Below are 56,709 nucleotides of genomic sequence, written 5' to 3' on the forward strand. Positions count from 1 at the left end.
GGAGCGGGAGTGGGGGATCCGGGTCAGTTGATGACCGATGTGGGTGGGCTGTGGCGGCGGACGGCGCGGCGGACGCGGGCCTGGTCCTGGGACTCGACCGCGTCCACCAGGGCGACGTGGATGCGGAAGGTCTTGCTCGCCGTGAAGAGGGCGTCGGAGCTGACTTCCTCGATCTCGTTCTCGATCATGTCGAGCATCGTGGTGTAGATGACGCGCAGGACCGCGTTGGGGGTGATCTGGGCGATCCGCCGGTGCACGGCCCAGTTGGCGCGCAGGAAACCGGCGGCGTCGCCGCGCTGCTCGTCCATGCGCTCCAGCAGGCGGCGCAGGTCGGTCAGGTCCTCGTCGGTGCGGTGGACGGCGGCGTCCATGAGGATGGGCTCCTCCAGCGCGTCGCGGACCGCCAGGCACTGGGCGCTGGCCACGCCGTTCTCGCGCAGCCCGAGGATCAGGTGGTTGACGCGCACGTGGCTCGGCGTGCGGAGGGCGAAGAGCCCGCCGCCCGGGCCGGGCTTGGCGGACACCACACCGCGCATCTCCAGGAGCCGGACCGCCTCGTTCACGGTCCCGACGGCGACGCCGTACTCCTGGCGCAGATCCTCCTTGGTGCCGAGCCGGCTGCCGTCCGGCAGCGCGGTCTCGATGATCTTGCGTTCGATCTCGCGGGCGATGGTCTCGGCGCGCGACAGCCGCCACTCGGTGCGGCCAGGACGCTCGGGAAGACTCACCGGTCGCTCTCCAGGAATGTGGGTCGGGTAACGGTCGTCCGGAAGATGGCAACAGGGACAGCCGTCACATCTTGACAGATAATCATCATGCTCAATATATTCAGTTTGAGGCTGGATTGCAATCTGGTGGCGACCGCGCCGGCCATGCGAGCGGTACGCGGTGCGCCGGCGCGCCCGAAGGTCCACGATGTGCGGCCGACCCCGGCCGGCGCGACGACGCGGGAGGCGACGAGGAGCCGCCCCCAGAAGGAGTTTTCGTTGACCCGGACTTCGACCATGTCGACGCCGATCATTCCTGGCATGAGACGGCGACTCCCGCGAACGCCGAAGTTCATCGATGGGCTTCTCGGCGCAGCGGGGCTCGTGGCGGTGCTGGCCGTTCTTGAGCTTTCCACGATAGTCGGATTGCTGCCAGAGAAGACGTTTCCGCGCATCTCCGCTGATCTGCGGGAGCTCGCCGGATTGGCCACCGGCTCGGAACTGTGGACGGCCATCGGCGAGACCCTGCAGGGCTGGGCCGTCAGTTTCGGTCTCGCCGTGGTGATCGCGGTCCTGCTCGGGCTCGCGATCGGCTCGAACGCCGTCCTGCACGCCGCCACCAGCGCGGTCATCGAGTTCCTGCGCCCGATCCCGTCGGTCGCGTTGATCCCGCTCGTCGTCCTGGTGCTCGGCACCGGCATGCAGAGCAAGATCTTCTTGGCGACGTTCGCCGCGAGCTGGCCGATCCTCGTCGCCACCATCTACGGGATGCGGGACGTCGAACCGGTCGCCCTCGACACCGCGCGCTCGTTCCGGGCCCGTCCGCTCGACACGCTGCGGTCGGTGGTGCTGCCGAGCGCGGTGCCCTACATCGCCCCTGGGCTGCGGGTGGCGTCGACCACCGCGCTGATCCTCTGCGTCACCGCCGAACTGGTGATCGGCGCGCCCGGGCTCGGCCAGTCGATCACCGTGGCCCAGGCGGGCGGACGGTTCCCGCTGATGTACGCGTTCATCATCGCGACCGGCCTGCTCGGGGTGCTGCTCAACCTGGTCTTCGTCGCCATCGAGAAGCGGCTGCTCCGGTGGCATCCGTCGCAGCGAACCCAGGGAGGCGCCCAGTGAGTCCAGGGAGGGGCATGATGAACCGCCGCGCGGTGCTGCTCGGCATCCAGATCGGGGCGCCCGTCCTCGTCCTGCTCGGCTGGGGGCTGTGGTCGGCCGGCAGCGTGAACATCTTCTACCCGCCGCTGACGACGATCCTCGACGTCTTCCAGGACACGTGGCTCTTCGAGCGGGTCGGCTCGGACGTCGTCCCCAGCCTGGCCAACATGCTCGCCGGGTTCGCGCTGTCGATCGTCATCGGCGTGCCGCTCGGCATCCTCATCGGCCTGCGGCGCACGTTGCGCACGGCGCTGGCGCCGGTCATCGAGTTCGTCCGGGCGATCCCGCCGCCGGCGCTGATCCCGTTCGGCATCGTCGTGCTGGGCGTCGGGACGAGCATGAAGGTGTTCATCATCCTGATGGTCGGCCTGTTCCCCGTCCTGATGCACACCATCGACGGGGTGCGCGGGGTCGACCCCGGGCTGCTCGACAGCGCGCGTGCGTACCGCGTCGGACGTCGCGACCGGCTGGTGCGCGTCGTGCTCCCGGCCGCCGCGCCGCAGATCTTCGCGGGGATGCGCGTCTCCCTCTCGCTGTCGCTGATCCTGATGGTGATCAGCGAGATGGTCGCCAGCACCCGCGGGATCGGCTATTTCATCCTGGAGTCCCAGCGCACCTTCGCGATCCCCGAGATGTGGTCGGGGATGGTGCTGCTCGGAATCCTCGGCTACCTGTTCAACCTTGCCTTCGGCACCATCGAGCGTCGTGCGCTGCGCTGGCACCACGGAGCACGAAAGGGAGCATCCTGATGACCGACGAAAAGCCGATCCTCGAGGTCGACGGCCTCGGCAAGACCTACGGCGGCGGCGCCGGGGCGGTGCACGCGATCGACGAGATCGGCTTCACCGTCGCGCGCAGCGAGTTCGTGTGCGTGGTCGGCCCCTCGGGCTGCGGCAAGACCACGCTGCTGCGCTGCCTCTCGGGGCTGATGCCCGCCACGAAGGGGCAGGTGCGCGTGGACGGCCGGAAGGTCGACCGCACCCCCGACGACATGGCGATCGTCTTCCAGGACTACAGCAGGTCGCTCTTCCCGTGGATGTCGGTGACGGAGAACGTCGCGTTCCCGCTGCGGCGCAAGCGGCTGGACCGTGCCAAGCGCCGGAAGCTGATCGGCGACTCGCTGGAGGCCGTCGGCCTCGCCGACGTCGGCAAGCAGTACCCGTGGCAGCTCTCGGGCGGGATGCAGCAGCGCGTGGCGATCGCCCGCGCGCTCGCGTACGAACCGCAGATCCTGCTCATGGACGAGCCGTTCGCCGCTCTGGACGCCCAGACCCGCGCCGACCTGGAGGACCTGACCCTCGGGCTGCGCCACGACTACGGCGTGACCGTGGTGTTCGTGACCCACGACATCGACGAGGCGGTCTACCTGGCCGACCGCGTGATCGCGCTGACGCCGCGGCCGACCCGGGTGCGGGAGATCATCGACGTCGACCTGCCGCGTCCCCGCGACCAGCTGACCACCAAGGAACTGCCCGACTTCGCCCGCCTGCGGAGCCACGTCTACCGCCAGGTCCGCCAGCTCGGCGACGACGCGGGCCGGGACGACGCGTCGGGGACCGCTCAGGCCGCCGACCTGGACGCGTCCGCCCGCGCCTCCTGATCGCGTCCGCCGCGCCTCGTGGTCGTAGATGGTTTCGACCTATTGAATATATGGATTAGGCGGATTATGTTGGGCGTGACGGACACGTCCCACCGGTGACGTTCCCGGCGCCGCCGGTCGGCGTCCCGCATCCGCACCGGACCACATCGACTCGCGCGCCCCTCGCGCACCCCCGAATCCTCTGGAGTTCCGAGATGTTCTTTCTCCACCGCGGCCGGTGCGGACGCCCGGTCCGCCGCCGCACCGCCGTCGCGGCCGGCGCGCTGCTGGCCCTGACGCCCCTCACCGCCTGCGGCTCCGGAGACGGCGCGAAGGTGAGCGCCACCGGCACGGCGGAGGTGACGCTCGGCGTCATCCCCATCATCGACATCGCGCCGGTGCACCTCGGCATCTCGAAGGGCGTGTTCGCCCGGCACAAGCTGAAGGTCACCACGCAGAGCGCGCAGGGCGGCGCCGCGATCGTCCCGGCGGTGGTGAGCGGCGACTTCGAGTTCGGCTACTCCAACCTGGTCAGCCTGTTCACCGCCCGCGACAAGCGCATCCCCGTGACGATGGTCGCCGTGGGGGCGCGGGCGTCCGACGACGTGCTGGACGACGGATCCGGGCAGCTGATGACCCGCGATCCCGCGATCAAGGGGATCGCCGACCTCAAGGGCAAGAAGATCGCGATCAACACCCTGAAGGGCATCAACGAGGTCGCGGTGAAGTCCAGCCTCAAGAAGCAGGGGCTGTCGCCCGACGACGTCTCGCTCACCGAGGTCCCGATCCCGAACATGCCGGAGACGCTGAACTCCGGCAAGGTGGACGCCGCGATGATGAGCGAGCCGTTCATCTCCATCGCCAAGGGACAGGGCGCCAAGCCCCTTCCGGTCAGCTACGCCAGCATGGGCCGGAACCTGCCGTTCGCGGGGTGGTTCACGTCCAAGCAGTTCGCGGCCAAGAACCCCGAGGTCGTGAAGCGCTTCACCGCCGCGCTGAAGGAGTCCCTCATCTACGCCGAGGCCCACCCGGACGAGGCCCGCGCCGCCCTGAACGGCTACCTCAAGCTGGACGCCGGCCTCAGCGGCAAGGTGACGCTGCCCGGCTGGAACCCCGAGGCGGGACGGAACGAGATCGCCCCGCTGGCCCAGCTGGCCGTCGACGCCGGGCTGATCGGCAGCACCCGTCCGCTGGACGACCTGCTCGCCCGCTGACACCACCGAACCTCGGGACGACCATGAGCTCACAACCGCGCACCACCGCCGGACCGGCCGCTGGCCAGGACTTGTCACGCGAACCGTCCGGAGCGGCGGCCATGACCAGCGGCGAGGCCAAGGGCGGCGACGTCTTCGCCGGGACGCTGGCGGAGCTGACCTGGTACGAGGTCGACCACGCCGCCCGATCGGGAGCGGTGCTGCTGTGGGCGTTCGGGGTGATCGAACAGCACGGCCCGCACCTGCCGACCGGCACGGACGTCTACGTGCCGAGCGCCCGGCTGCGCGCCGTGCAGGCGCTGCTGGCCGAGCGCGGCGTCCAAGCGCTGATCATGCCTCCCTACTACTGGGGCGTGAACGTGGTCTCCGGGTCGTTCCCCGCGTCCTACAGCGTGCGGCCGGAACTGATGCGGGAGGTCATGGTCGATCTGCTCGCCGGGATGGCCCGCGACGGGTTCCGGCACGTGTTCTGCTTCTCCGGCCACGGCGACGCCCTGCACAACCGCACGATCCACGACGGTGTGCGGGCCGCCCGCGACCGCACGCCCGCGGACACCAGCTTCGTCACCGAGCCCGCACTCGCCCGCCGCATCGGCCTCGACCTGGACGACCCGTCCCTCACCCTGTACGGCCCGGACGAGCCTCCGCCGCCCGGCCCGGCCGACGTGCACGCCGGACGATGGGAGACGTCCCTGATGATGCACTCCCATCCCGAACTGGTGCGCGAGGAGGTGCGCGCCCGGTTGGAGCCCAGCGGATTGGGCGCGTCCGACCTGGCCATCTGGCGGCAGGGCTTCGACGCCGCCCGCCGCGTCACCCCCGACGGCTACTTCGGCGACCCCGCCGCGGCGGGGGCCGGAGAGGGGCATCGCCTCCACGCACTCGCCGCCGAGCAGGCCGCCGACGCGATCGCGCTTCGCCTGCGGCGGCCGCCTCGCCTGCGGCCGCCCGCCCAGACCGCTCACCCTTCCCGGACGGAGGAATGATGGCTGAGATCAGCCTCGCCGTGGCCGCGAGCCACACTCCCGGTCTCACCGGCTGGTTCGACAAGGCGCCCGAGGCCGACCGGGACACGGTCCGCGCGGCCTACGCCGAGATCCACGACGCCGTCGTGCGATCCCGTACCGACGTGCTCCTCATCATCGGCAACGACCATGTGGAGAACGCCCCGGTCAGCGACTACCCCGACTTCACCTTCGGCCTCGCTGAACGGCACACCGGCCCGGACGAGTGGTTCAAGCCCTGGCTACGCGTCGCCGACTACGCCGTGCCGGGCCGTCCCGACGTCGCCGACGTCCTCTACAGGAGCGTGCAGGAGGCCGGGCCGCGCGTCCGCGCCGTCCACGAGAACCTGCGCTACGACGACAACCTTTCCGTGCCGATCACCCTCGCCGGTCTCGTCGACGCGGGTGTGGCGGTCGTGCCCGTGCTGCAGAACTGCACGGTCCCGCCCATCCCGGACGAACGGGCCTGCTACGCGTTCGGCGCGGCTCTCGGCGACGCCATCCGCACCCGCCTCCCGGCGGGCCTGCGGGTCGGCCTGTTCGGCTCCGGCGGCCTGTCGCACGAGCCGGGCGGGCCGCGCTATCTGGAGATCGACGAGAAGTTCGACCGCTGGTGGATGGACCTGCTGGTCGAGGGCGACCACGAGAAGATCCTCGCCGAGGCCACGTTCGAGCGCATGGAGCAGGCCGGCTCGGGCGGCACCGCGGAACTGCTCTCCTGGACGGTCGTCATGGGCGCGATCGGCCCGCGCCCCTGCAGATCCCTGGGCTACGCCGCCGTCCCGCAATGGCGCTGCGGCGTCGGCGCCGTCCGCTGGGACCTGTCCTGACCCGCCGACTACCCGAATGGACGCATCGGACATGGCACTCGAACACTTCGATCCGCTGCTGCGCACCAACGACCTCGTCCAGGACCTGAAATGGGACCGCGAACTGCGCGCCCGCTTCGAGTCCGCCGAGAAGGAGGTGCTGGACGGCTACCCGCTCACGGACGAGGAGCGCACGGCGATCCTGGCCCGCGACTTCAGGCGGCTGTTCCTGCTAGGCCTGCATCCGTACCTGCTCTCCCAGCTCGCACGGCTGGTCTACGGCATGGGGGAGAAGGCCGGCACCTCCGAGGCCGCGACCGCGCTGATCAAGTCGCTGCTGGGCGACCAGTACGAGACCTACATGGCGGAGCGCGGTGGCGATTCATGAGCACTTCGCAGACGGCCCTGCTCGTCATCGACATGCAGAACGACTACTGCCACCCCGACGGCGTGTTCGCACAGGCCGGACTCCGCGTCCGCGATCTTGACGAACTGGTCGGCGAGGTCAACACGCTCGCCGCCGCCGCCCGCTCGGCGGGCCGCCCCGTCATCTGGGTGCGGATGGAATGGGACGGCGACGCCGACGTGGGCCTGCTCGCCGACCGCAGCCCGTTCCTGCGGACGCAGGGCCTGCGGCGCGGCACCTGGGGCTCCGAACTGCTCGCCGGGCTGGACCGCGCGCCGGACGACCACGAAGTGATCAAGACCCGCTTCGACGCCTTCCACCGCACCGGCCTGCGGGAACTCCTGCACGACCTTGACGTCGGGACGCTCGTGGTCGCGGGCGTCCGCACCGACTTCTGCGTCGAGTCGACCGTCCGCCAGGCCTTCTTCCACGACCTGCGGGTGATCGTGCCCCGCGAGGCCGTCGCGGGATATGTCGACGACCTCCACCTCGGCAGCCTGCGCCTGATGGGCACGGTCTTCGCCGAGGTCGGCTCGGTCAGCGACGCCGCCGCCGCGCTCGCCGAAACCGTCCCGGCCGCCTCACCGTGACCGTCCGGACGGCCGCGCCCGGCGTCATGCCTTGTCGGGCGTGGGCACTGTTTTCGTGATGAGCGGGGCAGAACGGAAGCCCTTGGTGACGAGCCAGATACCGAGCGACAATTCCCAGACGATTCGGCCCCGGATCGCCGGGCCAGTCGTAGAGAACCACGCTGGAACAGGCGCTGTCTCCACCTCCCGATGGCCACTTCAAGCCGCGCCGTACCCAAGCCCCCTCGTCTACCGCGGCACGGTCAAGAACCCTGGTGCGTCCGGCTTAGGCGGTGGTCTTGGGGTCGCCGGTCAGCGGGGCGAGTGCGGCGTCGATGGCGTCGGCGAGGCGGTGGGGAGTCGGTTCGGCGCGGGCGACGACGTGGAGGCCCTGCATGAGCGCGAGGAGGAGGCGGGCCTGGGCCCCGCAGTCGACGTCCGGACGGACCTCGCCTGATCGCTGCGCGATCTGGAGGGCCTGCGCCAGGCCGGTCTCCAGCGCGCCGAAGCCGTCATGGACGAGCCGGGCGGCGGTCTCGTCCGCGGGGAGCAGTTCGGCGGCGGTGTTGCCGAGCATGCAGCCGCGTCCGGGGGTCGCCCGCGCACCCTCCAGAACGCTCAGGAGAAGTGCCCGGATCCGGGGCAGGACGGCCCCGTCGCCGGCCCCGTCGCCGCTGAGTTCGGCGGCCTGCTCCCGGGCCGCGTCCACATAGCGCTCCAGCGCGCGCAGGAAGAGCCCGTGCTTGTCGCCGAACGCGGCGTAGAGGCTGCCAGGCAGGACGCCGAGCTCGTCCTTGAGATCCCGGAGCGAGGTGGCCGCGTAGCCGCGGCGCCAGAACAGCTCAAGGGCCTCCGCGGCGACCTGGCCGTCGTCGAAGGAGCGCGGTCGTCCGGTGCGTGGCATGCCTGGATCCTACCGACTTCTTGACAGTGCGTTCAAGAATTGCGAGGGTGCTCGCATCAACTTCTTGAGCGGCCATTCAAGAAGAACTCGTGAGGAGACCCCGTGAAGCGCCTTTTCCTGCACATCAACGTGTCGGTCGACGGCTACATCACCGACCCGGAGGGCGACATCGACTGGCGGTTCGCCGACCAGGAGTTCCAGGACCACATCGACGCCCTGCTGGAGTCGATCGACGGGATGGTGTTCGGCCGGGCCGCCTTCGAGCAGCTCGCCGGATACTGGCCGACCGCCGGCGACGAGGTGTCCGCCACCCAGCGGCGCCGGATGCACGAACTGCCGAAGTACGTCATGTCGCGCACCCTTCGCGTCACCGAATGGCACAACTCCTACCCGCTCGGCGACGACCCGGCGTCCGCGCTCGACACCCTCAAGCGGCAGGACGGGCGCGACCTCGCCCTGTTCGCCGGCGGCCGGGCCGCCACGGCCGCCATCGGCCTCGGCGTCCTGGACCAGTTGCGGCTCGTCGTCAACCCCGTCCTCCTCGGAGGCGGGACCCCGCTGTTCAACGGCGAGTACCCGAGGCGGGACCTCCGCCTCACCGACACCCGAAGGTTCGCCTCAGGCGCCCTGCTCAACACCTACGACCTCTGAGGCCGTGCGCGGGTCGGCCTACGTCCGCGTACTGCGCGGCGTCCGGTCGCCCTGCGCTGATCAGGATCGCGAGGCCGCCTTCGGGCGGGCGACCGCTGGTGTGAGGGTTTTGAGGGCTTGGAGGATGTCGTCGACTCGTTCCTTGGCGTCGCCGAAGAGCATGTGGGTGTTGTCACGGAAGAAGAGCGGGTTCTGGACGCCCGCGTACCCGGTGGCCATCGAGCGCTTGAACACGACGACCTGCCGGGCGTTCCAGACCTCCAGGACGGGCATGCCCGCGATCGGGCTCGCCGGGTCCTCCTCGGCGGCGGGATTGACGATGTCGTTGGCGCCGATCACCAGGACCACGTCGGCGGCGCCGAAGTCGTCGTTGATCTCGTCCATCTCCAGCACCAGGTCGTAGGGCACCTTGGCCTCGGCGAGCAGCACGTTCATGTGGCCGGGAAGGCGGCCGGCGACCGGGTGGATGCCGAACCTGACCTGGACGCCGCGGTCGCGCAGCCGCGCGGTCAGCGCGGCGACCGGGGCCTGCGCCTGGGCGACGGCCATGCCGTAGCCGGGAACGATGATCACCGAGGAGGCGGCGGCGAGCGCCTCGGCGGTCTCGTCGGCGGTGATCTCCCGGTGCCGGCCCTGCTCGCCGCCGGACGCGGCGGGCGCCTCGAGGCCGAAGCCGCCGGCGATGACCGAGAGGAACGAGCGGTTCATCGCCTTGCACATGATGGCCGACAGGTAGGCGCCCGACGCGCCCACCAGCGCGCCGACGATGATCAGGAGGTCGTTGCCGAGCAGGAACCCGGACGCGGCGGCCGCCCAGCCGGAGTAGCTGTTCAGCATGGACACCACAACCGGCATGTCGCCGCCGCCGATGGACGCGACCAGGTGCCAGCCGAGCAGCAGCGCCACGGCGGTGACCGCGATGAGCGACCACAGCGCGGGCTCGGCGACGAACGCGACCGTGAGACCGGCGAAGGCGACGAGCGCCGCGACGTTGAGCAGGTTCTTGCCCGGCAGCATCAGCGGCGCGGACTTCATCCTGCCCGACAGCTTGCCGAACGCCACGACCGAGCCGGTGAGGGTGACGGCGCCGATGAAGACGCCGATGAAGACCTCGGCGCTGTGGATGCCGAGCATGTCCTCGCGGGCGAGCTCGGCCGCCTCCGCCCCCTCGGGGTGGTGCTCGACGTGCAGGTAGCCGCTCCAGCCGACCAGGACGGCGGCCAGCCCCACGAAGCTGTGCAGCAGCGCGATGAGCTCGGGCATCGCGGTCATCTCCACCGCCCTGGCCCGGTTCAGGCCGATCACCGCGCCGGCCGCGATCGCCGCCACGAGCAGCGCGAACGCGGGGACGCCGATGTCGCCGTCGATGGTCAGGGCGACGGTCGCGACGAGCGCCACCGCCATGCCGAGCATGCCGTAGGTGTTGCCCAGGCGGGCGGACTCGTGCCGGGAGAGCCCGGCCAGCGCGCGGATGAAGAACAGCGCCGCGACGATGTACGCGGCGGTCGCCGTGGTTGCGATCGTCATCGCCTAGCTCCTGACGAACATGGCGAGCATGCGGCGGGTGACCGCGAATCCGCCGAAGACGTTGATGCTCGCGAGCAGGATCGCCGCGAGCGAGAGCACGGTGATCGCCGCGTTCCCCGTGCCGATCTGCAGCAGCGCGCCGACCACGATGATCCCGGAGATCGCGTTGGTCACCGACATCAGCGGGGTGTGCAGCGCGTGGTGGACGTTCCCGATGACGTAGTAGCCGATCACGATGGCCAGCGCGAACACGGTCAGGTGCACCTGCAGCGCCGCGGGCGAGATCGCGATCAGGCCGAACGTCCCGGCGGCCGCGACGGCGGCGCCGAGCCTTCGCAGCGCCGGGTTCGCCTTGCGGGACGGAGCGTCCGGCTCGGCGTCCCGCTGCTCCTGCTGGACGGCCGCGGGCGCCGCCGAAACCGCCACCGGGGGCGGCGGCCAGGTGAGCTCGCCCTCGCGGACGACGGTCATCGAGCGCTGCACGACGTCGTCGAAGTCCAGGACGAGCACGCCGTCCCGCTCCGGGGTCATCAGCTTCATCAGGTTGACCAGGTTGGTGCCGTACAGCTGGGACGCCTGCGCGGGCAGCCGTCCGGCCAGATCGGTGTAGCCGAGGATGATCACGCCGTTCGCGGTGACCACCCGCTCGCCGGGCACCGTGCCCTCGACGTTGCCGCCGTTGGCCGCGGCCATGTCGACGATCACCGAGCCCGGCCGCATCGTCGCCACCATCTCGGCGGTGATCAGCTTCGGTGCGGGCCTGCCGGGGATGAGCGCGGTGGTGACGACGATGTCGACCTCACGGCACTGGTCGGCGTAGAGCGCGGCGGCGCGGACGTTGTAGTCGTCCGACATCTCCTTGGCGTAGCCCGTGTCCGGGGCGTCGTCCGGATCGGCCTCGGCGACCGCGAGGTAGTCGCCGCCGAGCGAGCGCACCTGGTCGGCGACCTCCGGCCGCGGATCGGTGGCCCGGACGATCGCGCCCAGGCTGCCCGCCGCGCCGATCGCCGCGAGCCCGGCGACGCCGGCCCCCGCGACCAGCACCTTCGCCGGCGGCACCTTGCCCGCCGCGGTGACCTGGCCGGTGAAGAACCGCCCGAACTCGTGCGCGGCCTCGATCACCGCCCGGTACCCGGCGATATTGGCCATCGAGGAGAGCACGTCGAACGACTGCGCACGGGAGATCCGCGGCACCGCGTCCAGGGACAGCGCGGTGATCGGACGCTTGGCGAGGTCGTCCACCAGTTCCGGCTTGAACCGGGGGTTCAGCAGGCCGATCAGGGTGGTGCCCGGTCGCAGCGCGTCCAGCCGCTCGGGGGAGGGCGGATTGACGCCGAGCACCACGTCGGCGGCGGCCGCGTCCCCGATGGCCGCGCCCGCGGCCTCGTACCGGTCGTCGGGGAAGCCCGATCCGGCTCCGGCGCCGGGCTCGACGACCACTTCGTACCCGAGCTTCTGCAGTTGGGTGACGGTGTCCGGTGTCACCGCCACCCGCCGCTCGCCGGGCGGATCCTCCTTGAGAACTCCAACGATCATGACAACCACCTCACATCTGGCGCACGTCAGCGGCCTGCGGGCGCGGAACGGGCAGCGCGCCGCGGGGCGTCCGCCAGTGCGGGCGCGGGCGAGCGGACGGCGTCGGGTATCTCGACATCAAGTTAATTCTGCCACGCGCACGGCCGCTTCCGCTTTGCGCTGTGTGCCAGTCTTGGCCATGAAAGTTTGGGCACTTGGAATAAGTGCCGCTGCGGACAGTGACGAGAAGGACGCGCTCAGCCCTCCCCGTCGCGCGACGGAGGCGCGACGGGGGAGCGACAGCGGCGGGACGGGCCGGCGACAAAACCTGACAACGGGACGGACGGGCGTCGGCGGATAACGACACCGGTTTCTCTTCTTTGAGACGGCTTGGACAATTACAACGGTCCATAACGCGGCGCGCTGATGTGATCAGCGGAAATGCCGTTCGGCGGGATGGCGTCCGGGGCGTCATAGCAGAATTCGGCATTAGCCGGATCGCTACAGTTATGGTTGCGTTCAGCTGACGGAAGTGGGTCGAGCGCCCGTTTGGTCCGCGACGCCTCCGGCTTCGGGCTTCCCAGCACCAAGGACGGCTCATGATGGATCCGAACACCGCACGGTCGCGCGCCTCCCGGCGCGACCGGATCAGTGTCGCCGCGGCCATCGCGCTCGGGGCCGGGCTCCTCCTCGGAGGCGGCGGCTGGGCGCTCATCGCGAACGGCGAGGAATGCGAGTCCGGTGGCGCGTCCCTGGTCGTGAAGGCCGATCCGGCGATCGCGGACGCCGCGTCCTCGATCGCCGCGCGGCAGGGGTTCGGCGGTTGCGCCGGTGTGCGGATCGTGCCCGAGGCGTCCGCCGACACCGCGGCCGCGCTGGCGGCCGGGCGGGGCGTGCCCGACGTCTGGATTCCGGACTCCGAGCTGTGGCTGGACCTCGCGCGGAGCGGCGCGTCCGGGCGTACGGTCCTCGGACGCTCGGTCTCCGTGGCCGTGTCACCGCTGGTGTTCGCCTTCCCCCCGGCGGCCTCGCCAGGCCGGAAAGGCCGGACGTGGGCGGGCCTCCTCCCCGGCGGGACGGGCGGCGAGCGGCCCGAGGCGGGGAACGACCTGCTGATCCGGATGCCCGACCCCGCGCGGACGGCGACCGGAATGGCCTCCCTCCTCGCGCTGCAGGACTCCATCGGGAACGGGCACGGCTTCAGCACACTCAAGAGGTTCGCGGGCACGCTGCGCACGATCGAGATCCTGGAGCCGGGGCAGGACCCGGCCGCCGTGCTGAACGGGCCTGCGCAGGGCGCGTCCGCCCAGGTCGCGGTCGTCTCGGAGCAGCAGGCGCTGCGCTGGGGCGGCACTGGACGGGCCGGGGTCCCCGGCACGGTGTACCCGTCGTCCGGCACGCCCGCGCTGGACTTCCCCTTCACCGTCACCACGGCGGACCTCGGCAAGCAGCGCCGTGCAGACGAGTTCCTCCGGGCGTTTCGCGCTCCTGCGGGCGTCACGGAGCTGAACCGCCGCGGGCTGCGCTCCGCCGTGACGGGTGCGGGCGGTGTGGGGCGAGGTGGCCTGTCCATGCCGCTGCCGCGGATCCAGGCGGTGGCCAGCCCGGGCTCGGCGTCCTGGGTCCAGCAGACGTGGCGGAGTTTCAAGCAGGAGATCAACGTGCTCGCGCTGGTCGACCCGTCCGGTCCGGCGGGCGCGGCGATGACCGGCGCGGCCTGGCGCGGCGCCATCGGCCCCGGCGGCAACCGCCTGGACGCCATGCTGGTCTCCCTGAACAGGGGCCTCAACCTGGTCGGGGACGACTCCGAGTTCGGGCTGTGGACGACGTCCGGCGGGCAGAATTCAGGCGCACGAGGCACGCGCCGCTCGCACCGTCCCATCGTCGGGATCGGCGAACTCGGCAGCCGCACCCGGATGGGCACCACCCACCGGCTCTTCCTGGAGAAGCAGCTGAACGCGATCCGGCCGCAGCGCGGCGGTGGGGGAGCCGTTTACGACTCGGTGGTCGCGGCTTACGAGGAGATGAAGCGCCGCTACGACGCCGACCAGCTCAATGTGGTGCTGGTGCTCAGCGCGATGGGCGCGGACGGCCGCCCGTCCGCGCAATTCGGAAAGGCGTTGGCAAGGCTTCGGCAGCAGATCGATCCCGCGCGTCCGGTCGTCTTCGTGGTCGTCGCCTTCGGCGCCGGAATCGACCCGGGGCTGAAACAGATGACCGGGGCGGTCCAGGGGCATTCATTCCAGATCAAGAACCCGGAGGGAATCGAGGAACTGTTCAGGAATTCCGATCTGATGCGCGTCTGCACCCCGCCCAAGTGCTGACCGTCAGGGAATCCGGCGACGCGGGCGCGGCTCCCGACCGCGAGCGGCTCGGCGTCGCCTTTCGCGTGCTCCTGGTGTTGCGCGGGCTGGTGCTGGCCATGACGGTCATGCTCGTCCCGGACGACTGGCGCGACGCGTCGCTCATGCTCGCGGTCGCGGCCGTGGGCGCCGGGACGGCCGTCGCCTGCCTGGCCTGGCGCGGCGTCCCCTCCCTGCTGCTGCGCCATCCGACGCTGTGGTGCCTGGACGCCCTGCTGATGTGCCCGGTGCTGGTGTCGGGCGGGGCGCTCGGCCCGTACTTCCTGGTCACCGTCCTCACGTCCGCCATCGCCGGGGTCCTGTACGAATGGCGGGCGGTCCTGGTCATCTGCGCCGCGCAGACGGCGCTGTTCTTCGCCGCCGCCGCGGGCGGGGACGGGCAGGAGGCTGCGGCCAGGACACCGGCCTTGATCGGGCTGCCCGCGTTCTATCCGCTCGCGGCGTGCGCCGGGGTGGCGCTGCGCCGGTTCCTCGACGACTACGCCGACCTCGAAGAACGGCATCGGCACGCCGCGGCGGCGCTGTCGGCCGCGGAGGAGCGCGCCCGGCTGGCCCGCGAGATGCACGACTCGCTCGCCAAGACGCTGCAGGGGATCAGCATGTCGGCCGAGGCGCTGCCGATCTGGGTGCGCCGGTCGCCCGAGCAGGCCGAGGCGGACGCCCGCGCCGTCGTCGCCGGGCTGAAGGTCGCCGCCCGCCAGGCCCGCGCCCTGCTGTCCGACCTGCGCGACGACGTCTACCAGCAGCCGCTGGACGGCGCGCTCGCCGCCGTCGTAGCGGAGTGGAGCGCCCGGACCGGCATCGCGGCGGTGACCCGGCTGCCGGGGGGACCGGACGAGACGGCTGCGGTGCGGTACGAGATCATCTCGATCGTCCGGGAGGCGCTCGCCAACGTGGAGCGGCACGCGGACGCGCGGCACGTCCTCGTGGTCCGCGACACCGCCGCGTCGACGCTGCTCGTCCGCGACGACGGTCGGGGGTTCGTGCCGCCCGAGGGCGACCGGCTGGACCTGCTGGCCCGGGACGGCCACTACGGCCTGATCGGCATGCGCGAACGAGCACACCGAATCGGCGGCCGGCTCACCGTGGACGCCACACCAGGCCAGGGCACGACCGTAACCCTCCAAATGCCGCCCACCGACCACCGACCAGCACCGAGCCCCCCGCCGAGAGCAGCACCGAGCGCTTCGCCGGGGGCGGTACGGTGAGCGCGCCTGGGCGGCGGGCGACGGGTGGGGCGTCGCCGCACATCCGTGTCATGGTCGTCGAGGACAATCCGATCGTTCGCAGCGGGCTCGTCACGCTGCTGCGGGCGTCCGGTATCGACGTCGTCGGCGAGGCCGTGGACGGGCGGCACGCGATCGAGCTGGCCGGACGCCTCCGTCCGGACATCGTGCTCCTCGACGTGCGCATGCCGGTGCTGGACGGCGTGGCCGCCGCCGGGCCGCTCAGCAGGATCGCCAAGGTCCTGATGCTCTCCTACGACACCGACGCCGCGGTGATCGGCGACGCGATCCGCAACGGCGCGTCGGGGTACCTCGTCCACGGCGCCTTCGACATGCCCGAGCTCGTCGCCGCGATCCGGGACACGGTCGGCGGGCGGGACAGCCCGCTGTCGCCCGAGGCGAGCATGGCGGTCGTGGCGGCGATCCGCCGCACACCGCCCGCCGGGACGCCCGCGCCCCACCGCGCCCGATTCGGTCTCAGCCCGCGCGAGAGCGCGGTCATGGACCTCATCGCCCGGGGCCGCACCAATGCCGAGATCGCCCGCGAGCTGTTCATCTCCGAATTCACGGTGAAGAACCACGTGAACCGCATATTCGCGAAACTCGCGGTCGACACGCGCGGCGCCGCCATCGCCCGCTGGCTGCGCACGGACGAACCGCCCCCGGCGCCGGAAGATCCGTGAAAGAACCGCGACAGGAAAAGGACAGGTCAGCTCGCGACACTTCTCGCGTACGTCAGTTCACGCGCGAGAAAGGTGTGCGAGATGCAGTACCAGAAACTGGCCCGAATGGTGGCCGTGCCCGGACTGGCACTCACCATGGCGGCGACCCCGGCCATGGCCGCGACCGCCCAGGCCACCCCGGCGAAGCCGGCGACGCAAACCGCGGCCAAGCAGACCGATACCGCGGCCGCCGCGGCCGCCGTCAAGCGGATGAGCCGGAAGTGCTCCAAGCCCAAGGGCAAGAAGCTCAACATCTCCTTCGCACCCGGCAAGCAGTCCACGACCTTCTACTTCAACAACCACTGCAGCCACAAGGGCTACATCAAGGTCCGCACGTGGACCACCGGTAAGCCCAACTACAAGACCACGTGCATCCGCGTCAACGCCAAGACCAAGGGGAAGAAGAGGATCTGGCACGTCGGCGGGTGGTGGGACCGCACCCAGCTCGTCGGCAAGTGCTGACCCCTCTCCCGTTCCCATGCCCGTCGAGCCGGCCCGGGGGCCGGCTCGGCGGGCATGCGAGGCACGGCCACCGCTAATCGATACCGGCGATTCGCGATGCGATGGGTGAGAGATCGCCGTGCAGAATGCGCCGATGAAGTTCATTGATCGAGGCCCCCGGCTCCACGCCGAGGGCCCCGACCAACCGCGTGCGAACCGTCGTATAGCGTGCGAGCGCTTCGGCCTGCCGTCCGCAGCGGTATAACGCGACCATCAGCAGGCCCGCGATCTGCTCGTCCAAGGGATGCTCGTCGGCGAGCCCGGCGAGCAACGGCACGGTTTCGGCGTGCCGCCCCAGCCGGAGCCTCGCCTCGGCGCAGGCGAGCACCGCCGCCAGCCTTTCCTGGTCCAGCGTCATGCGGACCCGGTCGGCCCACGCGCCGGTGATTCCGGTGAGTTGCGCGCCCCGCCACATCCCGATCGCACTGTCGAGAAGTCGGACGGCCATTGCGTCCGCGCCATTCCAGACATTCTCGCGAGCCTGCGCGACGGCGCTCCGGAAGCGATGGACGTCGATGTCCTCGGGAGCGGCGACCAGCACATATCCTCCGCACCGCCGGATCACGCGCTCCCGCTCGGCGGCGTCCCCGGACGCCTCGGCGAAGGCCGCCCGTAATCGCGCCGCAAGTGTGTAAAGCGCCGCCTGCGGATGGCGGGGGAGCGACTCGTCCCAGATCCGGTCGATCAGCGCGGCGTCGGGAATTATCTGGTTCGGTTCCCAGGCCAGCACCGCCAGCAGCCCTCGCACCCGTCCCGACCTCAAGACCGCTTCGCTCCCTCCGAACCGCGCAGTCACCGAACCCAGCAGTCGCACTTCCACGGCCACTCCCCACAGCTCCGGCAAGGACAAGGCTCACCCTGACGGCCGCCGCTCCAGGCCGTACAGGTGCCAGAGACCTAACCCGCCGAACGAAAGACCACCCACTAGTGCCGCAGCACTACCCGCGCCGACGCCGCAGCCGCCCGGTATCGGTCACGCTCGCGGGTGGAGCCGCCGGGCGGCGGTGGTATGCCGGGCCAGGACGTCCGACCGGGGTTCGACGCCGATGCCCGGCCCGGCAGGCACGCGCATAAGACCGTCGTGCAGGACGAACGGCTCGGTGAGGTCCTCGGCGAAATAGCGGTTCGAGGCCGACAGGTCGCCGGGGAGGGTGAAGCCGGGCAGTGCGGCCAGCGCCAGGTTGGCGGCGCGGCCGATGCCGGTTTCGAGGTTGCCGCCGCACCAGACGGGGACGCCGTGCGCGGTGGCGAGGTCGTGGATCCGCCGGGCCTCCAGGTAGCCGCCGACACGGGCGGGCTTGACGTTGACGGCCCGGCAGGCGTCGAGCGCGATCGCGGCGGCGGCGTCGCGCGCGGTGTGGATGGATTCGTCCAGGCATATCGGGGTGGCCAGGCGCTGCTGCAACTGCGCGTGGGCGTACAGGTCGTCCTCCTGCAGCGGTTCCTCGATGAGCAGCAGGCCGTACTCGTCCAGGCGGCGCAGGTGCCCGGCGTCGCCGAGGGTGTAGGCGGTGTTGGCGTCCACCTGGAGCGGCAGGTCGTCCCCGAACCGCTCCCGGACCGCGCGCACCGGGTCCAGGTCCCAGCCGGGCGCGATCTTGAGCTTGATCCGGGCGTAACCCTCGGCGAGATACCGCTCCACCGTGTCGAGCAACTCGCCGACCGAGCCTTGGATGCCGACGGACACGCCTACGGGAACGGCCTCCCGCGCCGCGCCCAGGAAGGTGCCGAGGGACATCCCGTAGGAGCGCAGTTCGGCGTCCAGCAGCGCCGTCTCGAGCGCCGCCTTGGCGAGCCGGTTGCCCTTGACCGCCGCGAAGACCGGGCCGAGCGCGGCGACCCGCGGCTCGGGCAGCGCGAGGACGCCGGGCAGCAGGAAGTCGCGGACGACGATCTCCGCAGCATCCGCGAACTCGGGGTAGTAACCGGGTTCGGGGTCTCCGGCGAATTCGGCCCAGCCCTCGGCGGCGTCGGTGACCACGTGCAGGAGGAACGTCTCCTTGGACGTCATCGTCCCGGACGACATTCGGAAGGGGCTCACGAGCGGCAGTGCGACCTCGATCAGGTCGACGTGCTCGATCCTCATCGGCCGGCCATCGCTGAGCTGTCCATCGGCCCCCTTCTCCGGTGCACGGCCGGGCGGGTCGAACCTTCTGTGTCCTGCACCACCTGAAATGGCGGGTATGTGTTGGTAACTTATCTCTATGGGTCGACGTGGACCAAGGACCATAGAGATCGCTTTGTCGGACGAAGAGCGCCCCGACCCAGTTTGAGCCGGCTGCGATGACGGTGGGTAAATGGCGGGACCGGTCCACCGTCCGGCGATTCGCCGAGCCGTCGGACGGTGAGCGCAGCGGGTGACCGAAGGCCGCACCGGTGCCGCCGGGAGGCGGACCGGGCCCAGTTGACTCGGTGGGCGGCAGACGAAGGCGGCGCAGTTCTCGGGACGCGAGGGCCGCGTCCGGAACGGCAGCCGGCCGGATCTCAGGTGAGTTCGATTTCAAATCCCGAATTCGGGAATGCTACGAGGCCATTGCCCATCCATTATTCCCCGGGATCGGGCGGCTGGTCGTCCCGTCGCCGCGGCGGCGCTGAATTCAATCGATTACCGACCGCTGACCTTAAGATCATCTCCGCCCGCACCGGCCTGGCACTCGGGCATTCAGCCGTTTACTCGGCAGCCAATGCGGTGCCGCGCGCCGCCGTACCTCCACGTGAGCGCCAAAAGGTGACATATGCGACATAACGCCGTCCGGGGCACCCGCTCTCAACTCTGGGCAAGACCGTTCGATCGCTCCGGCGGCGCTTGCCGAGTCACGACATCATCCCCGTCGGCGCGAAAAAGTGCCCAAGCTAGACTAACCATTTAGGTACAGCGAGCGGCCGGTGATATAACTTCCTTTCGGGATGCATCCATCGGCGATGCCCGCTTTGGCTGATTCGCGCTCGGAGCCGCTCTCTCCGCCGTGGGCGTAGCCAGGGGGCGGCGCTCCGGAATCAGCATCGACGATGGGCACCGCGCCGAGGTACCCGCCGTCCTAAGAAGACCTCGGTGTCGAAGGAGTTGTGATGATCCCCACCCACCACGATGTGATCATCGTCGGCGGAGGCATCATCGGAGGTGGGATCGCCGAACAGCTGCGATGCGGGTCGCGACTGCGAGTGAGCATAGTGGAGCAGGAGCTCCGCGCCCGCGTCAAGACCGGTGCCTCGCAAGCCGCGGCCGGTGGGATCAACCCGCACCTGTACGACGAAGGACACGGCGCCCTCGGCCCCATGGCCCAACGCAGTCGAGACCTTTACCCGGATTGGATCGAGCGGCTCCGCGTCGCCTGGGGGCAGCCGATCGAGCTCCGCCGTTCCGGGCTCCTGTGCGTGGCGATCGAGGAGAAGGAGCACGATCGGCTGATCAACGATGTGCTTCCGCTGCTCCGCGAGCGCGGCGTACCCGCCGAGGAACTCGGCGCGGACGAGGCGCGCAGGCGCGAGCCGCTGCTCGGGTCCGCCGTCACGGGAGGGCTGTGGCTGCCGGACGACCTCGCGGTGGAGCCCCTGCGCGTGATGGCCGCGCTGGAGGCGCTCCTGAAAGCCGACAACGGCTTAACCTGCGTGCCCGACCATGCCGAGGACATCAGCGCGGACGCGGACGGTGTGCGGGTCGTCCTGAGATCCGGGCGCGTCCTGCGGTCCGACAAGGTGGTCGTCGCCGCGGGGCACCTGAGTCATGAGCTGGTCAAAGACTTCATCGACTGGCGGGACGGCGACTTCAGCCCCGTCAAAGGCCAGATTCTCGAGGTCGAGGCTCCCGTGAACGGCGGGCTGCGCACCCAATGCGACGCGCTGGTGCGCGACGACAACAAGACACACATCGTCCGCGCGACCCCCTACGCCGAGGGCCGGGTGGCCGTGGGCGTGACCCATGACCGGGGCGACGCCTCGACGGGGACGTCTCCGCGGGCCAGTGAGTCCATCCTGCGGAACCTGCGGCGAATCCTGCCGGACGTCGCCGGCTGGAAGGTCATCGGCGCCCGCGCCGGAATCCGGCCGGGAACGTCGGACGGGCTGCCGGTCCTCGGCTACGTCGATCCGCACCGCCGCGTGCTGGCCGCCAGCGGGCACAACGGCCTGGGGATCACGCTGGCGCCGCGCACGGCGCAGCTGGCCGTCAAGCTGCTGCTCGACACGCCGCTGACCGAGGAGGACCGCGCCGACCTGCATGTGAGCAGGCCAGAGCGGCTCGCCGCGAGCCCCTCGCGCTAGCCCCTCGCGGCTAGCTCCGGCCCGTCCCCGACCACTCGCTCTCCGTTCGCAGCACCAGGCGCAGGCTGTTGAGCGCCACATGGTCGCGGATCCGGTTGATGGTCAGGTCCCACTGCCGGGTCAGGCCCTGGAAACGGTCGAAAGCGTCCCACAACCCGTACAGGCCGGGCTGGACCCGGGCCTTGGGCATCCAGTGGTGAAGCAGGTGGTCGATGACGGGTCCGATGTGCTGGAGCGTCCGCTCCAGGTCCCCGGAGCCGGGCCGCGCCCGCTCGATCTGGCGGCCGACGAAGTCGAGCAGCCAATCGTGCAACGCCAGGTCTTCGACGAGGTCGAGCAGGTCGGACACGTCCGGCCACGCCACCGAGAGCCGGATCAGGCGGGTGCCCTCGGGCAGGACGGTGAAGCGGTAGAGGCCCGGGTCGCCGCTCTCCCGCACGGGCTGCAGCGCCCATCGCCACCGTCCCAGCGGAGCGTGCAGCGGCTGCCTGCCGTCGAGCAGCCTCGACCGCTGGAGGTTGAAGATCGTGGACTCGGCGGTACGCCCCATCTCGATGTTCAGATGGCCGTGCTCGGCCTGGGCGAAACCCGCGGCCGCGTCCTCCAGGCGCAACCGGCCCAGATACTCGACCATGCCGGGGTTGGCCAGGTAGTGCGACCATTCTCGCCGGTACTGCCGGGACGACGGCACGAGCGTGGTGTGCGAGCAGGTCTGCACGATCAGGCCGCCCGTCAGGGTGGCCCGTGTCGCGAACGTGCCGACGCCCCGGACACGACGTCCCGAGTGTGAAGGCATGAAGCAGTCGATGCCGGCCAGCCGCTGGGGCGAGACCGCGTAGGCGCGCGGATACGCGGCGTGCCGCACCTGCTCGCCGGGCACCAGGTCGAGCAGCCTGACCGTCTCCGCCATGGACAGCTGCGTGGAGTGCCCGAGGAGGCCCGTCCGGATCTCTCCGATGGAGAGGGTGCTCTCAGAAGCCGTCGCTGAAGACATGGGAGATCCTGCCGACGACGTCCCCGGGTAGATCGACCTTCTGGGCCGTGGCCTGGGCGGCGGTCTGCTCGGTGACGGCCGGATCGACCGAGACCTGGTCGAGGATGGTCCGGACGGCGGTCTCCACGTCGGCGAACCGGGTCTCGAGCAGCGACATCGTCTGGAACGCGGCGAACGGCTGCGCGCCGTCGGCGAGCTGGACGAGCGGCGGAAGGTCCTCCCAGTTGTCCGGGTACTCGCCCGTCCACCGCGCGGGCGAGACCACGGCCCTGCCCTGATGACGGAGAAGCCCCAGCCTGAGCAGCTGCCAGACGGCCGAGAGCAGCGCGCAGGACCAGCGCCGCTGACCGTCCTGTTCGTCCCAGAGCTGGACCTCCATGCAGATGGAGTGGCTCCGGGCGCCGTTCTGCTCGGGCGGCCGCCACGGCCGGGTGGCGAGCGCCTCGTCCAGCCCGTCCGGCCTGAGCCTGTCCTTGCTGTTGGAGACCCAGCCGGTCATGTGGACCGGCGGACGAAGGCCGTTGCTGCCCCGCGGGGGGTCGGAGACGATGCGTCCCAGGACCAGCTCCGCCGGAGACACCTCGCCGACGGAGGCGCACGCGGACTCCCGCACCAGGTAGTCGATGCCGAGCCCGGCGTCGTGTGCCGCGTCGAGCAGTTCGGGCACGAGCTTCTTCGGCGAGGCGACCTGGCTGAAGTAGTCGTCGACGAGGAAGCAGGTACTGATCCGCAGAGGCGCCGGATACCGAGCGCGGACGAAGCCCGCCCACGGGCTGATCCGTGCGAAATGGCGGCGCAGGGCCTCCGGGCCGTCCAGCAGGTCCTCCATGTACAGGTGGCCGAGTTCGAGTGACAGGTGCGAGCGCGGCACCAGCGCCACCCGCGGCTGGCTCGTGAGGACGTCGACCTCCAGCTCGGGTTCCGTCATATCCGGCTCCATGCCGCCGGATCGTCCAGGCTCGCGGCGAGCCCGGCGAACGCCTCGACGGTGCCGTCGTTGGCGATCTCGGCGTAGACGTCCTCGTCGGTGATGAGCTGTTCCCGCCACTGGAGCACCGGGTCGACGGGCACCGTCGCGATCACGGAGGTACGGCCCAGGCCCGCGATGTTGGCCTGCTCGTTGAGGCCCTTGTCCACCTGCCGCAACCATGCCTCCTGCTCGGCACGCAGCCCCAGCACGCCCTGGTCGCTCTTCGGGTCGATCACCGCCGTCCGGACGAAGCGGATGCACCGGCGCAGCTCGTCGCGGTCGTGGCCGAACAGGTTGCCGAACTCCAGCAGCCCGCGGTTCTCGAACACCAGGTCGGCCGCGGCCGAGATGTGCTGCCTGGTCCAGCGGTGGAAGACCAGCCAGCGTGTCTCCGAAATCCGCCGCTCCCGCGCGGTGACGGTGAGGATCATCTCCGCCGCATGGGACCGCCCGGCGCTCAGATCGATGAAGATCACCGAGAACTGGCTCTGCAACAGCAGCAGCAGCTCGGCGCAGCGCTCGATGACCTCGGGCTTGGCGGTGAACTCACCGCCGCCCAGGTCGCCGGGATACAGGACGAGGTTCCCCGCGCCCGTCGGCCGGGGACCGGAGCCCGGCGGACGGCGGCTCTCCGACCACACGTCGACATGGCCCGGCGTCACCGTCTTGCCCTGTAAATACCGGTGCAGCCCGTCCTCGTCCTGGGTTCCGTGGGCCATCCGCTCGATCCCGAAGATCGCTCCCGCGGTCGGCGAGCCGAAGTCGAAGTCCAGGTAACAGACGTCGTCGCCCTGCATCGCGCGCCGGTAGGCGACGTTGCACGTGGTGACCGAGCGTCCGGTGCCGCCTTTGTCGGAGGTGGCTATGACGAGCACGTCAGCCGGTCCCTTCCGCGGCGTTCTGCCGGGCCACGCCGACCCTCTCCAGCATGCGCAGGATCTCCATCGCGATCCCGATGGCGGTGGCGGGCCGCAGCGAGGCGATCTCATGAGCGTGGTTGAGGTTGAGCCGCGCCTCCTCCAGCTGGGCGCGCAGCGCTCCCCGGTCGACCACGTTGGCCTCGAGCAGCTCCAGATCGAAGAGGTTGTCGGTCTCGCTGAGGATGCCGCGGGCGTAGGAGTGGATGCTCCCGCTGCGCGGCAGCGGATCCCGGATGAGGCTGATCGCCATGACGATGCACTCGACGATCCGCTCGGTGTAGTACCAGGACGGGCGGTCGTTGTGCTTCTTGAGGCCCTCGAAGACGTTCGCGGCGTCGTCCCAGAGCCCCGCGTGGATCGAGTGCTCGATCCGGCGCCGGAAGACGTGCTCCCAGATCTCGTCCGCGGTCTGCACGAGGTCCTGCCGCAGCTCGGGGTCCCTGGACAGCCTGGCCAGCCGCAGGACGTTCTTGAGCAGCAGCGGGGAGAAGTCGTTGAGCCGCCAGAGCAGGTCGGGTTCCTCGGCGGTGCCGCTGCCGCCGAGCTGGATCTCCGTCCCCGGCGTGTGGTACCGGACGGCGGCGTCGTCCCGGGTGGCGCGGCTGGTCACGCGGCCGCGCTCGCCCAGCTTCGTGAGGATGTCCGCCAGCCGCGGGAGCTCCATGGTGCTCGTGCCGCGGACCTCCTGGTCCTGCAGCACCAGGGAGACGATCAGCAGGCTGAAGTGGTCGGACTCCCGGTCGTCGGTGGTGCGCCACGGCAGGTCCTCGAGCGGCCACCTGCGGGCGTCGCCGAAGGTCGCGATCGTGCCCCAGTACCGCTGGGTGAGCTCCCACCGCAGCTTGAGCGCGCTGGCGAGGCGCTGCTGCTCCTCGTTGAGGAGGCCGAGGACGGTCGTGCGCCCGGAGAACAGGTCCGCGATGCCGTCCAGCGCGTTCACCGTGAAGTAGAGGAAGGGCGCGCTTTCCGCGATGCCGCTGCGCTGGTTCGTCACCGAGGGAGCGATCTCCACCTCCGGGGCGTCCTCGGCGATGCCCCAGGTCCAGCCGATCTCGAACAGCCGGTTGCGGTTCTCGATCAGCTCGGTGGCGCGCTGCTGGCGGAAACCGAAGGTCACGTCCCCGAGGGAGGCCCGGATCTCCTGGAGCGAGGAGCGCAGCTCCTCGGCGACCTGGCGATTCGAGCGGCCGGCCCGGTTCACCGTGCCGAGCAGGGCCCGGCCCTCGGTGGAGTCGGGGGTGAAGACGTTGATGACGAAGCTGCGCAGCAGGCCGACCATCGCGGCGGTGAGCCGGACGTTCGCGATCCGCTCGAGGTGGCGCAGGCGGCGTTCGACCTCCGGGTTCATCACCGTGGTGCCGAAGCCGCGGACGAGCGACAGCGTGCTCAGCATGAGCGAGACCGCCATCGAGAACGAGTCGACGACGTCGACCTGCATCTGCTCCGGGGTGGGTTCGACGCCCTCCTTGGAGCTCTTGAAGTAACTGCCTCCTGTAAAGGAGGGGCCGTCGTTCTCGGTGTAGTACTCGATGTGCTCGATGAGCAACTCGATCAGGCGCTGGGGGATGTCCAGTTCGTCGCCGAACGGCCGGAGCACCTCGAGGATGTCGTCGGCGGTGTCGTCGGGCTGGTCGATCCGGAAGTAGGGAAGAACCGTCGCCGGATAGATGATGCACAGGAGCTGCTCGGCATCACTGATGGAATTTCGGTCGTACCGGCCGCCCCATTGCCACTTGTCCCCATCGAGCGAGACCTTCACGACGGAGCGCCAGAGGTTGAGGAGTTCTTCGCGTGGCTGAATCCTCATCGTGCTCAGCTTTCAGTTGATCTTTTGATACCGCAAGCCAAGATCATCCCAGTATACCCTGGTCGGATCGGCTCCTCCTCCGCACTCAGCCGTTTCACATGGTGCAGTTGTGTGCAATAAGGCATGGACGAGATGACGTCCGCGATGGATACTGCCACGGCCGGAAAATCTTGATCGCCGACCCGCCAGCCCTCGGAGTTCTCCATGAACGCCACCGCGAACGGAGCGCCCGGCCGGAGTGCGTTGACGAACCTCGCGAGCGCCGCTCTGAACTCCTCCCTGTCCCCGGATATGGATTCGGCGACGAAGAACATCGTGCCGACGTCCCACTGCTCGTCGGGGAGGGTGAAGACCGACGCCTGCTTGATCTCGATCCGGGTGCGGGCCCCGATGGCCTCGTGCAACGGGCCGGCGGCCGCGTACGCAGGGATCTTGGCGAACTCGTCCCAGAAGGGGGTCCAGGCCGCCAGCGAACCGCCGAGCTCGCCCGTGAGCCAGTCGATACTGGAGGGAGACAGGTCGATCAGTGTCAGTGCGGAGCAAAAGGGGAGCATGGAGAAGGCGGGATAGAGATTGGCGCCGGTGCCGACGTCGACGCCTTGGAGGTCGCTTCTGCCCTGAAGATGATCGACCATGAAGGCACCGATCATTGCGACGAAGCTCAGGTCGTCCCCGTGCGGATCCTGGTAGTTGGACTGCCAGTACGTCGGCAGGTCCATCTGGTGCCACGAAACGTCTCGGTTGAAACTCGAATTCGCTGACCGTTCCTGGCCAAGATCAGTCTCGCGGTGCATGGGCAATAGTCCTCCCGAAACGTCCCGCATTCATTGTAGAAATGTATACGTGATCGCGCATCTTGGATCAAGAGCGCACCCGATCCCAGGCAGGTGGGCATGTCCGCTTTTGTAATCCGGGAACTACGGGAGCTCGACGAGCTGGCCGCGGCCTGCGACTTGTTCGACCGGATCTGGGGGTTCGAGGACGGCGCACTCTCGATCCTCCGCGAGATCATGCGCGGTTACGCGTATGAGGGGAACTACGTTGCCGGGGCGTTTCTCGGAGACACGCTGGTCGGCGCATCGGTAGGCCATTTCGGCCCGCCGCATAGCCGGGCGCTCCTGTCCTATGTGACAGGCGCGGTCAAGCCGCACGCGGGCCTGGAACTCAAGCTGCACCAGCGGCGCTGGGCGATGGACCACGGGATCGAGCGGATCATCTGGACCTTCGACCCGCTCGTCCGCCGCAACGCGCACTTCAACCTCGCGAAGCTCGGCGCGCGCGCCGAGGCGTACCTGGAGAACCACTACGGCCAGATGCCGGACGCCATCAACGGGCACGACCGGTCCGACCGGATCAGGGTCGTCTGGCACATCACGGAGCCGGACGTGAGAGAGGCGGTCCAGCGCGGCCGTCCGGCGCCGATCAAGGTTCCGGACGATGCGGAGCGGCTGCTCGTCGTCCGGCCGGACGGGGGACCGGAGGTCCGCCCGACGGAATCCGAGACGGTCCTGCTGGAGGTGCCCCCGGACATCGAGGGAACCCGCATGGACGCCTCCGATCTGGCCGCCCGCTGGCGCAGCGCGGTGCGGGACACGCTGGGCCGGCTCGTCGCGGACGGCGGAGCCGTCCTCGGGTTCCACGACAAGGCCAGCTACGTGGTCCAGCAGAAGTGATCAGGGACGGCCGCGCGGAGCTCATATCTGGAGGTAGTTGAGCGTGCCGAGAGAACCCTTACCGTCCATCACCACCGGCGCCCTGATCAGACGGATCGCCGCCGCCGCGGGCGCCGGGGCCTTCGCCTTCGTCATCACGAACTACGTCGCCGACCAGCCCGTCGCTCAGTCGCTCACGCTGTCCGTCCTGATCGGCGGCGTGATCATGCTGGTGCAGTTGCTGATCGACTTCGACGGCCGGGTCGAGGGGATCGAACGGTGGATGCGCGCCACCGATCTGGCCATCGAGTCGTCCAAATGGCAGCAGGCACTCGGCGACTCGGCCCTCGACCGCGAGGCCTTCACCCGGTTCCGCGAGGCCGTGGTGAACTTCGGCCAGGACTGCCCGCCGCTGATCAGGCGGTTCACCGAGATCGTGGTGAAGGGCGACACCGACCTGATCGACAGCCTCAGCCGGGGTGAGGGCGAGGCGACCTGCGACGGCGAGGACCACAACTGGATCCTTCAGCTGACCAACGCCGCCATGAAGACCCTCGACGCGACGAGCACCACCACGGTCGACGGCAAGGGGGAGAACTTCAGCGGCGGCTTCTGGACGAGCGAGCACGGCCGGCGCTACCTCAAGGCCCAGGTCGAGGCCAAGGCCCGGGGTGTGATCATCCGCCGCCTGTTCATCATGGAGGGCGAGCCGGACTTCAACGACGAGGACTTCCGGTCGATCACCCAGGAGCAGCGCGGCGCCGGGATCGAGGTGAGAGCGCTTCGCTACAACCAGATTCCGGCCATCCTCGACAGCCCGACCGATTTCATCCTCTTCGACGAGGAGGTCGCCTACGAGGTCGTCCCGGCCTCCAACCGCCAGCTCGGCTTCTTCATGACCCGCCTCCGGACCCGGACCGACTACACCCGCGAGTGCAAGGAACGCTTCGAACTCCTCTGGCAACTGGCCGAGGACGGCGCCCCGGGCCGTGTGGACCACTGACCGTCCCCTGGCCGGCCACGGCCCCCGAGCAGCCGACGCAGCGGTTTGGGGGGAATGGTCGTGGATACTTGGCAGATGCCGGGAGTACGGCGGTGATCCGCGTTCCATCGTCCTGGACGGCCGCAACGCGCACCTGACCGACGGGGTGCAGCAGGCGGTGGGCCGTCCACCCACCGACTTCGCCGAGTACGCCAGGCGCACCGCCGCCAGCGGCGTCTGGAACGAACCCCGTCCTGGCGTGGCGCTCACGGCGGGAGCGTCATATCGGCCGAACTCCTAGGGCCGTATCGCGCGGGTGATGAAGGCGTTCGCTGCCGGGGTCGGGCCGAGCCGGCTCCAGATCAGGTGCTCGATGCGGTGCGAGGTGTTCACCACGGGGACGACGGACACCGCGGGGAGCCGTACCGCGTAGGCGGAGGCGAGGAGCGCGACGCCGAGTCCTTCGGTCACCAGCCGCGCCATGATGTGGGGGTCGGTGACCTCGAAGGCGACCGTGCGCTCCAGGCCGGCGGCGCGGAAGGCGTGGTCGGCCTGGACGCGGCCGGAGGTGCCGCCGGGAAAGTCCACGAATTCCTCGGCGGCGATCTCCTCCAGCCGGATGCGGCGGCGGCCGGCGAGCCGGTGGCCGGGCGCCAGCAGCGCGGCCAGCGGGTCGCGGGCGAGCGGCCGGCTGTTGAGGCGGGGGATCTCGACGTCCTCGGCCAGGCCCAGGAAGGCGACGTCGAGCGCACCGTCGCGGACCTGGTCGGCCAGGGCGTCGCTGCCGGCGGTGAGGAGACTGATCCGCACCTTCGGGTGTTGCTGGTGGAAGGATCGCAGCACCGCCGGGACGTCGACGGCCGCCACCGTCGGGATCATGCCGACGGCGAGCCGGCCGCGGATCTCTCCGGTCGCCGCGTAGACCTCTGCCTGCGCCCGCTCCGCGGCGGCGAGGCAGTCGCGCGCCGCGGGCAGGAAGGCCGCGCCCGCCGGGGTCAACGCCACCGATCTGCTCGTGCGGTGGAAGAGCCGGGCGCCCAGTTCCTGCTCCAGCTTCGCGATCTGGTGGCTCAACGCCGACTGCACGACGGAGCACCGCTCGGCGGCGCGGGTGAAGTTGCCCAGCTCGGCCACGGCGACGACGTAGTTCAGCTGCTGGAGGTTCACGCAGCGATTGTGAAACACGATCGGTCGCATGACAACAATGCATTGGACTCATCGCTATCGCTGCCCCAGGCTGGTGGGCACGCGAACGTCCACCGGCCGCCGAGCGAGATGGGAATCGACATGACCGCTGTCTACACCTGGGACGTCTTCTCCACCCTGGACGGCTACGGCTCCTACATCGAGGGCGCCGACTGGGGCGGGTACTGGAGCAAGCAGGGCCCCGAGCTGCTGGCGCACCGCGCCGCCCAGTTCGACACCGAGCAGCGGATGGTCTTCGGCGCCACCACCTTCCGGGAGACCGCCCAGATCATGACCTCGGGCATCGATCCCAACACGCTCGACGAGTGGAACGTCCGGACGATGCGCATGCCGGCGACGGTGGTGTCCTCCACGTTGCGCGACACCCTCGGCTGGCCGGACGCGACCATCGTCAGCGGCGACGCCGTGGACATCGTCGCCCGGCTCAAGAAGGAGTCGGACGTGCCGCTGCGCTCGCAGGCCAGCCTGTCGCTGAACTGGGCGCTGATGGCCGCCGGCCTGGTCGACCGCCTGCAGGTCACGATCTTCCCCGTCGTCTCCGGACGGACCGGGACCAGCCCGATCCTCGGCGGCGCCGGCGACTTCGACCTCGAACTGCTCCAGAGCCGCACGCTCGACGGCCACACCCTGGAGCTGGTCTACCGCCCGACGCCCCGGTGACGGCGTCCTCCCGCGGCGTCCTGCAGATGCGCCTGGTCGTCGAGGCCGGCGACTACGAGGAAGCCGTGCGGTTCTACCGCGACGTCCTGGGCGCGGCCCAGGAACTCCAACTCCACCAGGACGGCGGCGAGCGGGTCACGATCCTCGACGTCGGCCGCGCGACACTGGAGATCTCCAGCCCCGAGCAGGTCGACATGATCGACCGCGTCGAGGTGGGACGGCGGATCAGCCCGAGGCTCCGGGTGGCCTTCGAGGTCGCGGACGCCCAGCAGGTCACCGATCATCTGTCCCGAGCGGGCGCTGAACTGCTCGCCCCGCCGACCCGCACCCCGTGGGAATCCCTCAACTCCCGCCTGGACGCTCCCGCCGGCCTCCAGATCACCGTGTTCCAGGAGCTCGCACGTAGCGAAGCGAGCGAGGACCGACCCGACGGTCAGACCGTTCGATCCTGACGGCGGACGGAACTCAGACCTCGGTCACAGCCGGGTCACAGCTTTGGGCACCGTGCTGTGACCGTCCGCTCGCTAGAAAAGTGGGGAAGGTGATCGCGAAAAGGAGACGGGCATGGCTGATGACGGGGAATGGAACCGGCGTTCGCTGTTGCGGGGGGCCGCTGTAGTGGCCGGTGCAGCCGCGGCCACGCCACTGCTGGGCAAGGCGGCGACGGCGCGAGCCCGCGGCGGTGACGCGGACGCGCTGTTCAAGGCTGGGAAATTCGAGCAGGCCGGCCGCGCGTATGAGGAGATCCTGAAAACAGATCCCAAGAATATGCACGCGGCCCGGCGGCGCGGCTATGTCGGGCTCCTGTCCAACCAGTTCCCCGTCGCAGAAAAGTATCTCAAAATGGCGCTCCAGTTGGCTCCGGCCGACAGGGACACCAACTACTACCTGGCCGACTGCTACATCCGGCAGGACAAATTCTCCCTGTCCGCGCCACACTGGCAGGCGATCGGCGAGGACGCCTACGCCAAATGGTTCGCGGCCGTCCGCGGCGAGGCGTATCAGATCCACGGCGACATCGCGCGGCTGCCGTTCCAGCAGATGGACCCGATGCCGCTGGTGGAGGCGTCGGTCAACGGCGGGCCGCCGAAGCGCTTCACGTTCTACACCGGCGCCCCGAATCTGGGCATGCGCGCGTCGGTGGCCAAGGAAGCCGGGCTGAGCCCCGTCTCCAGCCAGAAGATCGATTTCGAGAACGGCGCCGTGTGGGCCCACTACGGGATATTGGACTCGTTCAAGCTGGGCGGCATCGAACTGCGCAACGTGCCCGTGGGCTGGTCGTCGACGGAGTCGGGCGAAGACGTCGACACCGACAGCGACGGCATGATCGGCACGTGGGTCTTCTACCATTTGCTGACCACGTTCGACTACGCGGGCCGCTCGCTGATCCTGCGCCGCCGTACCGCCGAATCGGCCAGGAAGGCACGCGCCGCCGCCATTCGGGTGGGCGCGAAGCCCCTGCCGCTGTGGCTGGCCCGTGAGCAATATGTGCACAGCTTGGGCAGCATCGCCGGCTCCGGCACGCGGGTGGTGGGTGTGAACCTCGGCGGAAGCGGCGAGAGCGCCGCCGTCCTGCGCGGGGACACGGCCGAGCGGTTGAAGATCCGCACCGATTACGACCGTCCGATCGGGACGTTCGCCCAAAGCCACCCGGCCGTCACCTATCCCTGCTACCCGACGGAGATCCGCCTCGGTGACGCCGTCGCAAAGGAGGTGTACTGCCAGACGCACCCGAACGGCACACTCGACCCCTTCGGGTTCGATGTGCCGGGCGCCTTCTTCCACTGCTTCCACAAGCCCTACAACATCACGCTCGACTTCACCGACATGAACCTCTACATCGCCCGCGGCAAGATGCAGCAGTGACCGGACGTGAGCCAGGACAGACGATGACGCAGGTGGACACGGTCGAGATCGGGCAGGGCGACGCCGGTGTCCAGGAGGCGGATGCCGGGACTTGGCGCGGGGGTGTCCGCCGCGTGATCAGCATCGGCTCGCGGCCGGGGCCGTGGAAGCGCGGCTTGGTGCTCGCGGCGCTGGCACTGCTGCTGGGTCTCGTCATGCTGCTGCACGCGCACATCCCGAACCGGATCGGGAACCTCGGCAGCCTGGCGGAGACTCTCCTGCCGTGGTTCGGCTTGTTCGTCCCGGTACTGCTGGCCGGGGCGCTGTGGCGCCGCTCGGCCTCCGCGGTGGCCGCGCTGCTGCTGCCGGTCGTGGTGTGGCTGAACCTGTTCGGCGGGCTGCTCAACGACAAGTCCCAGGCGGGCGGCGACCTCACCGTGGCCAGCCACAACGTCGGCGCCGACAACCGCGATCCGCCCCGTACCGCCCGTGACCTGCTCGCCTCCGGAGCGGACGTGCTGGCCCTGCAGGAGCTGACAGAGCAGGCCCGGGCCACTTACGAGAAGGCGCTGGAGAAGGCGTACCCGCACCACACGGTGCAGGGCACGGTCGGGCTGTGGAGCAAGCTGCCGCTGTCGGACACCCGGCCGGTCGACACCAAGATCGACGCCGGGCCGCTGGCGGACACGAAGCCCGCCCACGTCAAGCTGGCCTATACGCGAGCGCTGCGCACAACGGTGGCCACGGACCGGGGTCCGCTGGCGGTGTATGTGGCCCACCTGGGGTCTGTACGGGTGAATCCCAGGGGCGGCTTCTCGACGGGCCACCGCGACAGGGGCGCGCAGGCGCTCGCCGAGGCCGTCGCCGCCGAGCGGAACGAGCGGATGGTGCTGCTCGGCGACCTCAACGGCACCACGGACGACCGCGCGTTCGACGGCATCACGGCACGGATGCGCTCGGCCCAGGACGCGGCCGGGGACGGCTTCGGCTTCACCTGGCCGGCGTCCTTCCCGGTGGCGCGGATCGACCAGATCCTCGTCCGCGGCGTGGAGCCTGCGAGCTCGTGGGTGCTGCCGGCCACCGGCAGCGACCACCTGCCGGTGGCGGCCGGAATCAGCTGGTGAGCACCGGTCCGGTCGGGCGGCCGGGCTCAGATCGTCGACCGTGGCCGGAAAGGGTTGGACGGGGTCACAGGCGGGCTTGTAGCTTGCAGTTGACCGTGCCACCGCCCAAGGAGGTGAGACCCATGAACGCTGTATCGAAGTGGGTGCTCCCCTTCCGGTCACGGTCGGGCGATTGACGTAGGTGTCGCCGGGAGCGCCTTTCTGACAAGGCACTCCCGAAAGGCACCACCAATGCCCCTCGAATTCGACGTGATCATTGCCGGGTGCGGGCCGACCGGCGCGATGCTGGCCGCCGAACTGCGGCTGCACGATGTGCGGGTACTCGTTCTGGAGAAGGAAACCGAGCCCGTATCGTTCGTCCGCATCGTCGGCCTGCATATTCGTAGTCTCGAACTGATGGCGATGCGCGGACTGCTGGATCGCATTCGCGAACACGGAAGGCAGCGTCCGGCCGGCGGCTTCTTCGCCGCCATCCCCAAACCCGCGCCCGAGGGCCTGGATTCCGCGCACGCCTACCTGCTGGGCATCCCGCAGCCTGTCATCGTTCACCTGCTCGAAGAGCACGCGATCGGACTGGGTGCGCAGGTCCGGCGCGGGTGTGCGGTGGCCGGTTTCGAGCAGGACGGCGAGGGCGTGACCGTCGAGCTGGCCTTCGGGGAGCAGCTGCGTTCGCGCTATCTCGTCGGTTGTGACGGCGGGCGCAGCACGGTCCGCAAACTGCTCGGCGTCGGCTTTCCCGGCGAGCCCTCGCGGACCGAGACACTGATGGGCGAGATGGAAGTGGGCGTCCCGCAGGAGGAGATCGCCGCCAAGGTGACCCAGATCAGCGAGACCCATAGGCCATTCTGGCTCAGGCCCTTCGGCGAAAGGGTCTATAGCGTCGTCGTCCCCGCTGCCGGAGTCAGCGACCGCGCCGAACCGCCCACCCTCGAGGATTTCAAACGGCAATTGCGCGCCATCGCCGGAACCGATTTCGGCGTGCACTCCCCGCGCTGGCTGTCCCGCTTCGGCGATGCCACCCGGCTGGCCGAGCGTTACCGGGTCGGGCGGGTGCTGTTGGCCGGCGATGCGGCACACGTCCACCCGCCCATCGGCGGCCAGGGCCTCAACCTGGGCGTGCAGGACGCGTTCAACCTCGGCTGGAAACTGGCCGCGCAGATCCGCGGCTGGGCCCCGGAGACGCTGCTGGACACCTATCAGGCCGAACGCCATCCGGTCGTTGAGGACGTGCTGGACAACACCCGCGCCCAGATGGAACTGCTGTCCACCGAACCGGGCCCGCGGGCCGTCCGCAGGCTGCTCACCGAACTGATGGACCTCGACGAGGTGAACCGCCGTCTGATCGAGAAGATCACCGCGATCGGCATCCGCTACGACTTCGGCGAAGGCCCCGAGCTGCTCGGCCGCCGCCTGCGCGACCTCGACCTGAGCCAAGGCCGCCTCTACGGTCGGCTGCATCGCGGCCGCGGGCTGCTGCTGGACCGCACCGAACGCCTGACCGTCGGCGGCTGGTCAGACCGGGTCGATTACCTCGCGGAACCCACTGCGGCGCTGGACGTTCCGTGCGTCCTGCTACGTCCCGACGGCCACGTCGCCTGGATCGGCGACGATCAGCAGGACCTGGACGACCACCTCACCCGCTGGTTCGGCAAGCCCGCCAACTGACGTCGCGCGCGGTCTCCGCTGTTGCCGCCGTGCTGGGCGGCGGCAACAGCGGAGCGGCGCGTCAGGTGTTGAGGGAGGACGCGCGGCGGCGCCGCGCGTTGCGCTTAGGGCGCTTAGGGGTGGTGCGGGCGTCCTCGTGCCGGGCGGCTGGGGACGCGGGCGTCGCTTTGCGGGGACGGGCGGCGTCCCTTGCAACCTTGGGGGCGCTGGTGGCCTTGGTGGCCTTGGCGGCCTTGGGAGCGTTGGCCGCGTTGGGGGCGGCGTCGCGGGCCGGTGGACGGGCGCCGGTGATGCGGGCCAGATCGGGGTCGCCGGGGCGGACGCGCGTGGTGCGCGGGGTGACGCCGGTCTGGGACATCAGCGCGTTGGTCTCGCGGCGCTGGTCGGGGAGGACGAGCGTGACCACGGTGCCGGTGCGTCCGGCGCGGGCGGTGCGCCCGGCGCGGTGGAGGTAGTCCTTGTGGTCGGCGGGCGGGTCGATGTTGACCACGAGGTCGAGGTCGTCGATGTGGATGCCGCGGGCGGCGACGTTGGTGGCGACCAGGACCGTGACGTCCTTGGCGTGGAAGCCGTCCAGGGCGCGGTTGCGCTGGGACTGGGTCTTCCCGCCGTGCAGCGCGGCGGCCCGGACGCCGCGGGACGTGAGTTTGCGGGCGAGGCGGTCCGCGGCGTGCTTCTTGCCGACGAACATGATCACCCGGTCGTCCCGCGCGGCGATGTGCACGATGGTCTCGTGCTTGTCGGTGTCGGCCACATGGAGCAGGTGATGCTCCATCGTGGTGACGGCGTCGGTGGGCGGGTCGACGGAGTGGGTCACGGGGTCGCTGAGGAACCGGCGGACGAGCTGGTCGACGTTGCGGTCCAGGGTCGCGGAGAACAGCATCCGCTGCCCGTCGCGCGGAGTCTGTTCGAGAAGCCGGGTGACCTGCGGCAGGAAGCCCATGTCGGTCATCTGGTCGGCCTCGTCGAGCACGGTGATCCGCACCTGGCCGAGCCGGCAGTCGCCGCGTTCGATCAGGTCGGCGAGGCGTCCGGAAGTGGCGATCAGGACGTCCGCGCCGCGTTTGAGGGCGTTCGCCTGGCGCGAGATCGGCAGGCCGCCGACCACGGTGGTGAGCCGCAGGTCCAGCGCGTCGGCGTAGGGCGTGAGCGCGGCGGTGACCTGCTGGGCGAGTTCGCGGGTGGGGACGAGGACCAGCGCCAGCGGTTCGCGGGGCCCGGCGCGGTGGCCGGAGACGCGGGTGAGCAGCGCCAGGCCGAAGGCGAGGGTCTTGCCGGAACCGGTGCGGCCGCGTCCGAGGACGTCCCGGCCGGCGAGGGCGTTCGGCAGCGCCGCGGCCTGGATGGGGAACGGGGTCGTCATGCCCTCGCGGGTCAGAGCCGCCAGGAGCGGCGCCGGCATGCGCAGGTCGGAGAACGCTTCGACCGGGGGCAACGATGCGGCGGACGCCTCCCGACGCGCTGAAGCCTCGGGGCGCGTGGACGCCTCGGGGCGTGCGGACTCCGCAGCGGGCCGGCGCCGTTGTTCAGTACGGCGGCGGTCGGAGCCGGGACGAGGGCCGGAGCGTTTTCGGGCGGACGACGTGTGGGGATTGCGTGACATGGCGGAGCCTTCCTCGAAACGGTGCGTGTCGAGGAAGTGCTCCGCCATGCTGGAACGCTCTGCCCAGGTGACGCGGAGGATTCGCAAGAACGAACCGGGTCGCGACCGGGGGAGCCTGGGTCGCGTGGTGGGACGAAATCGTGGCCGCGAGGGCCGGGGCGATCAGGAGGGGACGATGTTCTCCGCCTGCGGGCCCTTCTGGCCCTGGGTGATGTCGAACGTCACCTTCTGGCCCTCCTGGAGCTCGCGGAAGCCCTGGGCCGCGATGTTGCTGTAGTGGGCGAAGACGTCGGCGCCGCCGCCGTCCTGCTCGATGAATCCGAAGCCCTTTTCGGCGTTGAACCACTTGACCGTGCCGGTGGCCATGGTCATCTCCTCTGGTCGGTCACGACCGCACACCGTGTGCGGCCGAGATCGCCGCGATGGCCCATCCGGAAGATCCAGAACAACAAAAATGCGCCTGAGGTCAGATCCGACAGGCGCACGAACATGTCTATGGGAACCGCAACTGCTTGAACAGTACCACAGGTCCGGAGAACGGAACGGGAAGCGGGGCTGCGGCCGGCCTGCGCGGTTGTGATTTCGGTATCAGGTGCCGGGAGATCCTCCATAATGCTCGGTTGCCGCGCATACTGGAGTAATGAGACCGTCCGGTTCCGCCAGGCGGCGGCATCTGCCCACCAGCCCTTTTCCGCCTCCGTCCGCTGCCCCGCCCCTCCGAAAGTTCGCGCTCCAAGACCGGGTGACCCACGACAAGTACGGCCTTGGACGTGTGGTGGAAGTCGAGCACGGAGGATCCCTCCTGGTCGATTTCGGGTCCGGGAAAGTCAGGATTTCCGCCCCATACGCGAAACTCTTCAAACTCTGAATCCGTCCCGGCTTTCGAGCGCGGGCCGCCTTGCCGGAGGCGTTCCCGGCGACACACGTACCGGTTCCGTACGGACCGAGAATGGGGCCCTTCATGGCCCGTGACACCGCACCGCTCGCCTTCCCGCCCGGCACGACCACGGCGTCCGAGCTCATGACAGCGCCCGGGCCACGCCTGCGTCTGGCCCCCGGCCGCGCCGAACGCGGGGTCATGAACGGGGGCTGGTGGCCGCGATCCCGCGACACCGCAGCCGAACTCACCGAACTGCTGACCGCCCTGGCCATTCCGCCGGACGCGGCCGCCCGCGTGACCATCGACTTCAACGACTGGGACGACATCCCGCTCCGTATCACCGTCCTGGGACGCGAGGTCAGAGTGGGCTGGCTGGCCCACCTCGACCACATGGTCGCGCTCACCTGCGCGCGCGCCGACCCGCTGCTGCTTCTCGTCATCCCGCCCGAGACGACGCCGGCGTCGGCGGAGGACGCCCTGGCCAGGTGCGCGGCCGAGATCGGTGTCCCGCAGCCGCAGGACATCCTGGCCTCCTGCGACATCCCGTCCGCCATCGCTGAGCCGCTCGGCGGCTGACCCGCTCGGCGGCTGACCCGCGTCCCGACGCCGACCACGACGCCGACCACCTCCGGCCAGAAGGGGCCCCTCGGCCACATCACCTCCCGCGCGAACGACCTGGGCCGGGAGTGTTCGCGATGAACCGAGGGGAAAGAACCTGATGTCGATCCGGGGGGTGGGGATGACCGGGCAGGTGGACGATCGGCAGGGCATGACCCACGACCGTCTCGTGGAGGCGATGAACTCCGGGGTTCTCGCCACCGACGAGTCAGGCCGGATCACGGCATGGAATCCGCGCGCGCAGCAGCTTCTCGGCTACACCCGCGACGAGGTGCTCGGACGGCCGATGCACGGGCTTCTGCACCGCGACGCCGACGGGCACGTCCCGCCGGAACGTGACTGCCGCTTCATGCACGCGCTGCGCACCGGCATCCCCGACCACGGGGACGGCCAGCGGTTCGCCCATCGCGACGGGCGGCTGGTGATGTGCTCCTGGTCGTCCGCGCCGATCTACACCGGCGAGGAGGACGCGCCCGGACCGGCCGGACTGGTCATCGTCTTTCAGGACGCCGCCGACCGGATCGCGGTCGAGCGCGAGCGGCTCGACCGGATGGCCCAGGTGCAGCGCGCCAATTCCCGGCTGACGCTGGTCGCCGAGATCACGACGGTGCTGGCGTCCACGCTGAACGAGGAGGAACTGCTGCGGCGGCTGGTCCGGCTCGTGGTTCCCGCGCTGGGGGACTGGGCCGAGGTCGACCTGCTGATTCCCGACGGCCGCGTCGAGCGGGTGGCCGCGACGCACCACGAACTGTCCTCCGCCGATATCGCCGGCCTGGAGGGGCCGCTTCCGCCCCTCCCGCGGATACCGCGCGGGCCGCTGGCCCGGGTCCTGCGCGGCGGCCCCGCGGTCGTCGTCAGCGGCGACGACGGCGAGCGCTCCGACGAACCGCTGGCCGCCGCCCAGCACGAACTCTTCCAGGTCATGGACGCCCAGAACGCGATCATCGCCCCGCTGGCGGCCCGGGGCGAGACCTACGGCGCGCTGACGCTGGGCTACTCCCGTCCCGGGCAGGTCTACGGGCCCGGCGACAGGCTCGTCGTGGAGGACGTCGCGCGCCGCACCGGTCTGGTCCTGGCCAACGCCCGCCTGTACGCGCAGCAGCGCAACACGGCCGAGGCGATGCAGCGCAACCTGCTCGCGCCGCTGCCGCAGCCGGGCGATCTGCGGCTGGAGGCCCGGTACGTGCCGGCGACGCAGGACAGCTGGGTCGGCGGCGACTGGTACGACGCCTTCGTACTGCCCGACGGCGCCACCGGACTGGTCATCGGCGACATCGAGGGCCACGACCTGCCGGCCGCGGCCCGCATGGCCCAGGTCCGGAACATGCTCAGGGCCCTGGCCTGGGACATGGCCGAGCCGCCCAGCAAGGTGCTGGCACGCCTGGACGGGGTCATGGCCGCCGTCAGCGACGCCGAACTCGCCACCGCCGTGTTCGGCCGCGTCGCGGAAGACCCGGCGGGACAATGGCACCTGCGCTGGTGCAACGCCGGCCATCCGCCACCTCTGCTGATCACCCACGACGGCGGCACCCATTTCCTGGACGAGCACGGGACCCTGCTCGGCGACCCCGACCTCACCGGAACCCGTCCTGACAGCACGCGCGTCCTCCCGCCGTCCTCGACCCTCCTGCTCTACACCGACGGCCTCGTCGAAACCCGTGACTCCGACCTGTCCGACCGTCTCACCAGCCTCCGCCGCCACGCCTCCCACCTGGCTCAACTCCCGTTGCCCGACCTGTGCGACAAGCTGCTGGAGCGTGCGGAGCCCAGCGGCGAGGACGACGTAGCACTGCTGGCCCTCCGCATCCCCGGCTGACGCCCACGCCTCGCCCAGAGGCTGGGACGGGGTGAGTGGGGCGGCGCGCGTACACTGCGGACGTCCGGCAAAGACGGCGCCGCGCTCGCGGTCGACCCGCACGCCGGCGACCCCGGCCGCCGGAGCGGCCCTCCTTCTCTGATCTTCGCAACCCGCCGGATCGTGACAGACCGCACGTCCGGCGACGCCTTTTCAGACCTCCAACGGTCAACGATCGGAGACTCATGCCCACCCGAGGCCATGCCGGAGGGGACGCATCGTCCCTCCACCGTCCCTACGTCCCGGCAGTCAATTGAACGGCGGCGGAACGCCGACCGGCACGACGCTCGGAATCACCGCGCGATCGGGCAAGGAGAACGAACGCCGGCAACCGATCCACCCGCAGCACCTCGACCGGCTCGACCCCGCGCTCCGCTCGCGCGTCTATCTCGAACGCGGATACGGCGAACGGTTCGGTGTCCCGGACGAGCAGCTGGCGCCGCAGGTCGCCGGGCTCCTGTCCCGCGACGAGCTCATCGCCCGCTGCGACGTCGTCCTGATCCTCAAACCGCAACCCGATGACCTCAAGCGGATGCGCCCGGGCCAGACCCTGTGGGGATGGCCGCACTGCGTCCAGGACCCGGAGATCACCCAGCTCGCCATCGACGGGCGGCTGACGCTCATCGCGTTCGAGGCGATGAACCACTGGACGTCCGACGGCGGGTTCGCCCTGCACGTCTTCCACAAGAACAACGAACTCGCCGGGTACTGCTCGGTGCTGCACGCCCTTGCCCTGACCGGCGGCACCGGCGCCTATGGACGGCGGCGGCGCGCCGCCGTCATCAGCTTCGGCGCGACAGGCCGCGGCGCGGTCACCGCTCTGAACGCGCACGGTGTCCACGATGTCCACGTCCTGACGCAGCGGGGCGTGAGCGCGGTCGCCTCGCCGATCCACTCGGCCCAGATCGTCCACTTCGACCGGGACCCGGACGACCCGGCCCTCACCCGCGTCCTCACCGGCGACGGCATGGTGCCGGCCGCCGCCTTCCTCGCCCGGCACGACATCATCGTCAACTGCGTCCTCCAGGACCCCGGCGCCCCGCTCATGTTCGCCACCGCCGGCGACCTGCCGCTCTTCCCCCCGGGCACCCTCGTCATCGACGTGTCCTGCGACGCGGGGATGGGTTTCGAATGGGCCCGTCCGACCTCGTTCGACGACCCCATGTACACGGTCGGCGACAACGTCCGCCACTACGGCGTGGACCACAGCCCGTCCTACCTGTGGGACTCCGCGACCTGGGAGATCAGCGAGGCGCTGCTGCCGCATCTGCACACGGTCCTCACCGGCTCCTCCGCCCAGGGGACCGACACGATCATCGAGCGTGCCGTGGAGATCCGCGACGGCGTCGTCCAGAATCCCGACATCCTGTCCTTCCAGCACCGCTCGCCCACCTACCCCCACCCCCGGCTCTGACCGACGCTGTCGGTGAGGTCGGCAGGGAATTGCCAATACAGTCCATCCGTTCCGGGATCTCCTTGCCGATGATCAGCCTATTCACCTGTCGCGCAAGGCTCCGACTTGACTGGAATCCTTGCTAGATCTTTCATGGTGTGTTCTCATGTTGCTCGGTGTCACCACCATCGTGTGATCGCCTCTGCCGGCGGGGAGGACGGGACGATTGGAACGTCGCGACACGCCAACGCTCGTAGTGGTCGAGGCGCAACTGACGCCGGAGGGAATTCTGTGGCCTGTCGTGGCGGCGGAACTCGACCTCGCCACCGTCTTCCTAACGAATGATCTTCAGCGCTATAAGAAACTTCCTCGGTCCGCTAACGTTTTCGGTAGAGATGATGTTCTGGTGATGACGGCCGATACCAATTCGGTGTCGGCGGTCATCGAAACGGTGCGGAGCATCTCTGAGTTTCGGGACGTCCGGGGAATATATACGCAGTGCGACTACAACCTTCCACTGGTGGCCGAGGCCGCCAGGGAACTCGGATTGCCGGGCTTGAGCCCGCACGCCGCCGCCCTGGCCCGCAACAAGTTGTTCACTCGCGAGGTCTGCCGCGACGCGGGCGTGCCGTCCCCCGATTTCATGCAGGTCACCAGCGCCGAGCAGGCGGTGGCGTTCGCCGAGAAGGTCGGCTTTCCCTGCGTGGTCAAACCGATGACGGAGTCGGCCAGCACCGATGTGGCGCTGGGCCGTGACCCCGATGAGGTCGCGCGGCTGTTCGAGAATATCGACGCCCAGCGGCTGGACCGGCGCGGCCAGGCCCGGCTGCCGGGCGCGCTGGTCGAGGAGTACTGCCCCGGCTACGAGGTCAGCGTCGAGACGTTCACGGTCGACGGGCAGATCACCGTGCTCGGCGTCGTCGACAAGTCAGTGAGCGCGCATCCGTATTTCGCCGAGATCGGCCAGGTCTTCCCCAGCCTGCTGCCCGACCCCATCACCGCGGAATTGGCCGGCACGGCGGTGGCGGGGCTGCGCGCCATCGGACATGATTTCGGAGCCGCACACACCGAGGTCCGCATGACGGGAAACGGGCCACGCCTCATCGAAATCAATGCGCGCCTGGCCGGCGAGGATATTCCCGAGCTCGTGGACGCGGCGCTGGGATTGGCGACGCGGCGTCAGGCCCTGGCTATGCATGTGGGCCACAGGCCCGATCTCACCGTTACCGAACGGCGGGGCGCCGCCACCCGAAAGATCAGCTTTCCGGTCGCCGGGACGATCCGGCGAGTCGATGGGCTCGACGCGGCACGCAGCGCCCCGGGCGTCGTGGAGGTACTCCTCATGGTCGGGGAAGGCGACAGCGTGGCCGCCCTCGTCAGCAACCACGAATCGTACGGGCAAGTGCGTGCGGAGGCCTCCAGTGCGGGCGAGGCGCTGAGGCTCGCGGAGGCGGCCTTCAATCAAATCTCATTCCTTGTTGACTGACCGAAGCCCCCTGCCGTCGGACGAGGTAAGGAGTGCGAGCATGGGCTCTTTCATCCACACCGGAGACGATTACCAGGTCATCGACATTCCCCGGCCGGATCCAAGGGTTCTCAGCGAGTTCGGCCATCTTCCCATGGATCCCTACGCTGGAGGAAAACAGCGCTATCGTCGCTTCTCCCAGTACAAGATGACATGGGACGCAGCCGCGGACGGGTGGGAACTGGAACTGCTGAAGCACCGTCCGTTCCTGCAGTCTCCGGAGGTCAATTCCTATGTCGGCGGAGTGCAGCGGAATTTCGAACCGCTGCGGATCGACCCCACCCCGCAGATCGACGCGGGCGCCAAGGCGCTCGCGCTGGACGAGAACGACGACTGGCAGATCAACGTCCACCAGTGCAGGGTCGTCACCAATGCCGAGGTACACGGCGTCTCGGTGCCCGAGGGCCCGCACCGCGACGGCCACGAGTACGGCATGCTCGCCGTCTTCGCTCGTGAGAACATCGACGGCGGGGAGAACCAGCTCATGCCGACCGGTGGCGGTGAACCGTTCTTCACCGTCACGCTCCAGGTGAACCAGGCGCTGGTCTACGACGACGCCGCCATGTGGCATTACGCCACCGACATCGTTCCGCGCGACGAGACAGGTGGCCACCGCGACCTGTGGATCGTTGCCTTCAACCGGTGGGGGAATCGCAAGTACGGCCCAGAGTTCGAACGCCTCGCCACGGCGACCGGGAAAGGTGCTCGATGACAGTGGCCGAAGGAGCCGTCCCCGGCTTCTCCGACATTGACCTGACGGCACTCGGGGACCAGTTCGGCACCCCGCTGTACGTCGTATCGCTCGACCGCCTGCGCGATAATGCCGCCACGCTCTCAACGGCTCTGAAACCGGCCGCGGTACAACTGCTCTACTCGTTGAAGACCAATTACCTGCCCGCCGTCGTTACCACGCTGGCGGCCGAGGGCCTCGGCGTGGACGTCGTGTCGGGTTATGAACTCCGCACGGCCCTGGATTGCGGGCTGCCCGGCGAACGGATCGTGTTCAACGGCCCGGTCAAGACCGATGAGGAATTGGCCGAAGCGGTTCGGCACGGAGTCTTCGTCAACATCGACGGCGTCGAGGAGATAGCCGTCCTGGCCCGGCTCGCCGCCCGGCGGGGGAAGGGGCCGCTGCCGGTCGGCCTGCGGGTGTACCCACCGCACAACGTCTTCGCCGAACCTGGCGGGCCGGTCGAACGCGCGCTGCCGTCGAAGTTCGGCTGGCCGATCGCGGACGGCGCCGCGGACCAGGTCGTCGAGAAGATCATGGCCGAGCCCGCGCTCCGGCTGACCGGCGTGCACTGCCATCTCGGGTCCCAGATCGTCCGGACCGGCAACCTGCTGGCGGCGCTGGATGCCGTGTGCTCCTGGGCCGTACGGTTGCGGACTCGCGCGGAACTGACCGTTCTCAACATCGGCGGCGGGTTCGGCGTCGAGGGCATACACCGGATCCCTGGCGCGGTCGCGTCGCTCAGCGAGGTACGGGCTGGCGGGCAGGCCGGGCCACCGTCCGCCCAACGGCCGCGCTTCGACCTTGAGCTGTTCGCACAAGGACTCACCGAGACGCTGCGTCGTCACCACCTCGGTGACCTCACCGTGTTCGCCGAGCCCGGCCGCGCCCTGGTCTCCGCGGCAGGAGTCCTGCTGACGCGCGTGGTCGGCGAAAAGAACCTCGGCGACCACCGCTGGATCCTGCTGGACGGCGGGCTCAACCTGCTGCCGACCGCCGGCGTCGCCGAGGCGCATTCCTTCACGCCGCTCGTCCCGGACTCCGGCCGCCTGCGGCCCTGCCTCGTCGGTGGGCCGCTCTGCTATGAGGGCGACGTCTTCGGCATCGACATCGACCTGCCGGAAACGCTCCAGGTCGGGGACTACGTCGCCGTCCAGGACGCCGGCGCCTACGGGTTCTCCCGCGCCACCAGCTTCAACCGGCTCCGTCCGGCGACGGTGACGGTGTCCGGCCAGACCGCCGAGCTCGCCTGGCGGGCCGAGACCCACGAAGACCTGATGAGCGCGGCGGTACCGGTTCGCGCGGCCCGCTCGACCGTCCAGAGGGGACGCGCATTGTGAGCGACAATTCCCGCACTTTGCGACAACGATCGCCAGGAGTTGACTCCGATCCGATCCCGGCCAGGGTGCCCGTCCAAGTGAGTTCGGACGAGATGGCCGCGCCCGCTGTGGCGCTTTGGGCCGTGCCGCGCTCGGTGTCCACCGCACTTGAGAAGAGCCTGTCACAGCATCCGGAAATCGAGCCCGTCCACGAGCCGTTCACCGACTGCTACTACTTCAGCGACCAACGCCGGAGCGACCGGTACGGCGATCAGCCGCACAAACTGTCGTACGGAATGCCCGACGTGCATACGCAACTCCAGGCGATTACCGCTCCCATCCCGCTCATCAAGGACCTCTGCTTTCAAGCCGAGCCGTACGTGCCCAGCGACCGCCTAGCCACCTGGACCAACATTTTCGTGGTCCGCCACCCGGCTCGGGTATGGCTTTCGCTCAGCCGGCTCAAGCCTGACTTCACCGAGGACGAGTTCGGCTTCACCGCACTGAACCGGATGTGGATTCGGGTGGTGGAGGAGCTGGGTCACCCCGGCCGCATCGTGGAGGGTGACCGCTTCCGGATGCAACCCAAGCGCGTCCTTCTCGACCTGTGCCACTGGCTGGGCCTGAGCTTCGACACCTGCATGACGAACTGGATCGACGGCAGAATCAGGCACTGGTCACCGGACGAGCGCGACTCCCAGCAGAAATGGCATCGGGTACTCGAAGGCAGCCGCGGCGTCCTCCCTCCCGACCCCGAGCTGCCGCCGGACTGGGAGCCGATGGAGCCGGATCCGTTGCGGCGGCGCATATACGACCAGGCGGTCGAAGTTCACGACCACATCATGGGCCTCGGTCAGATTGCCGGTGCGGCATAAAGGTGAGGGCGGAAGCTTCCGGCCGAGGAACGCCTCAATACTTCCACCGGACCCGGGAGACGATCTCCTCGGCGCTGCAGCCGTCGAACAGGGCAGCCTCGCCTCGACGGACAACACAAATCGTGTCGATCATCGCCTCACCCAGCGCCGCGCCCAGCACAGCATCGCTCTCCAGCGCTTGGACGGCCTCCTCCAATGAGGACGGAAGCGCGGCAACGCAGTCCTCGCCATTCAGCGTCGCCGGATTCACGTCGATGGGCGCCGGGAGGGACGCCTTTTCCACGAGTCCGGCGTGGCCCGCGGCGAGCACGCCGGCCATTACGAGATAGGGGTTGGCGGCCCCGTCGAAACTCTTGAGCTCGAAGTTGGCCGTCTGAGCCTGGCCTCCGGCGGCCCCGGTCACGAACCTGAGCGCCGCCTCGCGATTCTCCCACCCCCAGCAGGCGAACGCGCCCGCCCAATGGAACGGAACGAGCCTCAAGTAGCTGGCCGCCGATGGCGCCCCGATCGCCAAAAGCGCGGGCAGCCGGGACAAAATGCCAGCGGCAAAGCCCTCGCCGGACCGGGTGAGGCCGTACCTCCCATCGCCTCCGGCCATCATGTTGTGGCCGTCCCGCCAAAGGCTGATGTGCACATGCGCGCCGTTACCGATGCCCTCTGTGACGACCATCGGCGAGAAACTCGCGCGCAGGCCATGACGGTGGCTGACCGCGCGGATCGTCTCGCGCACCAGGACCGCGGTGTCGGCGGCGCTGACCGGATCCGCGGCCGCGACCGATATCTCGTATTGGCCTGCTGCATATTCGGGATGAATCTGATCCACCGAGATGCCCGTTGCGGTCACCGCATCCAACACGTCCCGCAGATAGTCCGACCGCTCCATAAGGCGGGTCATTCCGTAGGCCGGACCGGTGCACGCGGGGACGAAATCGTCACCGAATCCAACAGATACCGACCATTCAATCTCGAACGCGGCGCGTACGCTGTAACCATCGGCGGCGAGGCGTGCAACGGCACGGCGCGCCAGACCACGGGCGTCCTGCGGATGCCGTCCGCCTTCCAGGTCGAATCGATCCGCAGGCGCCCAAGCCCACCCCGGAAGCGCGGCCAGCACAGCCAGCCTGTCGAGATCGGGATGCAGGCGCAGGTCACCTACCGGACCACGGGAAAAGCGCCCTTTCAAGATCGAGTCATCGACCATACAGGCGTCAAATGAGGGCGACATACCGACACCCCAGGCGGCGGCGTGCTCCAGCCGACTCCGCGGCACCGCCTTGATTCTGGTGATGCCGCTCGTATCGACCCATGTGATGACAACTCCACTGACCCGACGCGCGACAAGCCCCTCGGCCGCACGACGCGCGACTTCAGCCCGCCGCGATCGCTCATCCGCATCCATGGAGTCAACCTCACCATCCACCTCACCGACGCCAACACCATCGCCTATACCCCGGGCTATGCCGCGCCGACCATTTCCGAGCCGACATATCTACGTCAACTGGCCGACGAACGCTCTTGTCACGTTCCCGCGGATGGTAAAGCACTCCCGCCTTCCAAAGCTGATCCGAAATACAGTTCCATGACCAAGAAGAGGACCTGGAATGGAGGTGTGGCGGGGGCGTCAAACGGTTCGGGTTTGGAGGGTTCGTGCCAGGGTGGGGATCATCACCGTCGCGGGGACGAGGTGCAGCCCGAGGAGGGCGGCGGTAGTGGCGGTGTTCGCCCCGGAGAGGAGGGGCGGGATCAACGAGATCGCGGTCAGCGGCACCGCCGTCCACACGAATCGCGTAGCGGGGCGGGCGCTCCAGCGAAGAAGAGCGGCGGCGATGACGACGCCGACGACCGAGAAGAAGCCGGTCACCACGGCGAACCCGGACAACGGGATCGTCTCGCCGCCGTCGGAGATCTCGAAGTCGACGCCGGCGGCCTGGGCGAGCGCGGCGGCGAGGGTGGTGGCCGCCATTGCGGCGAGGGTGGCGAGAAAGCCGGTCGCGGCTAGCCCGCGGAGTCGGTGGCTGTGGCTGGTCTGGCTCGGTGCGGGGCCTGGGACGGCCCCGGTGTCATGCATGTTGTTCATGTTGTCCTCGATGCTTGAGTGACTGGTGTTGGCCCTGGGGGTGAGGATGCGCACCGTCGCCGTGCGACGGCCGGGGTTGCGCAGCGCGCGGACGCCGGTGCCGCGGAGCCAGAATCCGGCGTCGCGTCCGAGGACCGGTCCGGCCCGGCCGTCGCGCAGCTCCAGCTGCACCCGCCCGCGGGTGACGACGGCGAACGCGTCGCGCCACTCGGCAGCGGCCACCGCGACACGCGCGCCACCGCGCAGCGTGAGCGTCCGCACCGGGACTACTCCGTGCTGTCCGCCGGCAGGCGCTCGGGCAGTCCGAGCCGTGGGAACTGGTCGTCGTGGAACGTGGTGATCTCGGTGATCGCTCCGCCGGTGACGCGCAGGACGTCGATCGTCAGCGGCAGGTACGCGCCCTCGCGCTCCCGCCGCTGGTAGAAGGCGACGGCGGGCTGCCGGTTCACGGAGGTCTGGACGGCGCGCAGGTGCTGCATGCCCTCGAAGCCGCTTTCGATCCAGTCGTTCACGACCGCGTCGCGGCCGATGTACAGGCCCGGGGTGGGCGGCATCGAGCACCGGACGTCGTCGGCCAGCAGTGCGGCGAGCCTGCTGACGTCGGTGGCCACGCTGGCTTCGGTGTAGCGGCGCACCACCTCGCGCGTCTCGGCGTCCTCCTCGCCGCCGGTCCAGTCCTGCCGCTCGGCGGGCAGGTGCTCCCGCATGCCGGCGCGGGCCCGCTGCAGCGCGCTGTTCACGGAGTTGACCGAGTCCCCGAGGATCTCCGCGACGTCCTTGGCCGGCCAGCCGAGCACGTCCCGCAGGATCAGCACGGCGCGCGGGCGCGGCGCGAGATGCTGGACGGCGACCAGGTACGCCAGCTCGACCGTCTCCCGCGCGACGGCGACGGCCTCCGGCTCGTCCGCCTCGCCCGCGGGCAGCTCGTCCAGCAGCCGGTCCGGGTAGGGCTGCAGCCACAGCACCTCGCCGCCGGTCGCGGGCTCGGGGCGGCGCTTGGCGAGCAGGTCCAGGCAGGCGTTGGTGGCGATCCGGTACAGCCAGGCCCGGAACGTCGACCGCCCCTCGAAGGTCTCCCGCCGCCGCCAGGCGCGCAGGAACGTCTCCTGCACGGTGTCCTCGGCGTCCTCGAACGATCCGAGCATCCGGTAGCAGTGCACGTGCAGCTCCCGCCGGTGCCGCTCCGCCAGCCCCGAGAACGCCGGCTCGTCGACCTCGCCCAGCCCGCTCCCGCCCAGCTCCTCCAGCCGCCTGTCCGCACCCATCACGTCATCCTTCCCGCTCGTCGTGTCCCTGTTACAGGTGTGACGGGTGCGGGCGCGAAAACTCATCACTCGGGGTCGGACGGCACGACGGAGCGTTCAGGAGAGCTCTTCGCCGAGCGTTCAGGAGAGCTCTTCGGAGCGCAGGCGGGACTCGGCCTCGGCCGCCATCAGGTCGGCCGCGCGCCTTACCTCCAGCGCCATCGGACGGTCCTCCGCCAGCGGCGGAGAGATCGCTTTCAGCTCCGCCCAGACGCCGTCCACCGCGTCCCGCCCGCTCAGTTCGGCGAGCTGGGCGGCGCCGACGGCGAGCGAACCGACCACCAGCCAGGCCAGGTCCACGGCGTCGGCCACGGAATTGGCGCCGTTGAGAGCCATCGGCACGTGGTCCTGGTTGCCGCCGTTGGTCGGCAGGGCGGTCAGCGATGCCGGGTAGACCAGCTGCCTTATCCGGGAAACGAAGGAGGTCGCGCTGATCTGCACCCCGGCAAGGCCGCTGCCGCTGCCGGGCCGGGGGGTGAGCATCGGCGGCAGGCCGCCGTTGTGCTCAGGGACGCAGAGCAGCCCGAGCTGCCGGTCGGCGAGGAAGGCGATCTGCTGGACGCACAGGCCGATCTGGTCGGAGCAGAGCCCGACCGGCAGGGCATGGAAGTTGCCGCCGTGCAGCACTTCGCCCTCGTAGCAGATGGGGTTGTCCGTGCACCCGGTGGCCTCGCGCACCAATATGTCCTCCGCCGCGGCGAGCTGGTCCGCCACGGCGCCGAGGATCTGCGGTACGCAACGCAGGCTGTAGGGCTCTTGCAGACGACGCTTCGGGTCACGGACGGCATCCGGTGACATCTCGTCGCGGACCCAGCGTGCGACCCGGAGCTGACCGAGCTGGCCCCTGGCATGCCCGATGCCCGGATGGTAGGCCTCGGGATTGACCCGTAGCAGCTCGGCGAGCCGTCCGGTGAGCAGGGCGACCGCGCGGGCCAGCCGTAAGGCCGCGCGATGGTTGTGCAGGCTCACCGCCAGGCCGACACTCGTCCCGTTGACGAAGGCGAGTGCCTCGCGTGCGGGCCACTCGATGGGACGCGCCGCCAGATCGGCCAGCGCCGTCGCGGCGTCCTCGCACCGCCAGGTGCCGTCCGCCTCGCGTGTCCACGCCTGACCGAACCCGGTGTGCGCAAGCGCGGCGTGGGCGAGAGGCTGCAGGTCGCCGCTGGCGCTTACGGTTCCGTCTCTGGGGATTACCGGGGTGAAGCCGCGGTTCCACAGGTCGGCGAGGATTCGCCAGAAGGCGGGCGAGACCCCGGAGAAGCCTTTGCGCATGCTGGCCAGCCGAAGCCACATGACCAGCCTGCACACCTCCGGCCCCAACGGTGCACCTTGCCCGGTGCCCAGATGGCAGATCAGCCCCCTGCCCTGATCCATCTGGGACTCCGCCCCGGCATAGGCCACCAGCGGGCCGAACCCGTGCGTGACGCCGTAGACCGGTTCGCCGGACGTCAGCGCGCCGGTGAGCACCGCCACGCTGGCCTGCATGCGCGCGGCGTCGTCGGATATGTCGTCGTCCAGCGCCGACTCCCAGGTGGCGCTGTCCAGAATCTCGGCGATCGTCTTCACGAAAGGTCCCCCTGGTGCAGGCGCAGTTTCCCCGTCTCCGAGCGGTCGATCCGGTCGATCAACCGCACCTTCCGGGGCCGTATGTCGAACTGTGCGGCGGCGATCCGTACGGCCCCCTCCGTCAGCGCGGTCCCCGCATCCCGGGCGGGGACGACGAGCAGGTCCAGATGCTCGCCGCTCAGCTCGTCGGGGACGGGCAGGACGGCCAGGTCGGCGCACGGCACCGCCGAACGCAGCCCTTCCTCGAGGCCGTCGAGGTTGACCCGGCGTCCGTTGATCTTCACGAGACGTCCGCGGCGGCCGGTGAACCGGAACCGGCGGGCGTCCACGGGTTCGACGAAATCGTCCGTCCGCCACATCGCCGGGGGGCGGCCGCCCGCCCGGAACGCCAGCCGGGGGCTGCTCACCTCGAGCGGCACCTCGCCGCCGCCCGGTCTCTGCGGCGCCGCGAACGCCACGTCGGGGAACAGCTCCCAGGGGCCGTCGTCGCCCGTCCAGGTCCGGGTGGCGATGCCGCCGGCCTCGGTGGAGCCGAAGACCTCGACGATGCGCAGGCGGTCGGCGCCGACCGCCGCGCGCAGCTCCGCCGCGGGCGCGGGCAGCGACGCCGTGCTGTGCAGGATGGTCAGCCGCCGGACGGCGCGGACCCAGGCGTGGTTCCGGCGCAGGATGGCGAAGGTCCACGGGACGGCGATCACGGCCCAGTTCGCCTGTTCGGGGGGCGGCATCGTGCCGAAGAACCGCGGCCGGTACCAGGTGCGGACCCCCAGCTTCGCGGGAGCGAGAACGGTCGCCAGCGCACCGAACAGGTGGCGCGGCGGAGCGAACGACAGGACGGCCTGCGGCTCACCGGGCCGGAGCAGGTCGGCGAGCAGCCCAGCCTCGGCCCACATCTGCTCGCGCGTGCGGCGCCAGGTCTGGCCCGTCCCCGTGGTGCCGGAAGTGCGCAGATCCACCGTCTCCGGAAGCACGTTCCGCACGTCCTCTGCGGAACCCCCCGTCTCACCGGCATCGTCCCACCGCACGTGCCACGGCTCCTCGGAATGCCGTGCCGCGGTGGGGTCGGCCAGGAGCGCGGCCGGGCTCAGCTCCGGGTACGTCATGGGGTGGCCGATCCGTTCACCGCGAGATCGACGACCTGCAGGAGGTCGTGCACGGTTCGCACCCCGGCCAGGCCCTCGTCCGGGATCTCGGTGGCCAGCCGCTTCTGGGTCTCGAACACGACCTCGACCACCGACAGGGAATCCAGGCCGAGATCCTCGATCAGATCGCAGTCCGACCGGACCTCGGCCGCGGGCACGCCCGTGACTTCCTCGACGACGGTCGCCAGTAAAGGCAGGTGATTCGTTTCTGCGGCCATGAGGTCTCCCTCCGCACGGTGCTAGGAGGAGCTGGCGGACGAATTCCTCCAGCGCCTGATGAGCAAGATGGCATTATGCCCGCCGAAACCGAAGGAATTGCTCATGACAACGTCGACCCGATGCTCCTGCGCTTGATGGGCGACAAAGTTCATGGCAGGATCCTCCGGATCGTCGCAGTTTATGGTCGGCGGCACGATCCCAGTGTTGATCGTCTCAACCGCGACCAGCGCCTCAATGGCGCCCGCAGCACCCAGACTATGCCCGATCATGCTCTTCACCGAGCTGACCGGAATGGTCGTCGATCGCGCGCCGAACACCTTGCGAATCGTTTCCGCTTCGGCCTTGTCGTTCAGCGGTGTGGAGGTTCCGTGCGCGTTGATATAGCCCACGTCGTCCGCGCCGATCCGCGCTTCGTCCATCGCCCCGCGCATGGCGGCCGAGGCGCCCGCGCCCTGCGGGTCGGGCGCGGTGAGATGGAATCCGTCCATGGTGCTGGCGTAGCCGGCCAGTTCCGCCAGTATGCGCGCGTCGCGGGCCGCCGCGTGCTCGGCGCTCTCCAGGATGAGCACGCCAGCGCCGGCGCTCATCACGAAGCCGTCGCGGGCCCGGTCGAAGGGCCTGCTGGCCCTGCGCGGCTCATCGTTGCGCCGCGACAGCGCCCGCGCCCGTGCCCCGGTGGCCAGGCCGTACCGGGTGATGGTGTCGTCGGCTCCGCCCGCGATCACGACGTCCGCCGCGCCCTCCTGGATCAGCCTCATGCCCTGTCCGATACAGGTCGCGCCGGTCGCGCAGGCCGTGGCGACGCTCAGGCACGGCCCGCGCGCCCCGAGCTGCAGCGCCGTCTCGGCCGCGCAGGTGACCACGCCCTGGCTCGCGAACGCGTACGGGCTGATCCCCAGGGGCCCGGCGCTTTCGAGGGCCGCGTCGCCCGCCACGAGCGCGTCGGTCGGCAGCCCGATATGTCCGAGGACGACCCCGGTCCGCGGCGCGAGCGTCTCGGTCATCCGGAGGGCGGCGTCGTCCAGCGCGCGAAGCGTTGCGGAGAGCGCGAGGTGGACGGTCCGGGACGTGCGGCGCAGCAGCGCGGTCGGCAGCCGGGAGTCCGGGACGAAGCCCTTGACCTCACCGGCGATGCGCACCGGCAAATCGCTCACGTCCACGCAGGAGACGGCGTCTATACCGCTGCGGCCCGCGGTCATCGCCTGCCAGCTTTCCGCCCAGTCGAGGCCGACGGGCGTGATGGCGGCGCGTCCGGTAACAACGACGTTCGGCATGGCGATCCCTCCGTTGTCCCGCCGGCGGGACGGAATTGTTGTATTCCGAGTATTGGGTGGCTATGGTGCGAACCATGTCGCAGAATAGAGCCAAAGTCGGCCTGCGCCAGCTTTTCCCCGACGGGGACTACTACGTGGTTGCCGACGACCAAGAACTCGTTGACTACGCCATCGAGTTGGGAGCGCGAGCGATCCACCTCGATCAGGCCGCCGAGCTTCCTGACGGCATCGGAACGGCAGTGTTCCTGCGCAACACATTGGTCACCAGGGACATCCGCCGGACGTTCCGCAAGTCCCGCTCGTTCGTGATACCGATTTCCAGCTTCGATTCCGGCATGGAGGTCGCCAAGTACACGATGCGTTTGGTCCTGCTCACCGATTACGAAAAGGCGTGTGACTACAATCGCTACTGGGCCAAGAGCGTTGCCGAGCAGCCGGGCGACCTGATCTTCTACTCCGACGACATGCATCTCAGGTGCACGCTGTCGGAGAAGCTCAACGCCAACGCCTGGCTGGACGCCGCGATCGACCCGGGCAAGTGGGTCAGCGTCGGGAGCTACACCGAGTTCTCGATCACCGCGCCCTCGTCCAAGGACTGGCTCGGCGCGTTCGTCCTGAACGGGACCCTCGTCGCCCAGGGTTCGCTGGTGGCCCAGGACGCGCGGGCCGACGAGACGGGCGTGGCGAGGATCCGCGAGGCCTGGAAGGTGCGCGACGAGCTGGTGGCCAACGCCCCGATCACGGTGGAGTTGCACGAGGGCCGGGCCACCTCGATCCGCGCCGGCGGCCATGACTTCACCGACGCCGTCCGCGAGGTGACCAACCCCGATTACAACCTGCACACGCTGGAGCTCGGCCTCGGCACCAACATGAGCCTGCTGCCGCATGTGGACTGGCGGCACAACTCCCAGCTCAACGAGGGCGCCGGCACCGTCCATCTGGGATTCGGGGAGGGCATGACCGGCGCCCATATGGACTTTGTCGTGGCCGACTGTTCTCACAAATTCGAACAGACCGGAAAGGAGGTGAACTAAATGCGTGATCTCACGCTTACCGATCAGTCATGGGCGGTGGACGAGGAGGGCGAAGACCTCGACGTCGAGCGCTTCGAGGTGACCGACTCGGTCGAGGCTGCCGGAGTCGCCTACTTCTACGCGAGAATCTGATCCAGAGTGTACGCGAGGTGCCGGCCGGTAGGCGTGCACCTCGCGTACACGTTTCTACGGTTACCCGTCCGAGGGGTGGCAAAATGAGCGAACGCTACATGGTGATCTCATCCGATTGTCACGGCGGGGCTGACCTGCTCGGCTACCGTGACTACCTTGACCCGGTATACCGCGAGGAATTCGACGCCTGGGCGGCCGGCTACGAGATTCCCTACGAGGATCTGAAGGGCGAGGACGGTACCCGGAACTGGGACTCCGACCGCCGCCTGCGTGAGCTGGAGAACGATGGAATCGTGGCCGAGGTCATGTTCCCCAACACCGTTCCTCCCTTTTTCTCCGCCTCTTCGCTGGGCAGCCAGCATTTCAGCGAGTCGGCTGCGGACCTGCAACGGCGCTGGGCCGGCCTGCGGGCGCACAACCGCTGGCTGGCCGATTTCTGCGCGGAGGCCAAGGGGCGCAGGACCGGGGTCTTCCAGGTCATGCTCTTCGATATCGACGAGGCCGTCGCCGAGGTGCGCTGGGCGGTCGAGGCCGGGCTGCGCGGCGGGCTGCTGCTTCCCGGCACGCCGCCCGGGTCGGGCCTGCCTCCGCTCTACTACCACGACTACTACGGGCCGCTTTGGCGGACCTGCGCCGAACTGGGCGTCCCGATCAACGTGCACAGCGGAGGCGCCGGGCCCCGCACCGGCGACCGTCCCGAGGACCATGTGCTGTTCATGCTGGAACTGCGCTGGTGGGACCAGCGCACGCTGCGCCACCTGATCCTCGGCGGAGTGCTGGAGCGCAACCCCGAGCTCAAGATCATATTCACCGAGGAGGGGCTGGGCTGGATCCCCAATCAACTGCGCGGCATGGACGGATTCATCGACACCATGCGGCGCAGCGACACCCGCTCCGATGAACTGACCCACGGCGCCGCGGTGGCGGCGAACCTTTCACTGCGCCCGAGCGAATATTGGCAGCGCCAATGCCATGTGGGCGCCAGCTTCATGCACCGGGCCGAAACGGCGATCAGGGAATCCGTCGGCGTCCGTAGCATCATGTGGGGCAGCGACTACCCCCATGTCGAGGCGAGCTATCCCTTCTCCCCGGAGGCCATCCGGTTCAGCTACGCGGGAGTACCCGAGGCAGAGGTCGAAATGATGCTCGGGGGCACCGCGGCCGAACTCTTCGGCTTCGATCCGGAATTCCTGGCGCCGATTGCCGACCGGGTAGGGCCTCGCCGCACGGAAGTGACCGCCGGTATCGATCCGCGGACCCTGCCCGCCGAGGCCGCCAAATGCCCGGCCTTCGCCGGGATCCTCACCGGATCCGGACGCGAGCGCTGGGCAGACAACCGCGCCGCACAGGAGGGCAAAGCGGGATAGGCCGTCCGGACATCCGCCTGTTCGCGCCATTCCGCCCGTTCCTGCCGCTCCGGCTGTTCGCGCCGCTCCGGCCGGACGTTTCACCCGGGCTTGAACATGGCGGTGAGCGTCCCGAGCGCGGGCACGATCTCCTGCGGCGTCGGTCGGCTCATCATCTCCGCCCGCAACCGGCCGGCGCCTTCGCCGAACTGCGGCTCGGCCAGCAACCGCAGCAGGCCCTGCCGTATCTCCTCGCCTGTGACGGTGGCCATGGGGGCGGCCAGCCCGGCGCCGCAGTCGGCGATGCGGTGGCCCAGGAACGGGGCGTCGAACTGTTCGTGCAGAACCAGCTGGGGCACCGGCCCGGAGATCGCGATCGTGCAGATCGTGCCCCAGCCGCCGTGGTGGATGGCGGCCGCGCAGCTCTGGACGAGAGCGTGCAGCGGCACGTAACCCACCAGCCTGACATTGGCGGGTACCGGGCCGATCGCGGCCCTGTCGGCGTCCGGCGCGGTGGCCACCAGCTCGATGTCCAGATCCGCCAGGGCGTCGAAGATCTCGCCGAGCGAAATCGAGTACCCGCCGAACCGGTCGGTGGCGCTCGTGCCCAGCGTGAGGCAGACGCGGGGCCGTTCCGGCTGCTCCCACACCCACCGTTCGACCACGCTCACCCCGTTGTACGGCACGTACCGCATGGGGACGTAGGGCAGCGGCAGGTCGAGCTGCAGCATCGGCGGGAGCTGGTCGAGCGTGAAATGCCCGGTGGTCATCTCTTCGGAGAAGCCGCCGCCGAACTTCCGCGCCCACTGATCGAGCCACTCGGCCAGCATGTCGGGGCGGTCGCCCTCGGGACGGAGGTCGTTGAGCCGCCGGT

Annotated in this window: 54 protein-coding genes (1 of these 54 only partly in view); 31 read left to right on the top strand and 23 right to left on the bottom strand. The window is 69.6% G+C overall.

All coding sequences use genetic code 11. The features are described from left to right. Window positions 1-23 precede the first annotated feature (23 nt). Window positions 24-728 (bottom strand): FCD domain-containing protein, encoded by a 705-nt coding sequence (locus E1287_RS43590; RefSeq protein WP_165968922.1) that lies wholly within the window; start codon window positions 726-728, stop codon window positions 24-26. Beyond that, complete coding sequence (locus E1287_RS43595) at window positions 725-1,021, bottom strand: hypothetical protein (RefSeq protein ID WP_165968923.1); 297 nt, start codon at window positions 1,019-1,021, stop codon at window positions 725-727. Before E1287_RS43595 ends, E1287_RS43590 begins: the two co-directional genes overlap by 4 nt. Before the next feature lie 7 nt (window positions 1,022-1,028). On the opposite strand from E1287_RS43595, the gene E1287_RS08005 reads away from it, so the two are divergent. The 8 genes from E1287_RS08005 (at window position 1,029) to E1287_RS08040 (ending at window position 7,470) form a co-directional block, all read left to right on the top strand. Further along, window positions 1,029-1,829 (top strand): ABC transporter permease, encoded by an 801-nt coding sequence (locus E1287_RS08005; protein ID WP_131964206.1) that lies wholly within the window; start codon window positions 1,029-1,031, stop codon window positions 1,827-1,829. Next, window positions 1,826-2,617 (top strand): ABC transporter permease, encoded by a 792-nt coding sequence (locus E1287_RS08010; RefSeq protein WP_207934081.1) that lies wholly within the window; start codon window positions 1,826-1,828, stop codon window positions 2,615-2,617. Before E1287_RS08005 ends, E1287_RS08010 begins: the two co-directional genes overlap by 4 nt. Then, window positions 2,617-3,468 (top strand): ABC transporter ATP-binding protein, encoded by an 852-nt coding sequence (locus E1287_RS08015; RefSeq protein ID WP_131964207.1) that lies wholly within the window; start codon window positions 2,617-2,619, stop codon window positions 3,466-3,468. Before E1287_RS08010 ends, E1287_RS08015 begins: the two co-directional genes overlap by 1 nt. Window positions 3,469-3,662: 194 nt before the next feature. Then, entirely contained in the window at window positions 3,663-4,661 is a 999-nt protein-coding gene (locus tag E1287_RS08020) for an ABC transporter substrate-binding protein (RefSeq protein ID WP_131964208.1), read from the top strand. Window positions 4,662-4,762: 101 nt separating this feature from the next. After that, on the top strand, window positions 4,763-5,647 hold the full coding sequence (locus tag E1287_RS08025) for a creatininase family protein (protein WP_131964274.1): 885 nt from the start codon (window positions 4,763-4,765) through the stop codon (window positions 5,645-5,647). Beyond that, window positions 5,647-6,495, top strand: a complete 849-nt coding sequence (locus tag E1287_RS08030) for a hypothetical protein (RefSeq protein ID WP_131964209.1) — start codon at window positions 5,647-5,649, stop codon at window positions 6,493-6,495. Before E1287_RS08025 ends, E1287_RS08030 begins: the two co-directional genes overlap by 1 nt. Before the next feature lie 31 nt (window positions 6,496-6,526). Continuing rightward, a complete protein-coding gene (locus E1287_RS08035) occupies window positions 6,527-6,862 on the top strand; it encodes an extradiol ring-cleavage dioxygenase (protein WP_131964210.1) in 336 nt (111 codons plus the stop codon). Further along, window positions 6,859-7,470, top strand: a complete 612-nt coding sequence (locus tag E1287_RS08040) for an isochorismatase family cysteine hydrolase (protein ID WP_131964211.1) — start codon at window positions 6,859-6,861, stop codon at window positions 7,468-7,470. Before E1287_RS08035 ends, E1287_RS08040 begins: the two co-directional genes overlap by 4 nt. A gap of 265 nt (window positions 7,471-7,735) precedes the next feature. On the opposite strand, the gene E1287_RS08045 is transcribed toward E1287_RS08040, so the two are convergent. Continuing rightward, the gene (locus tag E1287_RS08045; RefSeq protein WP_131964212.1) at window positions 7,736-8,353 is read right to left on the bottom strand and encodes a TetR/AcrR family transcriptional regulator; all 618 of its coding nucleotides are present in this window, start codon (window positions 8,351-8,353) and stop codon (window positions 7,736-7,738) included. A 102-nt stretch (window positions 8,354-8,455) separates the two neighbouring features. On the opposite strand from E1287_RS08045, the gene E1287_RS08050 reads away from it, so the two are divergent. After that, complete coding sequence (locus E1287_RS08050) at window positions 8,456-9,004, top strand: dihydrofolate reductase family protein (protein ID WP_131964213.1); 549 nt, start codon at window positions 8,456-8,458, stop codon at window positions 9,002-9,004. Between the two features lie 60 nt (window positions 9,005-9,064). On the opposite strand, the gene pntB is transcribed toward E1287_RS08050, so the two are convergent. Then, window positions 9,065-10,531 (bottom strand): Re/Si-specific NAD(P)(+) transhydrogenase subunit beta, encoded by a 1,467-nt coding sequence (gene pntB / locus E1287_RS08055; protein WP_131964214.1) that lies wholly within the window; start codon window positions 10,529-10,531, stop codon window positions 9,065-9,067. 3 nt (window positions 10,532-10,534) lie between these two features. Continuing rightward, a complete protein-coding gene (locus tag E1287_RS08060; protein WP_131964215.1) occupies window positions 10,535-12,067 on the bottom strand; it encodes a Re/Si-specific NAD(P)(+) transhydrogenase subunit alpha in 1,533 nt (510 codons plus the stop codon). 578 nt (window positions 12,068-12,645) lie between these two features. Here E1287_RS08060 and E1287_RS08065 point away from each other — a divergent pair. From E1287_RS08065 to E1287_RS08080, 4 genes are all read left to right on the top strand, one after another. After that, window positions 12,646-14,370 carry a substrate-binding domain-containing protein gene (locus E1287_RS08065; RefSeq protein WP_131964216.1) on the top strand — a complete coding sequence of 575 codons (1,725 nt, stop codon included), beginning with the start codon at window positions 12,646-12,648 and terminating at the stop codon, window positions 14,368-14,370. Next, complete coding sequence (locus E1287_RS08070; protein WP_131964217.1) at window positions 14,364-15,617, top strand: histidine kinase; 1,254 nt, start codon at window positions 14,364-14,366, stop codon at window positions 15,615-15,617. Before E1287_RS08065 ends, E1287_RS08070 begins: the two co-directional genes overlap by 7 nt. A gap of 50 nt (window positions 15,618-15,667) precedes the next feature. Beyond that, on the top strand, window positions 15,668-16,318 hold the full coding sequence (locus tag E1287_RS08075) for a response regulator transcription factor (RefSeq protein ID WP_131964218.1): 651 nt from the start codon (window positions 15,668-15,670) through the stop codon (window positions 16,316-16,318). Between the two features lie 81 nt (window positions 16,319-16,399). Then, window positions 16,400-16,819, top strand: a complete 420-nt coding sequence (locus E1287_RS08080) for a hypothetical protein (RefSeq protein ID WP_131964219.1) — start codon at window positions 16,400-16,402, stop codon at window positions 16,817-16,819. 73 nt (window positions 16,820-16,892) lie between these two features. On the opposite strand, the gene E1287_RS08085 is transcribed toward E1287_RS08080, so the two are convergent. Beyond that, window positions 16,893-17,606, bottom strand: coding sequence for an AfsR/SARP family transcriptional regulator (locus E1287_RS08085; RefSeq protein WP_165968924.1), 714 nt, complete (start codon window positions 17,604-17,606; stop codon window positions 16,893-16,895). A 225-nt stretch (window positions 17,607-17,831) separates the two neighbouring features. Further along, a complete protein-coding gene (gene menC, locus E1287_RS08090) occupies window positions 17,832-18,944 on the bottom strand; it encodes an o-succinylbenzoate synthase (RefSeq protein WP_131964221.1) in 1,113 nt (370 codons plus the stop codon). Window positions 18,945-19,927: 983 nt separating this feature from the next. Between menC and E1287_RS08095 the strand changes: the two genes are divergently transcribed. Continuing rightward, window positions 19,928-21,118 carry an FAD-dependent oxidoreductase gene (locus E1287_RS08095; RefSeq protein WP_131964222.1) on the top strand — a complete coding sequence of 397 codons (1,191 nt, stop codon included), beginning with the start codon at window positions 19,928-19,930 and terminating at the stop codon, window positions 21,116-21,118. Between the two features lie 10 nt (window positions 21,119-21,128). On the opposite strand, the gene E1287_RS08100 is transcribed toward E1287_RS08095, so the two are convergent. Genes E1287_RS08100 through E1287_RS08120 form a run of 5 tightly spaced genes read right to left on the bottom strand, consistent with a single transcriptional unit; the run spans window position 21,129 to window position 26,633 of the window. Next, window positions 21,129-22,112, bottom strand: coding sequence for an SCO2521 family protein (locus tag E1287_RS08100; RefSeq protein WP_131964223.1), 984 nt, complete (start codon window positions 22,110-22,112; stop codon window positions 21,129-21,131). Continuing rightward, window positions 22,090-23,040: an SCO2522 family protein gene (locus E1287_RS08105; protein ID WP_131964224.1), complete on the bottom strand. Its 951-nt coding sequence runs from the start codon at window positions 23,038-23,040 to the stop codon at window positions 22,090-22,092. The genes E1287_RS08100 and E1287_RS08105 overlap by 23 nt, the downstream gene beginning before the upstream one ends. Next, the gene (locus tag E1287_RS08110; RefSeq protein WP_131964225.1) at window positions 23,037-23,957 is read right to left on the bottom strand and encodes an SCO2523 family variant P-loop protein; all 921 of its coding nucleotides are present in this window, start codon (window positions 23,955-23,957) and stop codon (window positions 23,037-23,039) included. Before E1287_RS08110 ends, E1287_RS08105 begins: the two co-directional genes overlap by 4 nt. Window position 23,958: 1 nt before the next feature. Then, window positions 23,959-25,809, bottom strand: a complete 1,851-nt coding sequence (locus E1287_RS08115) for an SCO2524 family protein (protein ID WP_131964226.1) — start codon at window positions 25,807-25,809, stop codon at window positions 23,959-23,961. Between the two features lie 5 nt (window positions 25,810-25,814). Beyond that, window positions 25,815-26,633, bottom strand: a complete 819-nt coding sequence (locus E1287_RS08120) for an SCO2525 family SAM-dependent methyltransferase (RefSeq protein ID WP_347813957.1) — start codon at window positions 26,631-26,633, stop codon at window positions 25,815-25,817. Window positions 26,634-26,702: 69 nt separating this feature from the next. On the opposite strand from E1287_RS08120, the gene E1287_RS08125 reads away from it, so the two are divergent. Together E1287_RS08125 and E1287_RS08130 are read left to right on the top strand one after the other, a co-directional pair. Further along, complete coding sequence (locus E1287_RS08125; protein WP_131964228.1) at window positions 26,703-27,482, top strand: GNAT family N-acetyltransferase; 780 nt, start codon at window positions 26,703-26,705, stop codon at window positions 27,480-27,482. Window positions 27,483-27,525: 43 nt separating this feature from the next. Continuing rightward, on the top strand, window positions 27,526-28,464 hold the full coding sequence (locus E1287_RS08130) for a hypothetical protein (protein ID WP_131964229.1): 939 nt from the start codon (window positions 27,526-27,528) through the stop codon (window positions 28,462-28,464). Window positions 28,465-28,740: 276 nt separating this feature from the next. Here the strand turns inward: E1287_RS08130 and E1287_RS08140 are convergent, their stop codons facing one another. Beyond that, window positions 28,741-29,610 (bottom strand): LysR family transcriptional regulator, encoded by an 870-nt coding sequence (locus E1287_RS08140; RefSeq protein ID WP_131964230.1) that lies wholly within the window; start codon window positions 29,608-29,610, stop codon window positions 28,741-28,743. A gap of 120 nt (window positions 29,611-29,730) precedes the next feature. Between E1287_RS08140 and E1287_RS08145 the strand changes: the two genes are divergently transcribed. The 5 genes from E1287_RS08145 (at window position 29,731) to rox (ending at window position 34,943) form a co-directional block, all read left to right on the top strand. Beyond that, window positions 29,731-30,309, top strand: coding sequence for a dihydrofolate reductase family protein (locus E1287_RS08145; RefSeq protein ID WP_131964231.1), 579 nt, complete (start codon window positions 29,731-29,733; stop codon window positions 30,307-30,309). Continuing rightward, window positions 30,306-30,761, top strand: a complete 456-nt coding sequence (locus tag E1287_RS08150; protein WP_243718731.1) for a VOC family protein — start codon at window positions 30,306-30,308, stop codon at window positions 30,759-30,761. The genes E1287_RS08145 and E1287_RS08150 overlap by 4 nt, the downstream gene beginning before the upstream one ends. Window positions 30,762-30,873: 112 nt before the next feature. Then, window positions 30,874-32,175 carry an aspartyl protease family protein gene (locus E1287_RS08155; protein ID WP_131964232.1) on the top strand — a complete coding sequence of 434 codons (1,302 nt, stop codon included), beginning with the start codon at window positions 30,874-30,876 and terminating at the stop codon, window positions 32,173-32,175. A gap of 23 nt (window positions 32,176-32,198) precedes the next feature. Then, entirely contained in the window at window positions 32,199-33,278 is a 1,080-nt protein-coding gene (locus tag E1287_RS08160) for an endonuclease/exonuclease/phosphatase family protein (protein ID WP_131964233.1), read from the top strand. 231 nt (window positions 33,279-33,509) lie between these two features. Beyond that, entirely contained in the window at window positions 33,510-34,943 is a 1,434-nt protein-coding gene (gene rox / locus E1287_RS08165) for a rifampin monooxygenase (protein WP_131964234.1), read from the top strand. Window positions 34,944-35,004: 61 nt separating this feature from the next. On the opposite strand, the gene E1287_RS08170 is transcribed toward rox, so the two are convergent. Both E1287_RS08170 and E1287_RS08175 read right to left on the bottom strand, forming a co-directional pair. Next, window positions 35,005-36,546: a DEAD/DEAH box helicase gene (locus tag E1287_RS08170; protein ID WP_131964277.1), complete on the bottom strand. Its 1,542-nt coding sequence runs from the start codon at window positions 36,544-36,546 to the stop codon at window positions 35,005-35,007. 162 nt (window positions 36,547-36,708) lie between these two features. Continuing rightward, window positions 36,709-36,912, bottom strand: a complete 204-nt coding sequence (locus E1287_RS08175) for a cold-shock protein (RefSeq protein WP_131964235.1) — start codon at window positions 36,910-36,912, stop codon at window positions 36,709-36,711. Between the two features lie 595 nt (window positions 36,913-37,507). Between E1287_RS08175 and E1287_RS08185 the strand changes: the two genes are divergently transcribed. The 7 genes from E1287_RS08185 (at window position 37,508) to E1287_RS08215 (ending at window position 45,741) form a co-directional block, all read left to right on the top strand. Next, complete coding sequence (locus E1287_RS08185) at window positions 37,508-38,002, top strand: DUF5994 family protein (protein ID WP_131964237.1); 495 nt, start codon at window positions 37,508-37,510, stop codon at window positions 38,000-38,002. A gap of 142 nt (window positions 38,003-38,144) precedes the next feature. Then, window positions 38,145-39,860 (top strand): SpoIIE family protein phosphatase, encoded by a 1,716-nt coding sequence (locus E1287_RS08190; protein WP_131964238.1) that lies wholly within the window; start codon window positions 38,145-38,147, stop codon window positions 39,858-39,860. Window positions 39,861-40,152: 292 nt separating this feature from the next. Beyond that, window positions 40,153-41,313 (top strand): N(5)-(carboxyethyl)ornithine synthase, encoded by a 1,161-nt coding sequence (locus E1287_RS08195; RefSeq protein WP_131964239.1) that lies wholly within the window; start codon window positions 40,153-40,155, stop codon window positions 41,311-41,313. A gap of 205 nt (window positions 41,314-41,518) precedes the next feature. Beyond that, a complete protein-coding gene (locus E1287_RS08200; protein ID WP_131964240.1) occupies window positions 41,519-42,778 on the top strand; it encodes an ATP-grasp domain-containing protein in 1,260 nt (419 codons plus the stop codon). Between the two features lie 40 nt (window positions 42,779-42,818). Next, on the top strand, window positions 42,819-43,529 hold the full coding sequence (locus tag E1287_RS08205) for a 2OG-Fe dioxygenase family protein (RefSeq protein WP_131964241.1): 711 nt from the start codon (window positions 42,819-42,821) through the stop codon (window positions 43,527-43,529). After that, window positions 43,526-44,887: an alanine racemase gene (locus tag E1287_RS08210; protein WP_131964242.1), complete on the top strand. Its 1,362-nt coding sequence runs from the start codon at window positions 43,526-43,528 to the stop codon at window positions 44,885-44,887. Before E1287_RS08205 ends, E1287_RS08210 begins: the two co-directional genes overlap by 4 nt. 77 nt (window positions 44,888-44,964) lie before the next feature. Then, window positions 44,965-45,741 carry a sulfotransferase family protein gene (locus E1287_RS08215; RefSeq protein ID WP_131964243.1) on the top strand — a complete coding sequence of 259 codons (777 nt, stop codon included), beginning with the start codon at window positions 44,965-44,967 and terminating at the stop codon, window positions 45,739-45,741. Between the two features lie 34 nt (window positions 45,742-45,775). Here the strand turns inward: E1287_RS08215 and E1287_RS08220 are convergent, their stop codons facing one another. The 7 genes from E1287_RS08220 to E1287_RS08250 all read right to left on the bottom strand — a co-directional run bounded on the left by E1287_RS08220 (window position 45,776) and on the right by E1287_RS08250 (window position 53,323). Then, window positions 45,776-47,140, bottom strand: a complete 1,365-nt coding sequence (locus E1287_RS08220) for a glutamine synthetase family protein (protein ID WP_131964244.1) — start codon at window positions 47,138-47,140, stop codon at window positions 45,776-45,778. 222 nt (window positions 47,141-47,362) lie between these two features. After that, complete coding sequence (locus tag E1287_RS08225) at window positions 47,363-48,079, bottom strand: DUF6069 family protein (protein WP_131964245.1); 717 nt, start codon at window positions 48,077-48,079, stop codon at window positions 47,363-47,365. Window positions 48,080-48,084: 5 nt separating this feature from the next. Continuing rightward, window positions 48,085-49,083, bottom strand: a complete 999-nt coding sequence (locus E1287_RS08230; protein WP_131964246.1) for an RNA polymerase subunit sigma-70 — start codon at window positions 49,081-49,083, stop codon at window positions 48,085-48,087. Window positions 49,084-49,203: 120 nt separating this feature from the next. After that, window positions 49,204-50,688 (bottom strand): aromatic amino acid ammonia-lyase, encoded by a 1,485-nt coding sequence (locus E1287_RS08235; RefSeq protein WP_243718733.1) that lies wholly within the window; start codon window positions 50,686-50,688, stop codon window positions 49,204-49,206. Next, window positions 50,685-51,791, bottom strand: a complete 1,107-nt coding sequence (locus tag E1287_RS08240; protein WP_131964247.1) for an AMP-binding protein — start codon at window positions 51,789-51,791, stop codon at window positions 50,685-50,687. The genes E1287_RS08235 and E1287_RS08240 overlap by 4 nt, the downstream gene beginning before the upstream one ends. Beyond that, on the bottom strand, window positions 51,788-52,048 hold the full coding sequence (locus E1287_RS08245; RefSeq protein ID WP_131964248.1) for an acyl carrier protein: 261 nt from the start codon (window positions 52,046-52,048) through the stop codon (window positions 51,788-51,790). The genes E1287_RS08240 and E1287_RS08245 overlap by 4 nt, the downstream gene beginning before the upstream one ends. Before the next feature lie 21 nt (window positions 52,049-52,069). Continuing rightward, window positions 52,070-53,323 (bottom strand): beta-ketoacyl-ACP synthase II, encoded by a 1,254-nt coding sequence (locus tag E1287_RS08250; RefSeq protein ID WP_131964249.1) that lies wholly within the window; start codon window positions 53,321-53,323, stop codon window positions 52,070-52,072. A 74-nt stretch (window positions 53,324-53,397) separates the two neighbouring features. On the opposite strand from E1287_RS08250, the gene E1287_RS08255 reads away from it, so the two are divergent. The 3 genes from E1287_RS08255 to E1287_RS08260 all read left to right on the top strand — a co-directional run bounded on the left by E1287_RS08255 (window position 53,398) and on the right by E1287_RS08260 (window position 55,856). Next, window positions 53,398-54,357 carry a hypothetical protein gene (locus E1287_RS08255; RefSeq protein ID WP_131964250.1) on the top strand — a complete coding sequence of 320 codons (960 nt, stop codon included), beginning with the start codon at window positions 53,398-53,400 and terminating at the stop codon, window positions 54,355-54,357. Further along, a complete protein-coding gene (locus E1287_RS46255; protein WP_279503636.1) occupies window positions 54,358-54,489 on the top strand; it encodes a hypothetical protein in 132 nt (43 codons plus the stop codon). A gap of 83 nt (window positions 54,490-54,572) precedes the next feature. Continuing rightward, window positions 54,573-55,856, top strand: coding sequence for an amidohydrolase family protein (locus E1287_RS08260; protein ID WP_131964251.1), 1,284 nt, complete (start codon window positions 54,573-54,575; stop codon window positions 55,854-55,856). Window positions 55,857-55,936: 80 nt separating this feature from the next. On the opposite strand, the gene E1287_RS08265 is transcribed toward E1287_RS08260, so the two are convergent. Then, window positions 55,937-56,709 carry the 3' portion of an activator-dependent family glycosyltransferase gene (locus E1287_RS08265; RefSeq protein ID WP_131964252.1) on the bottom strand. The gene runs 502 nt beyond the window's last position, so only the last 773 of its 1,275 coding nucleotides appear in the window; the start codon falls outside the window, past its right edge — the gene reads right to left on this strand; the stop codon is at window positions 55,937-55,939.

The sequence above is a fragment of the Actinomadura sp. KC06 genome (assembly GCF_004348735.1).
In the GTDB taxonomy this organism is placed as follows: domain Bacteria; phylum Actinomycetota; class Actinomycetes; order Streptosporangiales; family Streptosporangiaceae; genus Spirillospora.

Excerpts from the sequence above, each read along its gene's own strand:
- E1287_RS08080 (WP_131964219.1), top strand. The coding sequence starts at position 16,400 with ATGCAGTACCAGAAACTGGCCCGAATGGTGGCCGTGCCCGGACTGGCA.
- E1287_RS08065 (WP_131964216.1), top strand. The coding sequence starts at position 12,646 with ATGATGGATCCGAACACCGCACGGTCGCGCGCCTCCCGGCGCGACCGG.
- E1287_RS08205 (WP_131964241.1), top strand. The coding sequence starts at position 42,819 with ATGGGCTCTTTCATCCACACCGGAGACGATTACCAGGTCATCGACATT.
- E1287_RS08155 (WP_131964232.1), top strand. The coding sequence starts at position 30,874 with ATGGCTGATGACGGGGAATGGAACCGGCGTTCGCTGTTGCGGGGGGCC.
- E1287_RS08020 (WP_131964208.1), top strand. The coding sequence starts at position 3,663 with ATGTTCTTTCTCCACCGCGGCCGGTGCGGACGCCCGGTCCGCCGCCGC.
- E1287_RS08260 (WP_131964251.1), top strand. The coding sequence starts at position 54,573 with ATGAGCGAACGCTACATGGTGATCTCATCCGATTGTCACGGCGGGGCT.
- E1287_RS08175 (WP_131964235.1), bottom strand. The coding sequence starts at position 36,912 with ATGGCCACCGGCACGGTCAAGTGGTTCAACGCCGAAAAGGGCTTCGGA.
- E1287_RS08160 (WP_131964233.1), top strand. The coding sequence starts at position 32,199 with ATGACGCAGGTGGACACGGTCGAGATCGGGCAGGGCGACGCCGGTGTC.
- E1287_RS08125 (WP_131964228.1), top strand. The coding sequence starts at position 26,703 with ATGTCCGCTTTTGTAATCCGGGAACTACGGGAGCTCGACGAGCTGGCC.
- E1287_RS08045 (WP_131964212.1), bottom strand. The coding sequence starts at position 8,353 with ATGCCACGCACCGGACGACCGCGCTCCTTCGACGACGGCCAGGTCGCC.
- E1287_RS08210 (WP_131964242.1), top strand. The coding sequence starts at position 43,526 with ATGACAGTGGCCGAAGGAGCCGTCCCCGGCTTCTCCGACATTGACCTG.
- E1287_RS08030 (WP_131964209.1), top strand. The coding sequence starts at position 5,647 with ATGGCTGAGATCAGCCTCGCCGTGGCCGCGAGCCACACTCCCGGTCTC.
- pntB (WP_131964214.1), bottom strand. The coding sequence starts at position 10,531 with ATGACGATCGCAACCACGGCGACCGCCGCGTACATCGTCGCGGCGCTG.
- E1287_RS08005 (WP_131964206.1), top strand. The coding sequence starts at position 1,029 with ATGAGACGGCGACTCCCGCGAACGCCGAAGTTCATCGATGGGCTTCTC.
- E1287_RS08060 (WP_131964215.1), bottom strand. The coding sequence starts at position 12,067 with ATGATCGTTGGAGTTCTCAAGGAGGATCCGCCCGGCGAGCGGCGGGTG.
- E1287_RS08185 (WP_131964237.1), top strand. The coding sequence starts at position 37,508 with ATGGCCCGTGACACCGCACCGCTCGCCTTCCCGCCCGGCACGACCACG.
- E1287_RS08190 (WP_131964238.1), top strand. The coding sequence starts at position 38,145 with ATGTCGATCCGGGGGGTGGGGATGACCGGGCAGGTGGACGATCGGCAG.
- E1287_RS08240 (WP_131964247.1), bottom strand. The coding sequence starts at position 51,791 with ATGACGTACCCGGAGCTGAGCCCGGCCGCGCTCCTGGCCGACCCCACC.
- E1287_RS08015 (WP_131964207.1), top strand. The coding sequence starts at position 2,617 with ATGACCGACGAAAAGCCGATCCTCGAGGTCGACGGCCTCGGCAAGACC.
- E1287_RS08245 (WP_131964248.1), bottom strand. The coding sequence starts at position 52,048 with ATGGCCGCAGAAACGAATCACCTGCCTTTACTGGCGACCGTCGTCGAG.
- E1287_RS08145 (WP_131964231.1), top strand. The coding sequence starts at position 29,731 with ATGACCGCTGTCTACACCTGGGACGTCTTCTCCACCCTGGACGGCTAC.
- E1287_RS08105 (WP_131964224.1), bottom strand. The coding sequence starts at position 23,040 with ATGACGGAACCCGAGCTGGAGGTCGACGTCCTCACGAGCCAGCCGCGG.
- E1287_RS43595 (WP_165968923.1), bottom strand. The coding sequence starts at position 1,021 with ATGATCGGCGTCGACATGGTCGAAGTCCGGGTCAACGAAAACTCCTTC.
- E1287_RS08100 (WP_131964223.1), bottom strand. The coding sequence starts at position 22,112 with ATGTCTTCAGCGACGGCTTCTGAGAGCACCCTCTCCATCGGAGAGATC.
- rox (WP_131964234.1), top strand. The coding sequence starts at position 33,510 with ATGCCCCTCGAATTCGACGTGATCATTGCCGGGTGCGGGCCGACCGGC.
- E1287_RS08120 (WP_347813957.1), bottom strand. The coding sequence starts at position 26,633 with ATGCGGGACGTTTCGGGAGGACTATTGCCCATGCACCGCGAGACTGAT.
- E1287_RS08095 (WP_131964222.1), top strand. The coding sequence starts at position 19,928 with ATGATCCCCACCCACCACGATGTGATCATCGTCGGCGGAGGCATCATC.
- E1287_RS08025 (WP_131964274.1), top strand. The coding sequence starts at position 4,763 with ATGACCAGCGGCGAGGCCAAGGGCGGCGACGTCTTCGCCGGGACGCTG.
- E1287_RS08075 (WP_131964218.1), top strand. The coding sequence starts at position 15,668 with ATGGTCGTCGAGGACAATCCGATCGTTCGCAGCGGGCTCGTCACGCTG.
- E1287_RS08170 (WP_131964277.1), bottom strand. The coding sequence starts at position 36,546 with ATGTCACGCAATCCCCACACGTCGTCCGCCCGAAAACGCTCCGGCCCT.
- E1287_RS08255 (WP_131964250.1), top strand. The coding sequence starts at position 53,398 with ATGTCGCAGAATAGAGCCAAAGTCGGCCTGCGCCAGCTTTTCCCCGAC.
- menC (WP_131964221.1), bottom strand. The coding sequence starts at position 18,944 with ATGAGGATCGAGCACGTCGACCTGATCGAGGTCGCACTGCCGCTCGTG.
- E1287_RS46255 (WP_279503636.1), top strand. The coding sequence starts at position 54,358 with ATGCGTGATCTCACGCTTACCGATCAGTCATGGGCGGTGGACGAGGAG.
- E1287_RS08035 (WP_131964210.1), top strand. The coding sequence starts at position 6,527 with ATGGCACTCGAACACTTCGATCCGCTGCTGCGCACCAACGACCTCGTC.
- E1287_RS08115 (WP_131964226.1), bottom strand. The coding sequence starts at position 25,809 with ATGAGGATTCAGCCACGCGAAGAACTCCTCAACCTCTGGCGCTCCGTC.
- E1287_RS08250 (WP_131964249.1), bottom strand. The coding sequence starts at position 53,323 with ATGCCGAACGTCGTTGTTACCGGACGCGCCGCCATCACGCCCGTCGGC.
- E1287_RS08040 (WP_131964211.1), top strand. The coding sequence starts at position 6,859 with ATGAGCACTTCGCAGACGGCCCTGCTCGTCATCGACATGCAGAACGAC.
- E1287_RS08230 (WP_131964246.1), bottom strand. The coding sequence starts at position 49,083 with ATGGGTGCGGACAGGCGGCTGGAGGAGCTGGGCGGGAGCGGGCTGGGC.
- E1287_RS08220 (WP_131964244.1), bottom strand. The coding sequence starts at position 47,140 with ATGGATGCGGATGAGCGATCGCGGCGGGCTGAAGTCGCGCGTCGTGCG.